The following is a 54,260-nucleotide window of genomic DNA, read 5'->3' as shown; positions in this document are numbered from 1 at the left end:
CCCGCGTGAGATCGCCTACCGCCCGGCCCGCGTGCTGATGCAGGACTTCACCGGCGTGCCGGCGGTGGTCGACCTTGCCGCGATGCGCGACGGTCTGGTGGCGCTTGGTGGCGACGCCGACAAGATCAACCCGCTGAACCCCGTCGACCTCGTCATCGACCACTCCGTCATGATCGACGAGTTCGGCAACCCGCGCGCCTTCCAGATGAACGTGGACCGCGAGTATGAGCGCAACATCGAGCGCTATACCTTCCTCAAGTGGGGTCAGAAGGCGTTTAACAACTTCCGCGTTGTGCCCCCCGGCACCGGCATCTGCCACCAGGTGAACCTTGAGTACCTCAGCCAGACCGTCTGGACCGACAAGGACCAAAACGGCGAAGAAGTGGCCTACCCCGATACGCTGGTGGGCACCGACAGCCACACCACCATGGTCAACGGCGCCGCCGTTCTGGGCTGGGGCGTCGGCGGGATCGAGGCCGAGGCCGCGATGCTGGGCCAGCCGATCTCCATGCTGATCCCCGAGGTCGTGGGCTTCGAGCTGACGGGCCGCATGATGGAGGGCACCACCGGCACCGACCTCGTGCTGAAAGTGGTTGAGATGCTGCGCGAAAAAGGCGTGGTCGGCAAATTCGTGGAATTCTACGGTGACGGCCTTGACCACCTGCCGCTGGCGGACCGTGCGACCATCGCCAACATGGCGCCTGAGTACGGCGCGACCTGTGGCTTCTTCCCGATCGACGATGAGACGCTGCGCTATTTGACCAACACCGGCCGCGACAAGGATCGCGTGGCGCTGGTCAAAGCCTATGCGCAGGAAAACGGCATGTGGCGCGATGCGGATTACGCGCCGGTCTACACCGACACGCTGAGCCTCGACATGGGCACCATCGTGCCTGCGATCTCGGGCCCCAAGCGTCCGCAGGACTACATCGCACTCGACAAGGCGCACACCGCTTTCGCCGAATACGTCAAAGGCATCCGCGAAGGCAAAGACACCTCCGCGAACTCCGAAATCCGTTGGGAAGGCGAAGGCGGCCAGCCCGAGCCGCAGGAAATCCCCGGTGACGAGGGCCACCACAACCGCGGCTATGTGATGACCGACGACGGCCATTACCAGCTGCATGACGGCTCCATCGTGATCGCTTCGATCACGTCCTGCACCAACACGTCGAACCCCTATGTGATGATCGGCGCGGGCCTCGTGGCACGCAAAGCGCGTGAACTGGGTCTGACCCGCAAGCCTTGGGTCAAGACATCGCTGGCACCGGGCTCTCAGGTCGTGTCGCATTACCTTGAGGCCGCGGGCCTGCAAGACGATTTGGACGCCATCGGCTTCAACCTCGTGGGCTACGGCTGCACCACCTGCATCGGCAACTCCGGCCCGCTGGAAGCGCCGATCAGCAAGGCGATCAACGACTATGACCTGATCGGCACCTCCGTGCTCTCGGGCAACCGCAACTTCGAGGGCCGGATCAGCCCCGACGTGCGCGCCAACTACCTCGCCTCCCCGCCCCTCGTGGTGGCCTATGCGCTGGTGGGTGACATGAACCACGACCTGACGAACAGCCCGCTGGGTCAGGACAAGAACGGCAATGACGTCTACCTGAAAGACATCTGGCCCTCGACGCAGGAAGTCGCCGAACTGGTCGAACAGACCGTGACGCGCGAAGCCTTCCAAGAGAAATACGCCGATGTCTTCAAGGGCGACGAGAAGTGGCAGGCGGTCGAGACCACCGACAGCAAGACCTACGATTGGCCGCCGCAGTCGACCTATGTTCAGAACCCGCCCTACTTCCAAGGCATGTCGCCTGAGCCGGGCACGATCTCGAACATCGAGGGCGCGAAAGTGCTGGCGGTGCTGGGTGACATGATCACCACCGACCACATCTCGCCCGCTGGCTCCTTCAAGGAAACCACGCCTGCGGGTCAGTATCTGACCGAGCGTCAGGTGCCGGTGCGGGAGTTCAACTCCTACGGTTCGCGTCGTGGTAACCACGAGGTCATGATGCGCGGCACCTTCGCCAACATCCGCATCAAGAACGAGATGCTGGACGGCGTTGAAGGCGGCTACACCAAGGGCCCCGATGGCGAGCAGACCTCGATCTTTGATGCCGCCATGGCGCATCAGGAGAACGGCACCCCGCTCGTGATCTTCGGCGGTGAACAGTACGGCGCGGGCTCCTCGCGCGACTGGGCCGCGAAGGGCACCGCCCTTTTGGGTGTGAAGGCCGTGATCGCCGAGAGCTTCGAGCGTATCCACCGCTCCAACCTCGTCGGCATGGGCGTCATTCCCTTCGAGTTCACCGGCGGCGACACCCGCAAGACGCTGGGCCTGACCGGCGAGGAGACCGTCTCGATCAAAGGGCTCGACACCATCAAGCCGCTGCAGGAAGTGCCCTGCGAGATCACGATGGCCGACGGCGGCACCAAGGAGATCACCCTCAAGTGCCGCATCGATACCGCAATTGAGATCGAATACATCGAGCACGGCGGCGTGCTGCACTACGTGCTGCGCAATCTGGCGAAATCGGCCTAAGCGCCAAACGCCACTGCGAAACAAATCAAGGAGCGGCCCCCGTGGGCCGCTCCTTTTTCGTTGCCTCAGGGCCTTGAGCGGGAACCTGCCCGCGCATCAAGGGTTGCCTTCCTAAGACGATAGCGTTCGAGGAAGGCACAGCAATGATAGCAGGTTACGCGCTAGGCGCGTTGGGCGCGGTGATCCTTGTTATCGTCCTGCTGGATTTTCTCTATACCGCCATCGGCGCGGCCCCTGTGGCGCCCCTGTCGGAACGGGTGGCGCGGGCGGCGTTCTTTCTCTTCACCAAACTCATGCCTCAGGGAAACGCCCGGCACCGCCTGTCCGGCCCAGTGGTGATGACGGCCATCGCGGCGACGTGGATCCTGCTCGTCTCTCTCGGATGGACGTTGGTATTTCAACTCAGCCGCGACGCGGTGGTGATGTCTGAAAACACGCAGCCTGCGGGTTTCATCCGCGATTCCGCCTTTGTCGGCCATCTGCTTTCCACCCTCGGGGGCGGGCCATTGCAAACGCAAGGCGCCTTCTGGCAGGAGATGTCGGTGCTCGTCGGGGTCAACGGTATGGTGATCCTCACCCTCTCAGTCAGTTTCGTGCTATCGACCACCACCACCGTTGCGCAAGCGCGGGGGCTTTTGAGCAAGGCCTCGATGTTCGCGGCGGACAGCGATGAGATTAACACGATCATTATGCCCGCCCTCGCCGATCTGGTGTCGAACCTCAATGCGATGCAATTCGCGCTTTACTACAGCGCCGAACACCCCGCCCGCCGGGTGCCCGCAGGGATCGTGGAGCTGGCCGAGCGGGTGGCCCCCTACCCCGAACAAATGCGCCGCCTGCGCATCGCGCTCGAGCCGCTGCCCGGTTTCACCGCGCCCGAGGGCCGCTTGGATCAACTGACCAACGCCCAATTCATTGACCGTCTGCGCGAATGGGCGCGGCCCTATTCCCTCTGACCCCGAGGAACAGAAGACCGGGAACTCCCGTTGATCCCGAAGCACCTCGTGAAAGGAGAAACCATGAGCCCGAAAATAACCGTTCTGTTCTACTCCACCTATGGGACCAGCCATGCCATCGCCAAAGAAGCCGCCCGCGCCGCCGAAGAGGCAGGCGCCGAGGTCCGCCTGCGCCGCTGCGCCGAGACCGCCCCGCAGGCCGTTGTCGATGGCCAAGACGCGTGGCGCGCCCAGTTGGACAAGATGCAAGACATCCCCGAGGCCAAACCCGAGGACATGGAATGGGCCGATGGCTATTTCATCTCGGCCCCCACCCGCTTTGGCGTCGCCGCCAGCCAGTTCCGCGCCTTCATCGACACGCTGGGGCCGCTCTGGCAGTCAGGGGCGCTCGCCAATAAGGCGATCACGGCGACTACCTCGGCGCAGAACCCGCATGGCGGGCAGGAGACGACGCTTCAGTCAATCTATGTCACCGCGATGCACTGGGGTGCGATCATCGTGCCGCCGGGCTATGCCGATGGCATCAAATTCGAAGATGGCGGCAACCCCTACGGATACTCCTGCGAACCCGGCCCGCTGAGCGACACCGGCAAGAAATCCGTCGCCTATCAGGCGAAACGTTTGGTTGAATACGCTGCCAAAATCAGCGGGTGATCGCATCCCGCAGCGCCGGGAGGAACCGCTGTTCGTAATCGCTGCCGACCAGCGGCCCGGCAAAGCGGAACAACACCGTGCCGTCCCCGTCGACGATGAAAGTCTCCGGCGGGGCGGTCACGCCCCAGTCGATTGCCACACGCCCCTGCGGGTCGAAACCGACCCCGGCAAAGGGGCTTTCTTCGTCTTCGAGATAGGCGGTCGCGTTCTTCTCGGTATCCTTGAAATTGACGCCGATGATATTCATCCCCTCGGCCTGCATCTCAAGCAGTTTGGGGTGTTCGGCCCGGCAAGGCGGGCACCAGCTTGCCCAGAAGTTGACCAAGCTCACCTGCCCCCCACGCAGCATGTCGTCCGTCGCCTGCGGATAGCCGGGCAGCGTGGCCTCCGGCATGGCGGGGGCCTGTTGGCCCACCAGCGTCGAAGGCAGCCCCTCGGGGTCATCGCGGTACATGCCAACGGCGGCCAGTGCCACGAAGGCGGCAAAGATCACCGGCGGCGCGATCATCATGGGCGAGAGTTTAGCCACGGCGTCCGGCCTCCTGCTCTGTCTCTTCCAAAGCCCGGTGGGCCGCCCGGCCGCGCCAAAGGGTCAAGCCGATCAGCGCCGCCAGCAGCAGCAGAGATACGGCATAGGCCGAGAGCACCTCGGCCGCGTATTTTCCAAGATCCGGCATCACGCCCCCCTGTTCATCCGCGCCCTGAGCGCCGCCGTGCGGCGCAGGCGAATCTCGGTGCCCGTGCGGTAGACCACCAATGCCAGAAACAGCAGACCAAAGCCCAGCATCGCCAGCACAAGCGGGTAAAAGAAAACATCCGCCACGCTTCGGTTGCCCGTGGCCACGGGGATCGAGGTGCCTTGATGCAACCCTTGGTTCCAGAATTGCACCGCATAGCGCGACAGCACCGCAAAGACGGAGCCGACAAGGCAGAGAACCGACGTCAGATCGGCAGCGGTGTCCGGATCCTCCACCGCCTGCCACAGCGCGATGTAGCCGAGATAGAATAGGAACAGGATCAGGAAGGACGTAAGCCGCGGATCCCACGCCCACCATGTGCCCCACATCGGCTGGCCCCAAATCGCCCCCGTCACAAGCGCAATCAGCGTCATCACCAGCCCCACGGGTGCCGCGGCCTTGGCCGCCAATGCGCTGACGTGATGCCGGCGGATCAGCCAGATGAGCGAGGCCACCAGCATCATGAACCACGCATTGATCGCCATCAGGGCGGCGGGCACATGCAGGTAGATGATCTTGACCGTGCTGCCTTGCCGCGCGTCATCAGGCGTGCCGAAAAAGCCCCAAAGCAAGCCCACGCTCACGAAGGCCGCCGCCAGCACCCAAAGCGCAGGCTGCACGCGCTGCGAAAGCGCAAGGAATTTAACCGGGTTTGCGTATTGCCAAAGGGACATGCAGACTACCTATCGCGCGGTTGGGTGGTGCTCAATGCACGATTTACCCGGGTCATCGCAACCCCATCCGTAGCACGGCGGCTGCGGCAAATGGCATCAAGGCCACCACGGCCAGCGTCAGCCCCGCCAGCATCAAAAGCGGCGTCGTGGCCTCCAAGCCCGCCGCCCCGCGCCGGGCGACCTCGGCCCCGAAAATCAGCGTCGGGATATAGAGCGGCAGCACGAGTAGCGACAACAGCAGCCCGCCGCGTTTGATCCCCACCGTCAGCGCCGCGCCGAACATGCCGATCACCGACAGCGCAGGCGTGCCGAGCGCCAGCGAGAGCAGCAGCCACAGATGCCCCGGCGCTGCGAGTTGCAGCATCACCCCCAGAAAAGGCGCCGCCAGAACCAGCGGCAGCCCGGTGGTCAACCAATGCGCCAAAGCCTTGACCGCAAGCGCGCCTTCCAGCGGCAGCGGTGCGGTCAACAGCAGCTCCAAAGAGCCGTCTTCGAGGTCGAGCGCCAGCAGACGGTCGAGCGACAGAAGACAGGCCAGAAGCGCCCCGAGCCAAAGCACACCGGGCGCAATCGCGCGCAGCAGCGTCGCTTCTGGCCCGACGCTGAAGGGCACCAGCATCGTCACGATCAGGAAGAACGCCAAGCCGAGGCCAAAGCCCCCGCCCGCCCGGAGCGCCAAACGCAAGTCTCGCAGCAGCAACGCCTTCATAGGAAGGCCGCATCGCTTGCGCCAAGATCGGCGTCGGGGGCCGCACGGTAGGCGCTGATGTCGAGCATCCGCGCCTCCACCCCCAGATCGATATGCGTGGCCATGAGGGCCGATCCGCCCAACGCCAAATGCCCGCGCAGGACAGAACCGAACAGCGCCACCGCATCCGCGTCGAGCGAGACCGTCGGCTCATCCAAGACCCAGATCGGCCGCCCCGTCACCAAGAGCCGCGCCAAGCCCAAACGGCGCTTTTGCCCGGCGGAAAGGGTCGCAGCCAAACGGTCAGCCAAAGGGCGCAACGCATAGTCATCAAGTGCTGCGGAAATGTCAGTGTTGCCAAAGACCTGCGCCCAAAAGCTCAGGTTCTCGCGTACGGTCAGCATGGATTTCAGCCCATCCGCATGGGCGGCATAGGCGACACGGTCCTCCGCCCCCTCGATCTGCCCCGTGAGCGGCGCTTGCAGCCCCGCGATACAGCGCAGCAGCGTCGTCTTCCCGGCCCCGTTCGGGCCGCGCAGCACCAAAGCCTCCCCCGCCGCCAGCGCGAAGGATAGGCCCGAGAGCACGGGCACCCCGCCGCGTGCGACGCTAAGGTTACTGACTTGCACTGGCCGCGCCGCTCCGCCCTTAGACCGGCAAGAGGGCCAGCGCGATGCGCCGCCCCTCGCTCAGCAGAATGTTGTAGGTGCGGCAGGCGGCGGGAGAGGACATGACCTCGACCCCCAGCCCGGCCTCTTCCAAGGTCTCACGCAGGTCATCGGGGATATGCGCCACCTCCGACCCGGTGCCGAGAAAGACGACATCCACCTTGCCCGCCAGCGCCAGCACCGGCGCGGGATCGGCCAGACCGCCCCAGCCGGTGATGCCCTCCGGGCCGATCACCTGCGCGCCCTCGACGACCTCTCCGTCGATGCGGAAAAAGCCCGGGCCGTAGCCGTCGATCGGTTTGGCGTCGGTATAGGTGATCTCGTTCAATCGCATGTCGCGTCCCTCACAGGCTCAGATATTCCACAGCGGCAGGCCAAGGATAGCCGATGCAGCGATGACGATATAGGCCACCGCGCGAAAAAGCCGCTCTCGCTTTGGGTCAAATAGCCGCGCCCCGATGACATTGGCGATGACGTTCGGCACCCCGGCGAGCAGGCCAAGCCATAGCACCGGCCAGACCACCTGCCCCGTCGCCGCGAGCATGGCAAAGAGCATCAGGTCGAGCCCCAGAAGATAGAGCAAGAAATTCGCGCGGATCACCGCAGCGGGCCTGCGGCTTGCCATATAGAGCAGGATCACCGGCGGCCCGGCGATGCCCGCGAAACCGGTCATAAAGCCACCCAGAGCGCCGGTGGCCGTCACCAGCTTCGCGCCAAGCGGCCCGTGATAGCGCCAGCCCGCAAGCAGCAGCGCCAGAAGCCCCAGTACCACGCCCGAGACGATCCAGCCGAACCCTTCGGGTGAGATCAGCGACAGCCCCCAGAGCCCCAGTGGCATCCCGATCAGCACGCCGAGGAGCAGCCGCCCCACTTCGCGGGGCGCGCCTTCGCGCAGGGCATCGGGGAGGTTTGGCAGGGGGCCGATCAATTCGGCAGCGGTGAGAAACAGAATCGCTTCAACCGGAGAGAGGACAGAGGCCGCGACGGGCATGATGATCATGGCAGAGCCGAAACCGGCAAAGCCGCGCACCAGCCCCGCCACGATCACGGCCAGCGCAAGCCATGCCACCCCGGGGGTGGCGATGGCCTGCGCCAGCAGGTCAGGCATCAATATTGGCGAATTGCGTGCCCGCGCCCGCGTCGGGCTTGGACCAGTCACGTTTCACGCCAAGGTAAAGCACCACGTTCTTGGCCACATAGACCGAAGAATAGGTGCCCACGATCACGCCCCATGTGATGGCAAAGACGAAGGCCCGGATCACGTCGCCGCCCAAGATCAGCAACGCGATCAGCGCCAGCAAGGTGGTGCCCGAGGTCATCAACGTACGGCTCAGCGTCTCGTTCACACTGAGGTTCATCACGTCGCGCAGGGGCCGCTTCTTGTATTTGCGCAGGTTTTCCCGCAGGCGGTCAAAGATCACCACGGTGTCGTTGATCGAATAGCCGATGATCGTCAGGATCGCCGCCACGACCGGCAGGTCGAAACGGATCTGGAGGAGCGAGAACAAACCGATGGTCAGCACCACGTCGTGGAACAGGGCCACCACCGCGCCGACCGAGAACTGCCATTCGAACCGCAACCAGATGTAGATCAGGATCGCCGCCAGCGCCCCGCCCACGGCAAGGAAAGCGGTCTGGATCAGCTCGCCCGAGACCTTGGGCCCCACGGATTCGACGGAGGTGAACTTGATATCGGGGGCAACGCTTTGCAGCGCGGCTTCGATGGTTTCGATTGTGTCTGTGGTCGCCGCCTGCTGCCCCTCTTGAGCCTGCACGCGGATCATCGCCACATGGCGGTCGGCACCGAAACCGGGATCGAAGACCTCGGAAATCGTGACGTCGCCCAATTCAAGCGGCGCGAGCGCATCGCGGTATTCGCCCACATCGACGGCTTGGGTGCTTTCGGTCCGCAGCGTGGTGCCGCCGCGGAAGTCGATGCCAAAGTTCAGCCCCATCACGCCCCAAGCGATCAGGGACAGGACCATCAACACCACCGAGGCGCCGAAGGTGATCTTGGCATAGCCGAAGAAATCGAAGTTCGTGTTGTCGGGTACCAGCTTCAGTCGCATGTCAAACCTCGATTGTCTTGGGACGGCGGCGTTCAAACCAGATCACCACCAGCAAACGGGTGACGAAATAGGCGGTGAAAACCGATGTGACGATGCCTAGCCCCAGCGTCACGGCAAAGCCGCGCACCGGGCCAGAGCCGAGAGCGAAGAGGATGACCGCCACGATAAATGTGGTGATATTGGCATCCAGAATGGCGCTGAGCGCACGTTCATACCCCAGTGAGATCGCCCGGGCAGCACCTTTGGCATTACGTTGCTCCTCGCGGATACGCTCGAAGATCAGCACGTTGGCGTCGACGGCCATGCCGACGGTCAGCACGATCCCGGCGATGCCCGGCAGCGTCAGCGTGGCTCCGATCAGGCTCAATAGGCCAAAGATCAGCCCAACGTTGATGATCAGCGCGATATTGGCGAAGAAGCCGAAAAGCCCGTAGGACGCCCACATGAAGAACAGCACGGCGACGAAGGCGACCACGGTCGCGATCTTGCCCGCGTCGATGCTGTCTTGGCCCAGTTCCGGCCCGATGGTGCGCTCTTCGACAAAGCTCAGACCCGCAGGCAGCGCACCTGCGCGCAGCAGCACGGCAAGGTTGGTGCTTTCCTCGACCGAGAAGCGTCCGGTGATGATGCCCGACCCGCCGGGAATATGGCTCTGGATCGTCGGCGCGCTGATGACTTCATCGTCGAGCACGATGGCGAAGGGCGAGCCGATGTTTTCTGCCGTGTAATCGCCGAACTTGCGCGCACCGGAGGTGTCAAAGCGGAAAGACACGGCAGGCGCGCCGTTCTGGTCAAAGCTGGGCTGCGCGTCGACCAATTGCTCGCCGGTGACGACGGGGGCGGTCTCGATTGTGTAGAAGACGCCCTCTTCGTCGGCGGCAGGCAGGATCGCGTTGCCGATGCCGGGGTTGTCGTTTTCATTCGAGCCGCGATTGACCACCGGATTGAAGGTCAGCTGCGCCGTGGTGCCGATGATGGCTTTCAACTCGGCCGCCGAACCGATGCCCGGCACTTGGATCAGAATGCGGTCCGCGCCCTGACGCTGGATCGTCGGCTCACGGGTGCCGACCTCGTCAATGCGGCGGCGCACGATTTCGAGGCTCTGCTGCATGGTGCGTTCGTCGGTCGCCTGTTTTTCGGCATCCGACAAGGTGATGGTGATGACGCCATCGGCTCCGCTTACGTTAATATCGCTGCCGCCTGCGCCGGTCACAGTGGTGACGGGGCGGGCCAGATCACGGGTGATCTGCAGCGCTTCGGCCATTTTCGACGGATCGTTCAGACGGACCCGCAATTCCCCCGCTGGCGCCTCTTGCCGGCGAACCGGGGTCAGGCTGCGCAGGGCGTCTCGGACCTCCGGCCATTGTGCTTCCATACGCGAGGCATAGACATCGGCCAGTTGCACCTCGGCCAGCAGATGCGCACCGCCGCGCAAATCGAGGCCAAGGTTCACCAGCCCCGAGGGCATCCACTCGGGCCAAAGCGCGCGCTGCGCTTCCAGTTCGGGCGTGCTGCCCTGAACCTCGATGGCCGCAACGGCGTCATTGTGCTTTTCGACAGGAGCGTAAAAGGCATTGGGAAGCGCCAGCCAAAGCCCTGCCAAACAGGTCAGGACAATGACAATCCGCTTCCACAGATCAATCTGTAGCATAGTTCCGCCTTTGGGTTGCGGCCTCGGGGTAGGGTTTATTTCGCCGGTTCGGTCTTGGAGACCACGGTGGCGATGGTGGCCTGCACCACGCGAATTTTCACGCCTTCGGCGATTTCCACCTCAAGCTCACCGTCGTCTTTGACCTTGGAGACCTTGCCGATGATGCCGCCCTGGGTCACGACCTGATCGCCCCGGCGCAGACCGGCCACCATGGCCTGATGTTCCTTCGCCTTCTTCTGCTGCGGGCGGATGAGCAGAAAATACATGATCGCGAAGATCAGGATCAGCGGCACGAATTGCTGGATGCCTTCCATGGGGGTCGTCCTTTTCGATGGGTATTGGGCCACAAAATGGGCCTTGAGAATTTGGCCAGAACCTATGCGCGGTGACAGCGGGGTGCAAGGTGGAAAGCCGATGCCGCCTGCCCGCCCGCGCGGGGCCAATCGCCGCATGGTTGCGGCCCCTACCCCCGCACCCCACATTAAGGCATAAGGCAGCAAAACCGACTCACCCGATCTTGAGGACAAACCCATGCACGACATCCGCGCCATCCGCGACAATCCCGAGGCTTTTGACGCCGCTCTCGCCCGCCGGGGCGAGGCGGCGATGTCGCAGGCGGTGCTGTCCCTCGATGCCGCGCGCCGCGCCAAGATCGCCGCCGCCGAGACTGCTAAGGCCGAGCAGAACAAGGCCAGCAAGGAAGTCGGTGCCGCCAAGGGCCGTGGGGATGAGGCCGAGTTCGAGCGTCTGCGCGCGCTGGTCAGCGACAAGAAGGCCGAAGTCGCCGCGATGAACGCCGAGGCGCAGGAGTTGGACGCGAAGCTGACCGACATGCTCGCCCGCATCCCCAACAACCCCGCCGATGACGTGCCCCAAGGCGATGATGAGAACGACAATGTCGAGGTGAAGAACTGGGGCGAGAAGCCCGCCTTCAACTTCAAACCGGTCGAGCATTACGAGATTAAAGGCGTCAAACCCGGCATGGATTTCGAGACCGCGGCGAAGACTTCGGGCGCGCGTTTCGTCATGCTGAAAGGTGCCGTGGCGCGGGTGCACCGCGCGCTGGCGCAATTCATGATCGACACTCATGTGGATGAAAACGGGCTGACGGAGGTAAACTCCCCCGTGCTGGTGCGCGACGAGGCGATGTATGGCACCGACAAGCTGCCGAAATTCGGCGAGGACAGCTATCAAACCACCAACGGCTGGTGGCTGGTGCCCACTTCCGAAGTGCCGCTGACCTATTCGGTGGGCGGCGACACGCTGGAGGAAAGCGCTTTGCCGATCCGTCTCACCGCCCATACGCTCTGCTTCCGTTCCGAGGCCGGGAGTGCCGGGCGCGACACCGCCGGGATGCTGCGCCAACACCAGTTCGAGAAGGTCGAGATGGTCTCGATCACCCACCCGGATGAGAGCGACGCCGAACAGCAGCGCATGGTCGGCTGCGCCGAGGGCATTCTCGAAAAACTCGGCGTGCCCTACCGGACGGTGATCCTCTGCACCGGCGACATGGGGTTCGGCGCGCGGCGGACCTATGACATTGAGGCTTGGGTGCCGGGGCAGGATTGCTACCGCGAAATCTCCTCGGTCTCGACCACCGGCGATTTTCAGGCGCGGCGCATGAACGCGCGGTTCAAACCCGAGGGCGGCGGCAAGCCGCAGTTCGTGCATACGCTGAATGGCTCGGGGCTGGCGGTTGGGCGTTGCCTGATCGCGGTGCTGGAAAATGGCCAGCAGGCGGATGGCTCGGTGAAACTGCCCGAGGCGCTTGCGCCCTATCTGGGGGGCAAGACGACCCTCACGGCGGAAGGTGTGCTCGCCTAACGGTTAGCCACCGCTCGGCCCGATCCGCCCCGCAGGGGTCGGGCCATCGCCTGCCCGCCCCGCCCCGCCGGGGAGCGTGCCAGATTATGGGGGGCGCCCCTCTGGTGCGACAGGGTAGCGCCGGCTCTTGGTTGCCGTGGCGCGCGGGCGCTCTAGGATTAGCTGTACCGTAACAGCTAATCCCGCGAGGCCGACCTTGCCCAAATCCTCCCGCACTCTGATCGCCGTGCTTGCCTTGCTGCTCAGCATCGCCTTCGCGATCTCACCCTTTTTCGTTCCCAGCTTCTCGGGTTTTGATCCGAACCAATTCCCCATTCCGCAGGACAACCCGCCCGCGCAGCCTGCGGGCTATGCCTTTTCCATCTGGGGGGTGATTTACCTGTGGCTGATCGCGGGCCTTGGCTATGGCCTGCTGCGCGCGCCGCGGGATGGGCAGTGGCATGACATGCGCGTGCCGCTCTGCCTGTCGCTCGCCGTGGGGACCACATGGCTCGCCGTGGCCACCATGAGCCCGGTCTGGGCCGCGATACTGATCTGGATCATGCTGATCACCGCCCTCATCGCCCTATTCCTTGCTCCGGTCGAAGACCCGCTCTGGGCCGCCGCGCCGGTGGGGCTCTACGCAGGCTGGCTCTCTGCCGCTTCCTGCGTGTCGCTGGCGCTGCTGGCCGCAGGATACGGCTATTTGGAAGAGCAGACAGCAGCGGTGGTCTTTGTCGGGCTGGCGATTGCAATCGGCGCCATCGTCCAGACCGCTCTGGGGCGGACACCGACCTATGGCATCGCGGTGATCTGGGGGCTGGTGGGCGTGGTCGTGACCAATTGGGGCGAGGCGCCCTTGGTCGCCTATCTGGCGCTCGGGGGCAGCGTCATCGTGGCGCTGCCCACCGTCAGGGCATTCCGGCGCGGCTGAGCGCGCTTAGTCCTTGCGGCGACCGTCGGTGTGCTTGCGCAGCTTCGATGGCGCCGCTTTCTTGCGGTTCTTATAGGGGTTGGCGTCGGACTGGCCGCGCATCCACAGACGGATCGGCGTGCCGGGCATGTCGAAATCCAACCGCAACCCATTGACCAGATAGCGCGTGTAGCTGTCCGGCACCTTGTCGGGATGGCTGCACATCACCACGAAGCCCGGCGGACGGGTCTTGGCTTGGGTCATATAGCGCAGCTTGATGCGCTTGCCCTGCGGCGCGGGAGGCGGATGCGCCTCCATCATGCCCGAGAGCCAGCGGTTGAGCTGCGCGGTGGTCACCCGGCGGTTCCAGACCTCATAGGCGCGCATGATCGCGGCCTGAAGCCGGTCGAGGCCCCTGCCCGTCTTGGCCGACACGGTGATCAGCGGCGCACCGCGCAACTGCGGCAAGAGCCGCTCGAAGCTTTCTTTGAGATCGCGCAGTTTCTCCTGCCGGTTCTCTTCGATGTCCCATTTGTTCACGGCGACGACCACGGCACGGCCCTCACGCTCGGCCAGATCGGCGATGCGCAGGTCTTGCTGCTCGAACGGGATTTCGGCGTCGAGCAGAAGCACCACAACCTCGGCGAATTTCACCGCGCGCAGACCGTCGCTAACGCTGAGTTTTTCCAGCTTCTCCTGAACCTTGGCCTTCTTGCGCATCCCGGCAGTGTCGAAAATACGCATCGGCACCGGCTCACCATTCGGCCCGGCCCATTCGGTGGTCAGCGAGATCGCATCGCGGGTGATCCCAGCCTCTGGCCCGGTCAGTAGACGGTCCTCACCCAGAATCTGGTTGATCAGCGTCGACTTGCCCGCATTGGGGCGGCCCACCACGGCGACCTGCAGCGGCTTGGCGCGGGTCGGCATCGGCAAGGATTCGGCTTCGAGATCGGCGTCATCCTCAGGCAGGTCCACATCCGTCTCGGGCGCGTCTTGGGTGGCACGTTCAGCATATTCATCCGCCAGCGGCATCAGGGCGGTGTAAAGATCGGTCAGCCCCTCGCCATGCTCGGCGGACATGCGAATGGGCTCGCCCAGACCCAGCGAATAGGCCTCGATCATTCCGGCGTCGGCGGCCTTGCCCTCCCCCTTGTTGCCGGCAAGAATCACATGGGCGGATTTTTTCCGCAGGATCTCGGCAAAGACCATGTCAGAGGGGGTTACGCCCACGCGGGCGTCGATCATGAAGAGACAGACATCAGCCATGTCTACCGCACGTTCGGTCAGGCGGCGCATCCGGCCTTGCAGGCTGTCGTCGGTGACCTCTTCCAGCCCCGCCGTGTCGATCACGGTAAAGCGCAGGTCGGCCAATTTGGCCGCGCCTTCGCGCAGGTCGCGGGTCACGCCGGGCTGGTCATCGACCAGCGCAAGGCGTTTGCCGACAAGGCGGTTGAACAGCGTGGATTTACCGACATTGGGACGGCCCACGATGGCAAGGGTAAAGGACATAATTCAGGCTCCGGGCCCCGGTTGGGCCAGTTCAGACACGCGCCTTAGCCTATTTGCGGCCTAACGGAAAGCGTGCAATTGCCCCTTGGTGGAGACGACATATAGCGTGCCGCCCGCCACGACGGGGGCGGTTGTCGCCCCGCCGGGGATTTGGGTGGTGCCGGTCAGCCCGCCGCTCACGGGGTCAAAGCTGCGCAGCACCCCGTCGTTCGAGGCCACGATCACGCGCCCCCCGGCGATGATCGGGCCGTAGTGGGCCACCACTTCGGATTGCTTCTTGGGCTTGTCCTTGACGAAATTCGGCAGCGGCGTGCCCCAGATGCGGCGACCCGTGCTGGCGTCGAGTCGGACCAGTTCGTTCAGGTCCGTCACCGCAAAGACAGAATCGCCCGCAGGCCAGACCGGACCAATCGCCCCGTCGCGCGCGACCCATTTGCGGTCGCCGCTGTTGACATCCAGCGCGGCCAGACGGCCCGAATGGTTGCCCACATAGACGGTCCCGTTCGAGACCACAGGCGCACTTGTCACATCGCCCACAAAGCTCAGCGCGCGGCCCGGACGTTTGCCCAGAACAGAGGTCGACCACCGCTCAAGCCCGCCTTGGCGGAACAGCCCCTGCACCTCGCCAGAGCCGAAGGCGAAGATCGCCAGATCGCTGGTGACGGCGGGCGCAGGCGCGCCCAAAACGTTGCTAAGGCTGGTGACCGCACCGGTTTGCCACTGAATGCGGCCAGTAGCCTTGTCTAGCGCCCAGCCGGTATCGTCGCCCGCCGTGAGATAGACCAGATCGCCCGAGACGGTCGGCGTGCCCGAACCGGTGGCGTCAAGGTCTTGGGTCCAGCGCACGCCGCCCGTCGTCACGTCGAGCGCGGCCAAAATGCCAAAGCCCACGGAGACATAGAGCGTTTCCCCATCCACGGCGAGGCCGCCACCGGTGGCTTGGCCTTCGCGGTCGGATGCGGGGGTGAGGTCACGGGTCCAGAGCGTTTGGCCTGAGGTCGAGGTCGCGGTGACCTGCGCCCCGGCGTCGAGCGTAAAGACACGCCCGCCCGCCACCACCGGATCGGCGGTGATACGTTGTTTGCGGCTGTCGCCCGCGCCGATATCGGCGCTCCAGACCGGCTGCAAGGCGGTCCGCAGCGCGGGATGGCTGATGCGGGTCGCGGCGGTGCCGATGCTATGGGTCCAATTGGCGTTGTTCACCGTGCCGCCCAGAGCGATGGCGCGGCTGGTATTCTCTGGCACGGGGCCAGTGGCGGCGTCGAAGGCAGGGTCTTGCACACCGGGATTTTGCAGCACTGCGCGCACGTCTTCGCGTTTGCCCGGCAGATAGGTCTGCTCATCCGCGCAGGCCGCTAGCAGCAGCGCGGCACCGATGGCCCCCGCCACGCCCAGACCCCGCAGACCCGCTTGCCCGGGTTCGGTTTCGCGATGCTTCGTCATGGACCTGCTCACTTTCTGTCTTTCCTCAACCTTCACGCCCCCGCCATTTTTGGCGGGTGGATATGTGTCAGTCACCCGTTGCTTCGGGGATCTCCAGCGCGGCCTCTGCGGCGGCGCTCTCGTCACCCGGTTCTTCACCCAAGGCCACAATCACCTGAAGGGCGCGTTGTTGCAAGTCCGGGGTGGTTTCCGCGTCGGAGAGAATGGACTGGTAGCGCGCCACGGCCTTGTCGGTCTCACCCTCTTGGATGTCGATCAGGGCCAGTTGCTCTTCTGCCAACAGGCGGAGCGGGGCACCAGGCTGGGCCAGCGCTTCGAGCGCCTGACGCCGCTCAGCCACGGGCACGGATTGGCCCTGAAGGGTCACGATCTTGAACTGCGCCAAGGCCCGATAGATCGGCGCGAGGTCACCGTCGAGCGCGATAGCATCCAGCTGTTCCACGGCGGCATCGGTTTCACCCGCCTCGGCCAGCGCATCGGCGCGCATGAAGTTAAGCACGGCGCGGGCACCGGGGCCATCCGCCTCGATCGGAGCGAGCGCTTCGGCGCGGGCATTGCTGGCATCCGCTTCGAGCGCGGCAAGCATCGCGTCCCCCAAAGCTTCGGCCTCGGCCCGCTCCTGTGCTTTGCTGTATTCGTTCCACGCGGCACCACCAACGATGGCCACCACGGCCAGCACGGCGATCCAACCATAGCGGCGCAGGTAGCCGTATAGCCGGTCGCGGCGGACCTCTTCGTTCACTTCGTCAATAAAACTGTCGGTATCGCTCATCGCGCCCTGCCCCCGGCCTGATTTTGCCCCTCTTACCGCGCGTGGCCAGCCAAGCCAAGACCCAGCGAACCGCAGCGCCTTTTCGCCGACCGCTTGGCCCGGGGGCGCGTCACGCTAGGTCAGGGGCAGAATGCAGCGAAAGGAGACGACGATGAAAGCGATTGCACTGGCGGCAGGTGTCGTGATGGCGGCCATGCCCGCATTGGCGCAGGATTTGGTGGCCAAAGTCTCACCCCATGACGTGCCCACGACGATGGACCGGTTGGAAAGTGCGGTTGAGGCAGCAGGGGCCGAGGTCTTTGCCCGGGTCGATCACGCCGCCGGGGCCGAAAAGGCCGAGATGGAATTGCGCCCGACGCAGCTTTTGATCTTTGGCAACCCAAAGCTCGGCACCCCCGCGATGCAGGATGCCCAGACCGCCGGGCTGGATCTGCCGATGCGGGTGCTGGTCTACGCCGATGGCGAAGGTGCCGTGCATGTGACCTATGCCGCGCCTGAAACGCTGGTCACCGCCCACGGCCTGCCCGAAGAGGCGGAATATCTCACCAAGATGACCAAGGCGCTGGACAATCTCACCGCCAAGGCGATCGGCGAGGAATAACGCCCTCTCCCCGCCCGGCCTCTTAGGGTTTGGGCGGGGTGTTCTGCGCCTTGATCAGGTTTTCCAGATCGGTCAACCGCGACATGACCTCATCGCGGTAGGTGTTGGTCTGCTCGTTGCTTTCTTCATGATGCGCGTCTTGCATCGAGTTCACGATCAGACCGACCAAAAGGTTCACCACCGCGAAGGTGGTCACCATGATAAAGGGCACGAAGAACATCCAAGCATAGGGATAGACCTCCATCACCGGGCGCACGATGCCCATCGACCACGACTCGAGCGTCATGATCTGGAACAGCGAATAGCCCGACTGGCCAAGCGTGCCGAACCACTGCGGAAAATCCGCGCCAAAGAGTTTGGTGGCCATGACGGAGGCGATGTAGAAGATCACTCCCATCAGCAAGAAGACCGAGCCCATGCCGGGCAGCGCGTTGACCAGCCCCTCGACCACGCGGCGCAGCGAGGGCGCGACCGAGACGACGCGCAAAAGCCGCAGGATGCGCAGGGCCCGCAGAACGCTGAGCCCTTGGGTGGCCGGGATCAGCGAGATGGCGACGATGACGAAGTCAAAGATGCTCCACCCGCGTTTGAAGAAATCAAGCCCGCGCCCGAAAAGCTTGATCGCGATTTCGATAACGAAGATGGCCAAACAAAAATGGTCCAGCAGCAGGATCAGCGGCCCGGCCTGCGCCATCACCTCGTCCGAGGTTTCAAGCCCCAAGATCACGGCGTTAAAGAGAATCACGCCCAGAATGAAATTCTGGAACGAAGGGCGGTCGGCCAGCCGGGCTGCGCGCGCGCGCAGCGAGGTCTGCGAGGGGGTCGAAAGATCGGTCATGGCGGTAGATATCATGCGCCGCCCCGCACAGTGCAAGAGCAGATCGCCCGCAAATGCCCCCCTCGGCGACAATGCCCCGCTGCCTGCCGAAACAGAAGGCGGGGCCAGCTTCGCCGTCTACTCTTCTTCCGCCTGCTGGCGCTGCCAAAGCTGAGCATAGCGCCCACCTTGGGCGAGCAGCACCTCATGGCTACCCTGTTCGATGATCTCGCCCTTCTCCAACACGACGATGCGGTCGGCCTCGGCGATGGTCGAGAGGCGGTGGGCGATGGTCAGCACCGTGCGCCCTTGGCCCGCGCGGCGCAGCGCGTCTTGGATCTCATGCTCCGTCTCGCTGTCGAGCGCGCTTGTGGCCTCATCCAAGAGCAGGATGGGCGGGTCTTTCAGCAGGGTCCGCGCGATGCCCACGCGCTGTTTCTCGCCGCCCGATAGTTTCAGGCCCCGCTCGCCCACCGTGGTCTCATAGCCCTGCGGCAGCGCCATGATGAAATCATGGATCTGTGCGGCGCGCGCGGCGTCCTCGACCTCTTCCTGCGTCGCCCCATCGCGGCCATAGGCGATGTTGTAGCCAATGGTGTCGTTAAACAGCACCGTGTCCTGCGGCACCACGCCGATGGCCATATGCAGCGAATGCTGGGTCACGTCGCGCACGTCCTGCCCGTCGATCTTGAGCGCCCCGCCCGCGACATCGTAGAAGCGAAACAGCAGCCGCCCGATGGTGGATTTGCCCGAGCCGGTCGAGCCGACGATCGCCACCGTCTCTCCCGGTTTGGCCTCAAGCGAGATGCCTTTGAGGATTTCACGGTCGGTGTCATAGGCGAAACGCACGTTCTCCAGTGTCACATGGCCGCCAGTAACCTTGAGGTCTGGCGCGTTAGGCTTGTCGTCAATCTCAGCCGGTTGTTCGAGCAGGCCAAACATCTGCCCCATGTCCACCAGCGCCTGACGGATCTCGCGGTAAACGGTGCCGAGGAAGTTCAGTGGCACGGTCAGTTGGATCATGTAAGAGTTCACCATGACGAAGTCGCCGACGCTCAGCTCGCCGCTTTGCACGCCCATCGCCGCCATGACCATGACGCCCACCAGCCCGGCGGTGATGATCAAGGCTTGGCCAAAGTTCAGGAAAGCGAGCGAATAGTTAGTCTTGATCGCCGCGTTCTCATAGTCGGCCATCGCCAAATCATAGCGCGCGGCCTCACGCCCCTCGGCGCCGAAATATTTCACCGTCTCGTAGTTCAGCAGGCTATCGATTGCCTTTTGGTTGGCGTCGGTGTCGCTGTCGTTCATCTGCCGCCGCAGGCGCACGCGCCATTCGGTGACGGCAAAGGTGAACCAGACGTAGAGCGCAATGGTCACCGCCACGACCGCCAGATACCAGACGTCAAAGAGCACGGCGAGGATCATGCCCACGAGGATCAGCTCAAGGATCAGCGGCCCGATGGAGAAGAGCAGGAAGCGCAGCAAAAAGTCGACACCTTTGACCCCCCGCTCGATGATCCGGCTGAGCCCCCCGGTCTTGCGGGTGATGTGATAGCGCATCGAGAGTTTGTGGATGTGCTGGAAGGTCTCAAGCGCCAGCATCCGTAGGGCGCGCTGCCCGACGCGAGCAAACACCGCATCGCGGACCTGTTGAAAGCCCACCCCCATCAGTCGCGCCATGCCGTAAGCCACGGTCAGACCAATCGCGCCAAGCGCCAGCATCGGCGTCCCCTCGCCCGCCAGCGCATCCACCGCGTCGCGGTAGAAGAACGGCGTGGCGACGATGATCAGCTTCGACACCAGCAGCGCCAGCATGGCCAGAACCACCCGGCGTTTCACCCATGGCATATCCTTGGGCCAAAGGTAGGGCGCGACCTTGCGCAGCACCAGAAAGCCCGACTGCCGCTCGGCGGCGTCGATCATCTCGGCCTCTGTGGGGATGCGTTCGGGCTTGGGCGTCTTGCGGTCGCGCCGCCGCGCGGCGTTAGATTGGTCTGTATCGGCTGGCATGGGAATTCCTGAAGTGATTACAGGCTACATAGGCCCCATGGCCTTGGGTTGCCAGTACCGGGCGGCGCACAGCCGCTCTGCGCGCTGCGAATGCCGCCCCGGTTTTGGCCGCTTAAATCACTCCGATGCCGGGTCTTCGGGCAAGTCGAAAACCTGTCCGGGATAGATCAGATCGGGGTCGCGGATATTTGCGCTATTGGCCTCGAAAACCTTCACATAGAGCAGAGGATCGCCATAGCGCGCACGCGAGATTGCCCAGAGCGTATCGCCTTTTTGCACCGTCACCGCGCTGAGCGGGCCGGTCAGCCCTTCGGTAGCCGCGGCCAGCACCTCGGGGGATTCGCGTTTGAAGGGGGTCTCTACCCGGCTGGTCACATTGCCGCCGCGGGAAAGCTCATCTACGCGCAGGGTATAGACGCCCTCATCGACATTGGGCAGATCACCCCGCCAGCGGCCCTCTTGATCGACCGGCAGGCTGATCACGGCGTTATTGTTCAGATAGACGCGCACTTCGCGGGTGTCCGGCTGGGCACGGCCCGCCAGTTGCACATCGCCCTGATCGGAGTAGCCGATGGTGTCGAGCGCCACATTGGTCATCACCTGCGGCGGCGCGGTGTCGAGCCGTTCGACCCCTTCGGCGGTGGATTTCAACACCGGAGCGGGCGCGGGCGGCTTCGCCGGTGCGGCGATGGTGTCGGGCTCCTCCGCAGGGGCGGGGGTCGTGGTCTCGGGCGCCGATGGGCTGCGGTCCGCGAGGTTCGGGGCCTCGGTCACGGCGGCGGGCGGTGTTTGCGTGAGGGTGGCGTCTCTCTCAGTAGTTCCCGTCTCTGCCAGTGGTGTGGCTTGAGATGGCGCGTCACCGTCAGCGTTTGGCGCGGCAGTCTCGCCCTCTTCGGTGCCGGTTTCCGCCAACGGCGTCGCTTGGGAAGGCGTGGCGCTGGTGTCTGCCCCCTGATCGGCGGGACCGTCTTGCTCCGACGGCGCGGCGTTCACGTCTTCAGCTGTACCCGTTTCCGCCATTGGTGTGGCTTGGGACGGCGCGGTGTTGCTATCCGCGCTCTGCCCGGCATCACCGTCTCGATCCAAGGCCGCCGCGCTCTCGTCCTCCGCGGTGCCTGTTCCCGCCATCGGCATCGCTTGAGAAGGTTGCTCCGACGTTCTGCTCTCTACGTCGGCGGTCCCGGTATCCGAAAGCGGCGTGGCCTGAGGGGGGGCGGAGGCGACCTCATCTTCGGCGATAGCCGGGTCTTGCTCTGTCGATGCGGTGTCTTCGTCCGTGTCAGCCTCGTCTTGCGTCGACTGTCCTCGGTCCGCCTCGACGTCTTGCGCGTCCGCATTGTCGGTCGCATCGCGCTCCGCCTCGGCTGTGGCCCTTCCGGCCAGCGGGGTCGCTTGCTCCGGCTCCACAGCGGCTGGGTTTTGACCCGTCGCTGCCGCCTTCTCCTCATTAGCTTCGTTTGCAGTTGCCGAAATCGACCCTTCCACCGTGGTCTCAGAGGTTTCAGGCTCTGCCGCCTCGTCCGACTGTGTGGCCCCCTCCTCAACCGACGCAACCGGGCTTTCCTCCGGCGCGATATCGGCCTCCGCCAACTGCACGGGCGCTGCCCGAGGGGTGAGAATAATCTCCTCCTCCGAAGCAAGCTTTGCCGCGCCGTCCTGCCCCAAAAGCGTCAGCACATGGCCCTTGCCATCGGGCGGGATCATGGCAAGGGTCGCGAATTTCCCGGCCCCATCGGCGGTGGCGCGGGCCACCTCTTCGCCATCCTTCAACACGGCCACGGTGCTGCCGGGCGCCGCGCGGCCCGCGATCACCGTCATGCCGTCGCTTTCGCGGCGCACTTCGTCAAAGGCCGGGGCCTGCGGCGCTGCCTCGGGCTCGGTTGCCGCCTCACCCTCAGGGCCGACCGAGACACCTTTCACAGCATCCGGCACCAGCGTGGCATTCTCAGGGGTGGCATCGCGTTCGGGGAGCACGGCAACCGTTTCGGGGGCTGCCTCCTCCGGCGCGCCGCGCTTGCTGCCGATCCAAGCGCCAAGCGCCAGCACCGCCGCCGCAAAGGCGCCCGCCGCCATCGCCCCCATGCCGCCAGACCGGCCAAATCCCTTGAACATTCTCAACTTCCCCTGTGGTTGAGCCTTTTTAGCAAGCAGGCTAACAGGGGTCAAAAGCGCAGACGATCCGCGCCGAATTTTCCTAATCATCAGGACGCTTTACCATGCAACATTCTGTCTGTGTCTATTGCGGCTCCCGCCCCGGAGACGACGAAGCCTTCACCCAAGACGCCGAAACACTGGGCCGCGGTCTGGCCGAGGCCGGGCTGCGGCTGGTCTATGGCGCGGGCGATGTTGGGCTGATGGGCAGCGTCGCGCGTGCGGCCCAAGCCGCAGGCGGCGATACCTTCGGCGTGATCCCCGCGCATCTCGTGGCATGGGAAGTCGGCAAGACCGATCTCACCCGCTATATCGTGACCGAAACGATGCACGAACGCAAAAAGGTGATGTTCATGAACTGCGATGCCGTGGCGGTTCTGCCCGGCGGCGCGGGGTCATTGGACGAGCTGTTCGAGGTGCTGACATGGCGCCAGTTGGGCCTGCATGAAAAGCCTATTTTCCTTGTGAACACAAACGGATACTGGGATCCTTTCATGTCGCTCATGAACCATGTCGTGGCCCATGGTTTTGCCGATGCGACGCTACTGGATTACGTCACCGTGGTGCCGGATGCCGATGTCGCTCTCAGCGCTTTGCGCCGCGCTTTGTCCTGACGGAAGGTGCTGACGGAATAGACCGCCAGCGCGCACCAGATCAGCACGAAGGCCTGCACATGCCAGCCCGTGAAGGGTTCGCGAAACAGGACCACGGCGCAGAAAAATTGCAAGGTCGGGTTGATGTAGCTTAGCAATCCGGCCGTCGCCATCGACAGCCGCCGCGCCGCATAGCTGAACAGGATCAGCGGCGTTGCGGTGATCGGCCCGGCGAGTATCAGCAGCGCCGTATCGCGGAAGGAGGCCCCGAAGGCCCCCGCCCCATTGTCACCCGTTTGCCACAGCACGAGCACCGCAAGGGGCGACAACAGCAGCACCTCAGCGGTGACGGAGACGACCGGCCCCACCGCCAACCTCTTTTTTGCCAGCCCATAAAGCCCAAAAGACGCCGCCAGCGCCATGGCGAGCCAAGGCGCAGTGCCCAAACCATAGGTGAGCAGCGAAACCGCGACTGTCACCAGCCCCACCGCACAAAGCTGTACGGGGCTCAACCGCTCGGCAAAGACCAGACGGCCCAGCAGGACCGAGACCAGCGGGAAGATGTAATAGCCTAAGGCCGCCTCTGTCGCCTGCCCGCTCTGAACCGCCCAGATGAAGAGGTACCAGTTCGTCGCGATCACCAGCGCCGCGAAAGCGAGCAAGCCAAAAGCCCGCGGCCCGGCCATTGCGTCAAAAATCGCCCGCAACCGCCGCTGCGCGGTCAGCACGATCACGAAAAACACCAGCGACCATAGGGTGCGATGGGCCAGCACCTCGGCGGGGGGCACATGCGACAGCAATTTGTAGAAGATAGACGACAGCCCCCAGATACAGCAGGCCGCGATCATGGCGGCGAAACCCTTGGTGGTGTCGGTCATGGGAAATCCTTGGCGCGGTAGACTGCTTCCTTGTGAAGGCAATCAATTCCCGCGCCAAGGGAAAACTCAGGCTTGGGCCAATTCCCCGGCCACGATCTTTTCGATCTCGTCGATGGGGTGGTTGGTCAGGGTCTTGGGGATTTCCCCTACCACCTTGCTCTGCACCTCTTTGTGGAGGTCATCGCGCAGGTCGCCCAGTACTGCCGGAGGGGCCACCAAGACGATCCGATCAAAGCGGCCCTTATGGGCCAGCTTGTAAAGGATGTCGGACAAGTCCTTGGCAAATCGCTCTTTTTCCAGCTCATGCCAATCCGTGTCGTCAAAGGCAGAGCGGTGCCCGCTCGGACCATCGCTCATCCGACCGGGGCGATTGGCGGCTTGCTCCCGCGCCGGTGGGTTCTCCTGCTCTTCCTTGCGCACGACTTGAAGATAGGGGTCTTCGCCATCGGTGTGGTTTTGCAGGAAAAGGGCCTTTTCGCCATCCGCGATCAGCACCCATGTGTCTTGGCTGAGTTTGGTCATGAAGGCTCTCCATGGTTGCGTTTGTCTTCGCCGGTGACGCGGGTCACGCCGTCTTCGCCCTTTTCGGCGCGGCGCATGGCGTCTTGGGTGCCAACGTCCTTTTGCAGATCACCCCCGGCGCGGCCACCTTGGTCTGGCGTCTCGGTATCGGAGAGGAATTTTTCGGTCTCCTTGCTACCGTCGTTGGATCGCTTCCGCTCGGCCATGTTGTCCTCCTTTTTTTACGTGAAGTCTCAGGAGAAAAACATCCGCGAAGGGTCTTGGGTTCCAACGAAAAAACCCCGCAGCAGGCTGCGGGGTTTCTGTCTTGTTCGGGCTGGCCGTAAGGCCGCGCCGCCATATCACAGACGCTAGGCGACGTTGTCCCAGTTCACCCAGCCTGCGGCGTAGCCGTGGGCGTCGGTGACTGGGAGAGCGCCACACGCATCAGGCGCGAGCGGCTCTCGCACGCGCCGCCGCTAGATCACATGCGCGACGCGACGTTGTCCCAGTTCACAAGGTTGTCGAGGAAGTTCGACAGGTAGTCGGGGCGCGCGTTGCGGAAGTCGATGTAGTAGGAATGCTCCCACACGTCACAGCCGAGCAGCGCAGTCTGGTCGAAGCAGAGCGGGTTCACGCCGTTCTCGGTCTTGGTGACCTTCAGGCTGCCGTCTTTGTCTTTCACCAGCCATGCCCAGCCGGAGCCGAACTGGCCTGCGCCCGCGGCCTTGAACTCGTCCTTGAACTTGTCGACGGAGCCAAAGCTTTCGGTGATCGCCTTTTCCAGCTCACCGGGCATCTTGTTGTCTTCGGGGCTCATCATTTCCCAGAACTGGTTGTGGTTCCACAGCTGAGAGATGTTGTTGAAGATGCCGGACTGGGCCACGGCGTTCGGGTCATAGGTGCCCTTGATGATCTCTTCGAGGGTCTTGCCCTCCCACTCGGTGCCCTCAATCGCCTTGTTGCCGTTCGTGACATAGGCGTTGTGGTGCTTGTCGTGGTGGTATTCCAGCGTTTCCTTGGACATGCCCTTGGATGCAAGCGCGTCGTGGGCATAGGGGAGATCGGGAAGTTCAAAAGCCATTTCTGGGCCTCCTCGTTTGGAAATTTCGCTGTGGCCACTTGATGGGGATCGAGCAGCAACGTCAAGGTCAACGTCTGCAAATCACATCCGTTCCGAGAGAAATAGTCAGTTTTTCTCTCGGCTTAGGCCGTTTGGAAATGGCCGACCGCGCTGCCGGGCTGGGCCGCGACGCAAAGCTGGTCGAACATATACCGCGCGACCGATCGAAAGCAGATCACCTCAAAGGCGCCATCGTCGCGCAGCCAAAAGGCGGCGGGCACCTGCCCCATCCGCGTGCGGCGGAACATGCCGGGGGTGAATTGATCTGGGGCGAGGTCGACCGGAGCGAGCTTGGCCATCACCTCGCGCGCATGGGGGCCTTCGACACGAAACAGCGCCCGCGCGCCCGAGACATCCACCGCCGTGGTATGGGTATCCTCAAAAGCCGCGTGCAGCCGCGCCAGCACCTCGGGCACCTGCGCGTGGGGGAAAAAGAGCAGCAATTCATCGGGCGACATCCAAGCCACCCCGGCATCCCCGGCGAAGCGGCATTGCCCGCGCTTGGGGCGCTCCACCCCGGTGAGTTTCTTGGTCACCTTGCGCAGATAGGGCGCATCAAGATCGCCGCGGATGGTGATCATGCCCAAGGGCCCCACTTCGGAAATCACAGCGATACCAGAGACATAGCGGGCGTTCTTCAATGCGCTTACGGGTTCAGACATTCTGTTTCTCCCCCTTGGGATCATAAAACACCGGATCGACGATCCGCGCCTCATAGGTCTTGCCATCGGTGCCGGGGAAGGTCAGCACCTCGCCCATCCGGTCCGGTCCATGCAGCACCAGCCCCATGGCGATGCCCCGGTCCAGCGTCGGCGAATGATAGGAGGAGGTCACCCGCCCCTGCATCACCTTCTGGCCGTTCTCATTCTCACCTTCGCCAAGCGCATAGGCCCCATCCGGCAGGGTGCTGCCATCGGTCGTCTCAAGCCCCACCAGTTTCCAGCGGGTCGGATCCTGCATATGGCTGCGCTGTTGCGCGCGTTTACCAAGGTAGTCGTCCTTCTTTTTCGAGATCGCCCAGTTCAGGCCAAGGTCTTGGGGGATCACCGTGCCGTCAGTCTCATCCCCGATCATGATGAAGCCCTTTTCAGCGCGCAGGATGTGCAAACATTCCGTGCCATAGGGCATCACGCCCAAGTCATGCCCGGCGATCAACAGCGCGTCCCAGAAGGCCTGCCCCTGCCCCGCCTCAACCGCGATCTCATAGCTCAGCTCGCCAGAGAAAGAGATGCGGAAGACACTGACCTTGAAGCCGCCCAATTCGCCCTCGGTCCACTCCATCAAGCCAAGCGCCTCGCGGCTGAGGTCCATCCCGCCGAGTTTCTCCAGACATTTGCGCGCGTTGGGGCCGACCACGGCCACTTGCGCGTAATGTTCGGTGGCGTTGACCACATGCACCTTCCAATCCCACCACTCGGTCTGGAGCCATTCCTCCATATGGGCATGGATGCTGTCGGCCCCGCCGGTGGTCGTGTGGCAAAGGAAGGTCTGCTCATCCAGCCGCGCCACGACGCCATCGTCGATCAGGAAACCATTCTCGTTGCACATCAGCCCATAGCGGCATTTGCCGGGTTTCAACGTCGACATCATATTGGTGTACATCATGTCGAGGAACCGCGCCGCATCCGGGCCACGCACGATCAGCTTGCCAAGGGTCGAGGCATCCAGCAGGCCGAGGTTCTGGCGTGTGTTCGTCACCTCCCGCATCACCGCGTCATGGGTGCTTTCACCGTCTCGCGCATAGGCATAGGGCCGCCGCCACTGGCCGACCGGTTCCCAAACCGCGCCGTTGGCCGCGTGCCAGTCATGTAGCGGGGTGCGGCGGATCGCCTGGAAGGTATCGCCCCGCGCCGCCCCCGCAATCGCGCCCATCGAAATCGGGTGGTAAGGCGGGCGGAAGGTGGTGGTGCCGACGTTGGGGATCTCTGCATCCAACGCCCCGGCGAGCGTGGCCAGCCCGTTGATATTGCTAAGCTTCCCCTGATCCGTCGCCATGCCGAGCGTGGTATAGCGTTTGGCATGTTCGACCGAGACGAAGCCCTCTTGCGCGGCCAGCCGCACGTCCGAGACTTTCACGTCGTTCTGATAGTCCAGAAAGGTCTTCTCGCGCAGTTTGACGCTGGCGCCCTGCGGCATTTGCCAGACCGGCATCATCGGCGCTTCCTCGCGCCGCGCCGCCGTGGGTGCCGCCAGATCGCGCGGCAGTTTGAAGCCGAGCGACGTCGCCACCCCATCTGCGGCAGCATGGGCGTCATGCAGCACGTCGTCGAGGGCAAAGACCCCCGCCGCCGCCCCCGCTGGCGTCACGAAACCATGGCCGTCTGCCCCGGTGGGCGGGTGGTCCTGATCGGGGCGGAAACAGGCTTTCGCCCCGTCCCATGTCAGCTTGCCGCCGCAATGAGACCACAGATGCACCACCGGGGACCAACCGCCCGACATGGCCACCGCATCGCAGGCGATCTCTTCCAACACGGCCCCTTCGCCCGCCTGCGAACAGACGGCCACACCGGTCACCCGCTTGCCCCCCTGAACCGAGGATACCGCATGGCCCATGACCACCCGAATGCCAAGCGCGCGGGCTTGGGCCACCAATTCGCTGTCTTGCGGCAAGACGCGGGCATCCAGCACGGCGGGCACATCAAGCCCCGCCTGTTTCAGCGCAATCGCCGTGAGATAGGCGTTGTCGTTATTCGTCACCACCACGGTGCGGTCACCCGGTGAGACCCCGTAGTTCGCCACATAGTCGCGCATGGCCGAGGCCAGCATCACGCCCGGCACGTCATTGCCCGCAAAGCTCAGCGGCCGTTCGATCGCGCCCGTGGCGGTGATCACATGGGCCGCCCGTACGCGCCAAAGCCGATGACGTGGGCCTGCGCTCTCGGGGGCATGATCCCGCAGCCGTTCATAGCCCAGCACATAGCCGTGATCGTAAACCCCTGCCCCCATGGTCCGGTCGCGCAGGTCCACATTCTCCATGCTGCGCAAACGGTCGAGCGTTTGCGCGATCCAGTCCTCCACCGGCGCGTCGTCGACCGTGCCGCCGTCAACCGGCGCCCGACCGCCCCAATGGGCCGACTGCTCCATCACGATGACACGCGCACCGCTCAGGCCCGCGGCCAAGGCGGCCTGAAGCCCCGCGACACCGCCGCCGATGACCAGCACATCGCAGAAGGCGTGGAAATGCTCATAGGTGTCGGCATCTGCCGCCTTGGGCGCTTTGCCCAGACCAGCGGAATGGCGGATGATCGGCTCATAGAGATGCTTCCACAGCGGGCGCGGATGCATGAACATCTTGTAGTAGAAGCCCGCGGGCAGAAAACGGCTGAGGTGTTTGTTGATCCCGCCCACGTCGAACTCAAGGCTCGGCCAGTGGTTCTGGCTTTCCGCGGCCAACCCCTCGTAAAGCTCGGTCGTGGTGACGCGGGCATTGGGCTCGAAATGCCCCTCTTGGCCAAGACCGACCAGACCGTTGGGCTCTTCGGGGCCGGAGGTCACGATGCCGCGCGGGCGGTGGTATTTGAACGAACGCCCGACCAGCACCTGATCATTGGCCAACAGCGCCGAGGCCAGCGTGTCGCCCTCATAGCCGCGCATTTGCTTGCTGTTGAAGGTAAAGCTCAGCGGTTTGCTTTTGTTCAGCAGGCGGCCGCCTGTGGCCAGTCTTGTGCTCATCGTGGAAAACCTTGGGGGCTGAGGATGGGGTGAATGCCGGGGCGAGAAACGAGGTCGGGGGCTAGCTGGCGCGCTGCCACTGCCAATCGGGATGGCGTTTGCGGATCGCCTCAAGGATGTGATCCGGCGGGGCGAGGGTCTGCGCGGGATAGCTGCCAAAGACTTCGAGCGTGGCGGTATCGCGGGCCATGTGGAACCACTTGCCGCAGCCATAGACATGTCGCCAACGCTCAAGATGCACGCCCTTGGGGTTCTCACGCATGAAGAGGTAACGCTCGAAATCCTCTTCGGAGCCGCCGGGGCCGATACGTTTCAAATGCGCCTCCCCGCCGCCGTGAAACTCCGTCTCTTCGGCGGTGACATGGCAGCAAGGACAGGTGAGGATCAGCATGGGCAGGCTCCTGCGCGGGTAGAGAACGGCAAAACGCCGCCCCGGCGCGACGGCGCGGAGCGGCGTGAATCGTGAAAAGGCGACGCTGCGCGCGTGGCCGAGGGGGTTTTACTCGGTCGGGGTTGCGGCCTCATCGACGGCATCCGCCGTGCCTTCGGCCGCGCCCTCAATGGTCTCGCCAGTGCTTTCGGCAGCACCTTCGATATTAACGTTGACGTCATTCGCGCCATCGAGGTCACCGCCCGCGAAGAGGAAATAGGCCAGCAAAGCCACCACGACGACGACCGCGCCCACGATGAAAGCAAGGCCGCTGTTGCCGCCACGGTCCGTCGTGGTCGTGGTTGTGGTGGTGTTGGTATGATCGACGTGATCCGTGCGGTTGTGATCCGGGGTTGCCATTGTTCAGCTCCGTTATATTCAATGTCTGAACGGGTAACCCCGGGCCGGGCACAGGCGTTCCCCCCCGTGCGGAGCAGCGGCGAATTGTGGCCGATCCACAACATCAATGCGCCACCCCGGCAGCCACGGATTCGTCGATAAAACGCCCTTCGGCGAAACGCTCAAGCCCGAAGGCGTCGGTCAGCGGCGAATGCCCCTTGGCCATCAACTCGGCAAAACCCCAACCCGAGCCGGGGATCGCCTTGAAGCCGCCCGTGCCCCAGCCGCCATTGATAAACACCCCCTCCACCGGGGTCTTGCTGAGGATGGGAGAGCGGTCGCCGGTGACATCCACGATGCCGCCCCATTGCCGCAGCATCTTGAGCCGTGAGATCATCGGGAAGGTCTCGACCAGCGCGCGCACCGTCTCTTCGATATGGTGAAAGCTGCCGCGTTGGGTGTAGTTGTTATGCCCGTCCGTGCCGCCGCCGATGACCATCTCGCCCTTGTCGGACTGGCTCATATAGCCGTGCACCGTGTTGGCCATGACGACGACATCCATACAGGGTTTGACCGGCTCCGAGACCAGCGCCTGCAAGGCCACGCTTTCGATCGGCAGACGAAAGCCCGCCATATTCGCCAGCTGTCCCGAATGCCCGGCCACGACGATCCCCAGCTTGTCGCAGTCGATATCGCCGCGTGTGGTGCTGACGCCGGTCACCTTGCCGCCCGTCTGGCGCACGCCAGTGACCTCGCATTTCTGGATAATGTCCATGCCCATATCCGAGCAGGCCCGCGCATAGCCCCAAGCCACCGCATCATGCCGCGCGGTGCCGCCGCGCGCCTGCCAAAGCCCGCCCAGCACCGGGTAGCGCGGCCCGTCGATGTTGATGATCGGCACCAGTTGTTTGACCCGGTCCGGCCCGATAAATTCGGTCTGTACGCCTTGCAGGGCGTTGGCATGGGCCGTGCGTTTGTAGCCGCGCACCTCATGCTCGGTCTGCGCCAGCATGATGACACCACGGGGGCTGAACATGATGTTGTAGTTCAGGTCTTGGCTCATCGTCTCATAAAGACTGCGCGCCTTTTCGTAGATCGCAGCCGAGGGGTCTTGCAGGTAGTTCGAGCGGATGATCGTCGTATTCCGCCCGGTGTTCCCCCCGCCAAGCCATCCCTTTTCCAGCACCGCGACATTGGTGATGCCGAAGTTCTTGCCCAGATAGTACGCCGTCGCCAGCCCATGCCCGCCCGCGCCCACGATGATAACGTCATAGCGCTTTTTCGGCTGCGCATCGCGCCATGCCCGGGTCCAACCCGTATGATGGCGCATCGCCTCTCGGGCCACTGCGAAAACGGAGTATTTCTTCATCACGTCACTTCCCGGCAAGGATTCGGGCCGCGCGGGCGGCTGTGCTCAGTTCTGAGCCTAGGAGCAGATATGCGAAATGACCACCACGGCATTTGGACGCGGTTTTGCGACATGCGGCGCGATTGGTGAAAAATGCCGCAGGGCACGCGGCATTTGCGGGCTTTTGTCGGGGCCGGTCAAAGGTTAGGTAGAGGCCATGATATTCTGGTTTCTCTCTGGCGCGATGGCGCTTGTCGTGGGCGGTCTTCTGGCGCGGGCCGCTTGGCGCGGCGCGGATACGCCCCTGCCCGCTCAGGCGGACTATGATCTGAAGGTTTACCGCGACCAGTTGGAGGAGGTTGAGCGCGATGTGGCGCGCGGGATTGTCCCCGAGGCCGACGCCGCCCGCATCCGGACCGAGATTTCGCGCCGCATCCTCGCTGCCGATGCCGCCCGCGACGGTGGCCCGCACACCGCCGCGCGCCCCGCGCCCTTGGTGCTGATCGCCGGGGTCGTGGCTTTGGGCGCCGGGTCTTTGGCGCTTTATTGGCATCTGGGGCAGCCCGGCTATGGCGACTTGGCCCTCGCTGACCGCATCGCCTTTGCCGAGGATATGCGCCGCAACCGTCCCAGCCAGCAAAGCGCGGTGGAGAGCCTGCCCCCCAGCCCTGCCACCGAAGGGCTGAGCGCCGATTACCTCGCCTTGATGCAACAGCTGCGCGCCACGGTCAAAGACCGGCCCGAAGATCTGCAAGGGCAAACCCTTCTGGCGCAGAACGAAGCCCGCATCGGCAATTTCCCCGCCGCCGCCGAGGCGCAGGCCAATGTGCTGCGTCTCAAAGGGGCCGACCGCACCGCCAAGGATATCGCGGATTATGCCGAACTCTTGGTGCTGGCAGCGGGCGGCTATGTCTCGCCCGAGGCGGAAACCGCCCTGCGCGAGGTGTTGAACCGCGATGAGCAGGATGGCCGGGCGCGCTATTACCTCGGCCTGATGATGGTGCAGACCGGGCGGCCCGACGTGGGCTTTCGCATCTGGGACGCGCTGCTGCGGCGCGGGCCTGTCGATGCCCCCTGGATCGAGCCGATCCGCGCGCAGATCGCTCAGGTCGCCGCCCTTGCCGGGGTGAATTACGAGATGCCGCAGATTGGCACTGGCACCCTCGCGCGCGGCCCTTCGGCCGAAGACATCGAAGCCGCCTCGGAGATGAGCGCGGATGACCGGATGGAGATGATCGGCGGCATGGTCGCAGGGCTGTCGGACCGTCTGGCCAGCGAAGGTGGCCCGCCGCAGGACTGGGCGCGGCTGATCACGTCGCTGGGGGTCTTGGGCGATACCAATCAGGCCCGGGCGGTCTATGACAATGCGCTTGAGGTTTTCTCGGGCGATAATGCGGCGCTGGACATGATCCGCAGCGCCGGGGAACGCGCAGGGGTAGCAGGATGATTTACGACGAAACCGCAGATTTCATCGCCGCCCTGCCCCCGATGCAGGCGCTGATCGGTCTGGACTTGGGTGAGAAAACCATCGGCGTGGCGGTGAGCGATAGTTTCCAATCCGTCGCCACCCCGCTGGAAACCGTGCGACGCAAAAAGTTCGGCGTCGATGCCGCCCGGCTGACCGAGATCATCGCCGAACGCCGCATCGGCGGGCTTGTTCTGGGGCTGCCGCGCAATATGGATGGCACCGAGGGGCCGCGCTGCCAGTCGACCCGCGCCTTCGCGCGCAACTTCGACCGGCTCAGCCCGCTGCCGATCACCTATTGGGACGAGCGCCTGTCGACCGTGGCCGCCGAACGCGCACTTCTTGAGGCCGACACCACCCGCAAACGCCGCGCCGAGGTCATCGACCATGTGGCGGCGGGCTATATCCTGCAGGGGCTTCTGGACCGTTTGCAGGTGATGCGCCGTGACTAAGAAGGTCTGGCAACGCGATGAGGTCGAAAGCCCCTGCATCAACATCTGCGTGGTGCATCCCGAAAGCCGTCTCTGCACCGGCTGTCTGCGTTCGATCGACGAGATTGGCCGCTGGTCCGCGATGAGCGCCGAGGAACGCCGCGCTATCATGGCGGAACTGCCCTCACGCGAAAGCGCCCATGCGAAACGGCGCGGGGGACGCGCCGCGAAACTGGCCCGGCGGCGCGACTAAGGCGGGCTCAGGCGCCGCGGCGCTGGACGATCTGGTTCAGGAAAATAAGGGCCGCTTCGCCGTGGGTGACATCCTGATGCCCCATCGGGGCCCCGTTGTAGTTGGCGGCAGACACAGAGGCGCGGGCGAATGTCAGGCTGGTCTCACGGGTGAACATCCCATCGAAACGAAACGCCCGACGGCCCCGGCGCGCAGGTTTCCAATAAGCAAGGTCGGTGCCCTGCCCTTTGAGAATGATCGCTTTGGTCCCGCTTCGGCGCATCTCGTCACGTCCCTTGGTTCGGATGATTCTGCGTTTGTTATGCCATTTAGCCCGCAGTTTGTGTCGAGATTGCGGCAATTCAGTGAACATTGTCCGAAATTGGGCAGAAAGAGCCGCATTCCGGCAGGAGTAAGGTCAAAAACAGGACGGCTCAGCCCCAAAGCGCCTTTCTCAACATATTCAGGGCCACCAGCACGAGGAAGACGGCAAAGACCCGCCGCAGCGGTTTGGGGTCCATCGCATGGGCCAGCCGCACGCCCCAAGGCGCGGTGATCAGCGTCATCGCCACGACGATCCCAAAGGCTGCGAGGTTGACCGCCCCGAGGGTCAGCGGCGGGCGGCTCTGCCCGATATCGACAAACAGAAAGGCAATCACCGAAGGCACGGCGATCAAGAGGCCAAAGCCCGCCGCCGTGGCCACGGCCTTGTGAATGGGCCGCCCGTGCAATGTCATCAGCGGCACGCCAAAACTGCCGCCACCGATCCCCATGAGCACCGACAGAAAGCCCACCATCGGCGACAGGAGCGCGCGTTTGAGGCCGCGGGGCATGGTCTCCCCCAAGCGCCACTCGCTGCGCCCAAAGCCGAGGTACAGGCCCACGCAAAGCGCCAGCCCGCCAAAGATCACCTGTAGCGTCTGGGTCCGCAGTTGCGACACCAGCAGCACGCCCAGAATGGCCCCCAGCATAATCCCCGGTGCCCAAGTGCGCAAAATCTCCCAATCCACCGCGCCCTTTTGGTTGTGCGCATGAACCGAACGCGCCGAGGTTACGATGATCGTCGCCAGAGAGGTCGCAAGGCAAATCTGCATCAACTGCGGCCCGCCGTAGCCCAGCGATTGCAGCACGTAAAAGAACGCCGGGACCAAGACGATGCCCCCGCCGACGCCCAAAAGCCCTGCCAAAATCCCGGCAAAACCGCCGATCAGGGCGAGCAGCACCAGCATCGGCAATAGATCGTTCAATTCTGGCATGAGCCCCTCCCCGGCTGTCGTTGGCTCTATCAAGCCGTTTCGCGCGAAGGGTTCAAGGCGATAACGCCGGGGTTGCACTTTGCCCAAGGCCGGTTAGGTTGCCCGCGACTGTGGGCCCCAAGCGCACCGACCGTTTGCCGCCTGTCCCATATGGCCCCGGCCATGCCATCCGAAAGGACATCTCGTGCTACGTTCAGCGCTCATTCTCGGGTTGCTGGGGCTGGTCGGCCCCTTCGCCATTGATATGTATCTGCCCGCCATGCCTGCCATCGCCGCCAGCTATGGCGCCTCTGAGACGGCGGTTCAGGCGACGATCACCGCCTATTTCATCGCCTTCGGACTGGGGCAGCTTTTCTACGGCCCTTGGGCCGATCAGGCGGGGCGCAAACTGCCGATCATGGTCGGGCTCACGCTGTTTCTGGTCGCCTCTTTCGGGGCGGCCTTCGCCCCGTCGATGGCGGCGCTGACCGGTTGGCGCGCCCTGCAAGGGCTGGGCGGCGCGGTGCTGATGGTGGTGCCCCGCGCGATCATCCGCGATCAATATACCGGGACACAGGCGACGCGCTTGATGGCGATGTTGATGCTGGTGATCTCGATCTCGCCCATGCTGGCCCCGCTGGCGGGCAGCGCGGTTCTGGCCTTGGCCGATTGGCGCGCAATATTCATCGCCCTTGGCGTTCTGGCGGTTGCCGCGCTGGCCCTCACCGCCACCGCCCAGCCCGAGACCTTGCCCGCAGAGCGCCGCGTTCGGATCAACCCGCGCAGCCTTTGGCTCGGGGCGAAAGTGCTGCTGAGCGATCCGATTTTCATGGGGCTGACCTTTATCGGCGGCTTTGCCATGGGGTCATTTTTTGTTTTCATCGCCTTTGCGCCCTTTGTCTATACCGGACAATACGGGCTGGGGCCGACGGGCTTCTCGCTGGCCTTCGCGGTCAATGCCATCGGCTTCTTCTCGGCCTCGCAGCTGGCGGGCTGGCTCGGTGAACGCTGGGGCATGCGCAGCCTCGTGCGGCGCGGGGTCGCGGGCTTCGTGCTCTTCTCCGCCGCGATCTTTGTCACCGCGTTGGTCACCGAGCCGGGGCTCTATCTGGTGATGGCGGGTCTGTTCTGCGCCAATGCTTGCCTTGGCGTGGTGGTGCCGACGGTGATGGTCGTGGCGCTGGACGACCACGGCGATATCGCGGGACTGGCCTCGTCCTTGGGCGGCACCTTACAGATGGTGGCCGGGGGCCTCTCCATCGCGCTGGCCGGGCCGTTTTTCGACGGCAGCGTCACGCCGATGTTGGGGGCCATCGCGGCTTGCGGTCTGGTGGCGGCCCTGCTCACGCTGGCGCTGCTGCGGCCCCGCCCTGTGGCTGAACCCAGCGTCTGACCCTACCCCGCCGCGGCCACGTCCTGTGCCGCGGCGATTTCGGCCAAGGCAGCCTCGACCAGCTCCGGACCCGCGCCGGGCTTATGCGCCCCTTCGGAAAGGATACGCCGCCACTGCCGCGCACCGGGCCGCCCGGCGAAAAGCCCCAGCATATGACGGGTGATCTGCCCCAGCCTCCCGCCGTCTGCCAAATGGGCCTCGATATAGGGCAACATCCCCTGCACCGCCGCCTCAGCACTGCTGTCGCTTCCCTGGCCGTAGATGCGCCGATCTGCCGTGGCGAGGATATCCGCGGGCGCGTGATAGGCGCTGCGCCCCACCATGACGCCATCTAGCCCCGCATCGAGAAAGGCCTTGGCCTGATCGAGCGAGGTGATCCCGCCATTGACCGAGATATGCAGGTTCGGGAACAGCCTTTTCATTCGGTGGACGAGGTCATAATCCAACGGCGGAATATCGCGGTTTTCCTTGGGGCTTAGCCCCTGCAACCACGCCTTGCGGGCATGGATCGTCACACGGGTACAGCCCGCCGCCACGATCCGCGACATGAACTCGGGGAGGATCTCTTCGGGGTTCTGATCGTCCACCCCGATGCGGCATTTCACCGTCACCTCGACATCGCAGGCCGCGCGCATCGCATCGACGCAATCGGCCACCAGCCCCGGCTGCTGCATTAAAACGGCCCCGAATGCGCCCGATTGCACCCTGTCAGAGGGGCAGCCGCAATTAAGGTTGATCTCATCATAGCCCGCCGCAGCCCCCAACCGCGCCGCCTGCGCCAGCTCTTGCGGGTCCGACCCGCCCAATTGCAATGCAACGGGATGTTCCGCGGGGTCGTGGTCCAGCAGATGCAACGCGCCACCACGCACCAAGGCGGGGGCGGTCACCATCTCGGTGTAAAGCAGGGTCTCGCGGCTGAGCAGACGGTGGAGGTAGCGGCAGTGGCGGTCGGTCCAATCCATCATGGGTGCAACGCTCAGCCTTGCTGCTCTTTCAACATTATTTTTCAATAGCTTAACCTCATCTCCGAATGAGCTTGATGTAGCACGCTTGGCGTGGATTTCCGGGGGTTTCCCCCGGTTTTCCGGGGTTTTCGATTCAGGATTGCTACCGTCTAGCACATCTGAACTGCCAGAACACCGCCACTTACTCCGCCCGTGTTTGCCCCGCGCGCCGCCTCCCCTGCTTCTCTGTCTGAACCAGGGAAGTCGGGAATCAAACCAAGGAGAATTTTTTCGCGGACGCGCCGACTTGCATTGTAGCGTTGTTGCAACTATCAATTTTGCGCAAAGCGAAAACAGATTTTTAATTACTACTTTCAGACCATTAGGCTCCGCCTATGTGTGGATCGCGCCTTGCCGCGGCAGCGGTTCAAAACGTATAATTCGGAGCGTATTCTCCATGAGCAAGCTTACTCAAACCACGCATGTCGAGCTTCGGTCGCGCGTAAAAAAGGCCCTCAAGGATGTCGGGCTCGGGGTGGCATTTATCGGCTTCGCACTCATGGGGCTTTTCAGGTCCGCCGCAAGGTTCAAAAGACACATTCCCAATTACTCTAACTTCTTAAAAGGATATTCCCATGAAACGGGCACTTCTGACGACTTTGGCCATGATGACCTCCTCTGCCGCATTGGCCGGCTCTTACTGCGAACTGGACGGGTCGGAGATGTTCAGCTGCACCTTTAACGGTGGCGCAAAGGCCGTTGAGGTTTGCGATGCCTTCTGGATGGACGGCGATATGGCCTCCTATGGCTTTTTCCAAACCAGCGGTGAACTCGAGAAGGAAATCATCGTCGACAAAGCCTCCCTGCTTTACAACGAGGGCATGGGCACGATGATGAGCGAGTCGGTCACCTTTCAAACCGAAGACGGCTATGGCTACGAGGTATACTGGTGGGCCGAACGGGGCGACGCCGAGGTCGGCGGTGGCCTTACCGTTTATCAGGACGGCAGCGAGATTGCCGACCTGTCCTGCGATGCGGGGTCTGTTCAGCAAAGCCTTGGTGAGTTCATCATGATGATCGACAATGCGCAGGTCTCCCCATGAGACCTTGGGCTGCGGCCGTGATCGCGGCGGGCCTCGGCTCTGCTGCACAGGCGCAGGGGGTGTGTTCGGGCGAGGTGGTGTTTCAATGCGCCACCAACGCGCCCGAGGCGGAGCGGGAGCAGATTACTGTTTGTCAGTCTGATGCGCGGTTTGAAATGGTGCGGCACCACTTGGCCTCCGGTGAGCTGCGCTATGACGTTCCTCTGACCGCCGATGGGGCGCTGACCCACTACACTTTTGGCTGGCTCGACGAGGAAACGCTCAAGGTCGAACTGGGATTTTGGGACGAACCCTACGCTATGGCGCGCATTCTTCACATGGCTCTGCCGTGGAACGAAGAGGAGGACGAACAGCGGCTGGACTTGCCCTCCGAAGCCTGGTTGCAAACCGCTGATTGGCAGATGCCGATTGAACAGGAACTGTGCCTGCCGCAAACCGTCTACGCCGACCTCGCCACGATGGAGCTCGGGTTTGTGGATCGCGGGCCTGTGGGCTTGTTTTTCTCGGGTGATGAAATCGTGCCGACCCCAGAGACAGTCGGTCGCGCACGCGTGCAGACCGATACAACGGTGTCTGTCTACCAGTGGAGCAGCCCCAATGCCGCAACACCCGTGTGGTGGCAGCTATATAACGGTGACGAAGTTGAGGTGCTGGCCGTGCATGGCGCTTTTCGCGCGGTGGCGATCCCGATCGGCGTTAGCGAATGCGTAATCCGTCCTGAAGACATGGGGCATGCCTACAACGGCCCCTGTGCCACGGGCTGGGTGGATCAGCAGTATCTACAGATGATCCAGTAACGGATCGCCGAAGCTTAGATCTACGACACAGACAAAACACATGACACTTTCAATTATGAGCGCAGTGGGGGGAAGATGCGGAAAACTATAACAATTGCAGCTGTGCTGGCTGCGAGCCAAGCCGCTGCGTTTTGCGACGAAGGCATTCTGGAAACCGATGTGCTTTGTGTGACCGAAGAGGCAGAAGAAATTAAACTCTGCCGCACGGTCCACCCGATGACCGAGATGGAGATTTTGACTCTTAACGTCGATCCGGCGATCTCTAAGGGACCACACAGCGAGGTGGCACGGGATATTCCCTTTGCGATGACACTCGGGACAGGTGGCTACCCTTGGGACAGTTATAGTCTGACTTTCTTGGACGAGGGCGGACACGTCGTGCTCAACCTGCGCCGTGCCATTGATGCCGTGGATAACAGTCACGTTGAAATCTCGCTCGACCTATTCGGACGGGGGGCCGAACCGCAGCGCACTTTAACCTGTATGGTGCCCGCCCTGCGCGCTGAAATTGACGCTCTGCTAACGACACGCGGCATTGCGCCAAATGGCGCGCGCACGGGCCCTTCCGCAGACAGCCGCCCCTTCTACATCCCGCGCCAACGACTGCCTGGAGATACGCCTTATGGCGGCTATGCTTGCCGCGAAGTCGGTCTGGTCGAAAGTAAGGAAGGCTCTGACGCGGGTCAAATTGCGCTTTACACCGCCGCCTTTGAGGACGCCGCGATCATGGGTTATCTCAGCCCCTACGACGCCACGGGTGCCTTCGAATGCTGGAATGAAAACGGTTTCAGCGGCATCGTCTGGCCCGATAGGGACAAGCGCGGCGATGACCTTCCGTGGTCCATGCTCGATTTCGACGCACGTCTTGTCGCCTGCGGCCTGAACGAGGCTAACTGGCCGCCGAATGTTGCCTATGACGGCAAGTGCTCCAGCGCATGGGTGACGTCCGGTTCGGTTGCTGGTTTTGGCGGCTGACACAGCTTCAACTTTTTGGTTCCACCTGCCGATCGTGCACTTTGGCACCGCATTGCGCGCTTGCAGCGAAGGTCGGCAAACCGCCCAATGTCACGCTGTCGAAAACGGCCCTACACCGACCTCAAAAAAACAGCCCGGATGCCGCCTTAGCACCTGCAAGCGCACATTGATCCGTGCCAATACTCTTCCAGAGGATGTGACGGGCTGACGTGCAGGTTAGCCAGCGAACGAGGGTGTCAAACTTGCATAATCTGACATCCATGTCGCGAACAGCTATCAAGTACCGATGCTGAAAAACGTGCCCCTGTCACGATCACATCAAAGTCCCAAGCGTGACCCATCTGGAAAGGCAGGTCCAAGCCGTTCTTCGTGCTGTCCACCGCCAGAATGCTCTTCTTCCCACAGCCGGCAATGGCCTTGCGGGCGGACATTTCGTCGGCGTTGTAATCCAGTACCTCGCCCTCTTCGGAAAGGCCGCCGCAGCTGAACACCGCATAATCAACCCGATACCTTGAGAAGAAATTGAGCGCTGACGTGCCGATCATATCCAGATCGCGCATTCTTACGGTTCCGCCTGCCAGTTCGACAGCAACGCCAGGGGCTTGTTGCAGGGCGCAGACAGCGTGAATGCTGTTTGACGCGACGAAAAGGTCTTTATGCGAAGCCAAGAACCGCGCGCAGGCTTCTACCGTTGTGCCGGTGCCCAAGGCCACCCGTGCGCCATCGGGAATGAGACCCTTTACTGCTAATGCGATGCGCTGCTTTTCCTGTCGCGCGATGCCTTCGCGGGGCAGATAGCCGATGTTCTCACTCTGCTGGCGCAGCCGGGCATAGCCGTTGCGGCGCTGGACAAGTCCCGCTTCGTCAAGATCGCGCAGGTCGGCTCGTATGGTTTGTACCGAAACCGAAAGCTCGGACGAAAGCTCGGCTGCCGACAGCGTTTCGCGCTTGGAGAGTAGGGCAATAATCTCGTCTCTTCTCTGGGTAATATCCCGTCGCACGGTCATTTCCTTCGAAAAATAATTATTTTTCTAATAGGTTAGGAAATGAACTCAGGCCCCGCAATATAAATAAAAGTTTCAAAGAACCGTTACAAAACTGTCAGAAAACTCAGGGATAAGGCTCTCGTGAACTGCTTTCGTTCGAAAGTAAAAAACCCAGGAGAGTTCCATGAAATCCTTCGTTACATCCACCGCTTTCGCGCTTTTGGCCAGCACGGCCATGGCCGATACGATCACCCTCTACACATCGCAGCCGAATGCGGATGCGCAGAGGACCGTGGACGCATTTATGGCTGCCAACCCTGGCACCGAAGTTGATTGGGTCCGCGACGGCACAACCAAACTGATGGCCCGCCTGCGCGCCGAGATCGAAGCGGGCAACCCGCAGCCCGATGTCTTGCTGATCGCCGATACTGTGACGCTGGAGGGCATGGCGCAGGAGGGTCTGTTGACCGCCTATCAATCGCCCGAAGCCGGTGACTATGACGCGGCGCTGCATTCTGCCGAAGGCTATTACCACTCGACCAAATTGATCACCACCGGGATCGTTTACAACACAGGTGTCGAGACCGCGCCGACCTCTTGGAAAGACCTCTCGGACGAAGCCATCAAAGGGCAAATCGCGATGCCTTCTCCGCTTTATTCCGGTGCCGCGCTGATCCACCTTGCCACGCTGACCGGCGATGAGACTTTGGGCTGGGAGTATTACGAAAACCTCGCCGCAAATGAGGCCCGCGCGCAGGGTGGCAACGGCGGCACCTTCAAAGCCGTGGCTTCGGGTGAGAAGCCTTATGGCATGGTCGTCGACTTTCTGGCGATCCGCAACAAGGCTGAAGGCTCCCCGGTTGATTTCGTCTTTCCCGAAGAGGGCGTCTCCTATGTGACCGAGCCGGTGGCGATCATGTCTTCTGCCAAGAACGTCGAAGGTGCCGAGAAATTCGTCGACTTCCTGCTCAGCACTGAAGGCCAAGAATTGGTTCTGGACATGGGTTATATCCCTGCCCGTAACGGCATGGGCGTACCCGAAGGGTTCCCCGCCCGCGAAGACATCAAACTGATGGCCTTTGACCCTGCCGAGGCCCTCGCAAATGCCGACACCAACAAGGCCAAATTCGCAGAGCTTTTCGGCGCTGAATGATGAGTGCCGCACAACAAACTGGAGGCAGCCGGACCGAGGCCCGGCTGCTCTCTGCCATTCTGATCGTCGCCATCTGTCTGACGCTTGCGCCGGTCCTGCGCCTTTTTGTCGAGGGTGTCACGGATCAAGGCAGCCCCAGTCTGACCCTTATGCGCGATGTACTGGCGCAACCCTCGACCCTAAGTGCGCTTAAGCATTCGCTGGTCACGGCGGGTTTTGGCACTTTGGTGTCGCTGGTGCTTGGCGCGGCCTTTGCCTTTTTGGTGGCGCTGACAGACCTGCGGGCCAAGGCGGCTTTGGTCTTTTGCCTGATGATCCCGATGATGATCCCGCCGCAGATCACTGCACTGTCATGGACCCAGATCATGGGGCCATCTTCGGTCTTGCTAAAGACATTGGGCATTGCCCCCCCGCTTGGCGCGCCCCAGCCACTTTACTCGCCCGAGGGCATCATCCTGTTGCTGGGCATCCAGCATATGTCGATCATCTTCCTGACCCTTCGCGCGGGCCTGCGATCCATCCCGCAAGATGTGGTAGAGGCCGCCCGGATCAGCGGTGCCAGAGGGCTGCGCACATGGTGGCAGGTCGTCATGCCCCTGACCTTGCCCAGTCTCGCGGCGGGCACGGCAATTACCTTTGTCACCGCGCTTGGCAATTTTGGCATTCCCGCGATGTTGGGTATTCCTGCAGGCTATGCGACGCTGCCGACGCTGGTCTATCAAAAGCTGGCCGGCATGGGCACGACCGTTCTGGTCGAGGTTTCAGTTCTGGCCATGCTGATCGGGGCGGTCGCCGTGGCGGGCATCTTGTTACAGCGCCTATGCCAGTCTCGTCAGAGATTGCATCTTGTGGGCAGCACCTCGCGGCCGCTGGCCCTGCCCTTGGGGGCGGCCCGTTTGCCGGTTGAGATCGTGCTCTGGGCCGTGGTTTTTGTCATCCTCGTCCTGCCGATGTTCGGCCTTTTGGCGACGTCACTCGTGCCTGCCTATGGCGTGACCCTGCGCTTTGACACGGTGACGCTTGCATCTTGGTATGAGGTTCTCTTTCGCCAACCCGTCACTTCGCGTGCCTTCGCCAACTCCTTTGGACTGGCCGCAGGCGCCTCTGCGGTTTTGGCGGCAATCTGCCTTCCTCTTGCGTGGCTGATGGAGCGACGCAAAACGCGGCTCGCGCGGCTGTTCGACAGCCTGCTCGATCTGCCCTACGCCCTGCCGGGTGTTGTCCTGTCGATCGCGATGATCCTGCTGCTGATCAAGCTGCCTTTCACCGAAGCCACGCTTTATGGCACCATTTGGATCATCTTTCTGGCCTATCTCGCGCGGTTCTTCGCGGTAATGTTCCGCCCGGTTCAGGCAAGCCTGAAACAGTTCGATCCTGCTATGGATGAGGCCGCGCAATCGGTTGGTGCCTCGCTCTACAGGCGGCTACGCGATGTGATCTTTCCGCTTTCGGCCCCAGCGGCAGCGGCGGGGGCGATCCTTGTGTTTCTCACCGCGTTCAATGAACTCACGGTTTCCGCGCTCTTGTGGTCCTCGGGCACCGAGACATTAGGCGTCGTGATTTTCAACCTCGATGACAGTGGCGAAACCGGCATGGCCAGCGCCTTGGCAATGACCATCATCTTTGTGGTCATCGTCCTTATGGCGCTAATCCAGCTTTTTTCCCGCCGCTTTCCAAAAGGAGTTGTCCCATGGCAGACATAAACCTGTCTTCGGTCAGCAAGACATTCGCAGGCACCCCTGCCCTACAAGACATCACAACCCGGTTCGACGACGGCGAATTTATCGCACTTTTGGGGCCGTCGGGCTGTGGCAAGACCACCCTTCTGCGCATCTTGGCGGGGTTCGAGACGCCCAGCAGCGGTCAACTCCGCATTGGCAGCCGCGAAATGGCCAATGCTCAAACAGGGGTGAACCTGCCGCCCGAAGAGCGCAACATCGGGTTTGTGTTTCAATCCTACGCGCTTTGGCCGCATATGTCGGTGCGGCGCAATGTGTCCTACCCGCTTGAAATCCGCAGGTTCTCCAAGTCCGAGGTAGCAAAACACACCGATGCGGCCCTCGCCTCGACGGGGCTTGAGAATTACGCTGATCGCATGCCCTCTGACCTTTCGGGCGGACAACGGCAACGGGTGGCTTTGGCACGCTGCCTTGTCTCTGATCCCTGTGCCGTGCTGCTGGATGAGCCCTTGGCCAACCTTGATGTGGCGTTGCGGGCCACGATGCAGGGCGTCTTTACCGATTTTCACAAGCGCACCGGGGCCACAATGGTCTATGTCACTCATGACCAGGCCGAAGCCATGGCGATGGCCGATCGGATCGCCGTGATGGATCAGGGCCGCATTCAGCAGTTCGACACGCCGCAAACCCTCTATGAGCGACCCAAAAATCGCTTTGTTGCTGAATTCGTCGGGCGCGGCACCGTGGTGCCGGTGCAAGAGGTCACGCAGGCCGGAGAGGCCCGTCAGGCGCGAATACTGGGCGCCGAAGTTGCGGTTCAGTCCGCAAGGGCTGAGACGCGGGTCAGCCATGTCTGCTTGCGCCCCGAAAACCTGACCATCTCGGAGAGTGGCGATCTGCGGAGCAAGGTCGCGCGGGTCACCTATATGGGCGGAAAATACTTGCTGGAAACGGTGACCGACTGCGGTGCGCGCCTGTTTGCAGAAACCCGCGCCCGCTTTGACGTCGGCGCACAACTGGGCCTGACAATCACCACCCCTTGGGCCTTTTCAGAGGAATAAATGCAGAGCATACGACTACTTTCCGGCATCGGGGACAAAGGCCCCGCGTGTATGCAATTGACCGTGGATAATCGGATATGGCTGCTTGATTGCGGTTTTGGCCCCGAAGCCAACGCGCATTTCGATCCCGCGTGGCTTGAAGGGGCCGAGGCGGTATTCATCACCCACGATCACATTGATCACATCGGTGGCGCGTCGCATGCGGTTGAAGCGGGTCTGCCCATCTATGCCACGGCGCAAACAGCCAAAGCCCTGCCGCCCGCGGCCAATGTCCAACTGCTGCCCGAACAGGGTCAGACGGCGATCAACGGCGTGACCCTCACCACCGGGCGCAATGGCCATGCGATGGGCGGCGTCTGGTTCCACTTCGATCTGGGCGAAGGGCTGTTCTATTCTGGCGACTGGTCGGAGGAATCCGATTGGTTCACCTTTGATGTGCCACCCCCTGCGGCGACCGCGATTTTGGACTGCTCATATCACCTTGATGATGTGCCACAGTCGGAGCGGTTCGACGCGCTGAATGCCTTGCTCGAAAGGGTCGACGGTCAGGTGCTTTTGCCCGTCCCCCCCTCTGGCCGCGCGGGCGAGATGGCGCTGCATCTGGCGCGGCGCTACGGCTGCGAAAGCGTGATGTTGGACCCTGAATGCCAAGATACGCTGCGCGCTGCACTTAGCAGCGGTGGTGTCAGCGCCGAGGCCCGCCTCATCGCCCCGCTGTTGGACCGCGGCCCGATGGAGCAGGCGCGGTTCTTGATCTGCGACACGCCCAACGCCGACGGCGGTGCTGCTTGGGGCTATGTGCGGGCTTGGCATGAAAGCGGGCGTCTGGGGCGCGACGCGCATGTCGTGTTCACAGGCCATATGACGGCACATGCACGGGGCATCTGCAGCGTCCCGGGCGGATATTTTCAGCGCTGGAACGTCCACCCACCGCTGCGCGATCAGCGCAAGATGCTGGAACGTCTCGGTGCAAAACGCTTTGCGCCCGCGTTTTGCACCCAGCCCGAAGATTACCTCGTCGAAGGGCTCGACGCCGAGGTATTCTTTCACGATCGGGTGCGCCTGTGACCGCCGCAGCTTTGCCATCGCGCAGCTTTTGCCTGATCCGCCACGGCGAGACGACCGCCAATGCAAACGAAATTATCGCCGGGGTAACCGATGTGCCGCTGACCGAGGCGGGCCGCCATCAAGCCTGCTTGCTATCACAAAGAATATGGCCAGAACCGATTGCGATCTACGCCAGTCCGATGTCACGGGCGCAGGATACGGCGCGGCTCGCCTTTCCGGGTCAGCGAATTGAGTTGCACGACGGGTTGCGGGAGCGAGACTGGGGCGTTTTCGAAGGGCGACCGCTGAGCGATCAGCCCCTCAGGGAAGCCACTCCGGACCGAGGCGAAAGCTGGCTCAATATGCTCAAGCGGGTACAGATCGCGATAAGGGGGATTTGCGCAGCATCTCCGACGGCCTTGCCGGTCCTTGTATGTCACTCCGGTGTCATTCGCGCCGCACGCGTGCTCTGGACGACGGGTGATGTTGGCCAACGTCCGCCCAATGCGACCCCCCTCTTATTCGAAATCACCGAGAATAAACTACTGGAGCAAACCCTATGACCCAAACCGCAGCGACCCCATGTGTGGTTTTTGATGTCGACGGCACCCTTGCTGAGTTCGACGCAGAGCGTCTGGGCCATCTTGTGCATGGCGTGGAAAAGCACTGGGGTGACTTCCACCTCGCAATGGCAGATGCCGCACTGATTGGCCCGGTCGCAAAGTTGATGCGACGGTTAAAAGAAAGCGGTGAAACCATTCTAATTTGCTCCGGACGGCCAAAGGGTTGGGCTGCACATACGATTGCATGGCTGCGCAAACACGATCTGCCTTTCGACGGGATATACCTGCGCGCCGAAGATCAGGATGAAGCCACCGACCCCGAAGTGAAACGACGCGCATTGAAAGAAATGCAGGCGGATGGCTTCAAGCCTTGGTTGGTGATCGATGATCGTAGCTCTGTGGTCGAGGCATGGCGCGCTGAAGGGTTGATATGTCTGCAATGCGCTCCGGGGAACTTTTAGAGTTAGGTCAAAAGATGCTACTCAATTGGCCTTTAACGGACTTCGAGTCGGTTCTTGCAATTTGGTCGACGCAGGAGCGAGACCGGCTGAATGACCTGTCGCTATGCTAATGCTCTTGCTTGACGCAACGAACGATTGCTGTCTGACCATCAGGTGCATTGGCGCTTTAAGGCCCAAACCGGCCCTTGCCGATGTAGTCAAGCGATGTGTTGCAGCTTCACCAGACCGGCCATTCGTCTATGGTGCAGCACTTTCTGATGGTCGGGGGCGGGCGTGATCGAACGAGCCCATCGGACATCCGCATAGCGTCGCGCTTGGCCGATCCCGACCCGCGCCGTAGACTGCCGCGCATGGGATATGTGACGTCGCTCTTTGCTCGCAAGATTGTCGCCGCGGCAGGCGATGGCATCAATGCCAGCGAGATGCTGTCCTCGGTCGGGATCGACCCGGAGAGCGCCTGGGACAGCGGGCAGATGATCCCGGCCGAACGCAACTACGACATGCTTGAGCGCATGACGAATACGGCGCGCTGGGGCTCGCCTTCAAGGCGGCGACAACGCTCGGCGCATCCTACGCGCGGATCGAGCGCTATGCCCGGCTCTGGACCAGCGTAGTCGAGTATGAACTGCGCGAGGCGAAGGGCGGTACGCTCTTCATCCTGAACCGGGCGGGCGACAGACGCCTCGGGATGCGGCTGTCGAACAAAGCAACGCTTGCGAGCGCCGTGTCGATCGCCCGGCAGGTCAGCCCGGAGCCGGTCTTGCCCGAGATAGTGCTGGTGCGACATGCCGCACCGCACTCCGTCGCCGCGCACGAAAATTGGTTCGGCTGCCCGGTCCGGTTCGGCGCGGATCTCGACGCGATCCTCTACGCAAACGAAGCGCTGGATCGGTCGAACGTCCTCGGTGACGAGGGGATCTCTCGCTATCTCATTTCGCATCTCGATGTGAAGCTATCCCGGATTTCGAACGCGCCCGATCTGGTGAGCCGCTCGAAAGATGCCATCGCCCAGGCGCTGAGCGAGGGCACACCGAAGATGGCCGAGATCGCGCGCGGACTTGGCTTTTCCGCGCGCTCCTTCCAGCGCCGCCTCTCCGAGCACGGGATGAGCTACCACGCCCTGACCGACGAGACGCGCCGCGATCTGGCCGAAGGGCTCTTACGGGACGAGCGCCATTCGCTGGCAGAAATCGCCTTTCTGACGGGCTTTTCCGAGCAGAGCGCCTTCACCCGCGCCTTCAAGCGCTGGATGGGGACAACGCCGGCGAGCTACCGCAAGGATCGCCTTTTACCCTGAGCTGCTCTTGGCGCTGCTGCTCTTCGGGCCGACGGCGCTGCCCCAGGCCCAGCCCGTATGACGAGAAGTGGAAGACAATATGGCCGATCAACCGACCCTGCGCCTGCTCTGCGGCCGGATCGCCTCAGGCAAGTCCACGCTGGCGACTGAGCTTGGTCACGGTCCCAGGACGGTGGTGATCCGCGAGGACGACTGGCTCCAAGCGCTCTACGGTGCGGACTTGACGTCGATGCGCAACTACATGCGCAGGGCCGGCCGGTTTCGTGGGGACGTTGGGCCGCATGTCGCGGACCTGCTGACAGCGGGTGTCTCAGTGGTCCTCGACTTCTAGGCGAACACCGTCGAGGCGCGAGGCTGGCTGCGCGGCCTCCTCATGGGGACGAATGCCGCGCATGTGCTTCACGTGCTCGATGTGCCGGAAGAGGTCTGCCTCGAGCGGCTCAGGGCGCGAAACAAGGAGGGCCTGCATCCCTTCGCTGTGACCGAGGATCAGTTCCGGCAGGTCTCGCGCCATTTCGTGCCACCAGCGCCGGAAGAGGGTTTCGTGATCAAGATCCATCCGGCCCCGGCCCGGTAAGCGTCCGGGGCCAGTGCCCCAAGGGTCAGGCGGCGACCCGCTTGCCGAGCGTTTCCTGGCGGACCCGCAGGAGCGCTACACTGACGGCCACGAACCAGGCGATGGCGCCAAGACCGAAGACGGCACCAATAATATCGCCAAGCGGCGGCAGAATGGTCAAGAGCCCTGCAGCACCGCTGAGGACGCCGATCCCGGCGGTGACGCGGCCGAGGGTGCCACCCTTCAGCGCCGCGAGACTGACCGCCAGAATCCAAGCGCCGCCGGCGATCTCGTTGCCGCCGCCAAGGCCCAATTCGACGGCGTGCAGGGTCTGCCACAGGGAGGCTGCAGCTCCGAGGTCGTCGGTCAGAGCACAGGTCTGTACGACGGCGACATTGGCGATCATCCCGGCGCCGAGGACGAGCGTGGCCCAGATCACGCCGAGTGTTCCGGTCAGGACAGCGGCGTCGGACCGCGCGACGGCGATCTGCTGGCGGAGTGCGACGACGAGCACCGCGAGCGCAAGCGCGTTCACGATGTAGATCACGGTATTCCAGGCGATCATCACGCCCGGGCGTTCCGCGATGAAGGCGACGACGGCGGCGGTGTCGACGTCGCCCGAGCCGAAGCCCAGAGGGGCGAGCACGGTGACAATCATGACGAAGCCGACAAGGTAGGTCGCGGCGCAGATTAGGGCGGCAAGACCGCCGGCTTTTCGGAGGGTCATGGACGGTGTCCTTTCGGGTGGTCTGCCGCATCGGCGAGGCGGGCGAAATGGTCGGAGAGGCGCCGCGTCCCGAAGCGGGGCGCGACCATGTCCATGCCGAGCGCGGTCAGGAAGAAGCGCGCGGGGCCGCTCATGCGGCGCGGCAGGATCGGCAGAACGGCACGCGCGGCGCGGCGCAGGATGTCCGGAAGATGGGTGATGCGCGGCTCGGTCCCCAGCGCGGCAAAGGCCGCAAGCGCAAGTCCGTTCTGCGTCATCACGTCGGGGCCGCCGATCTCGGCCCACCCCCGGCCGGCATCGGTTGCGTCTGCGATGGCTTCGGCCAAATCGGCGCCGTCGATGGGGTTGAGGCGCTGCGATCCATCGCCGAACAACCAGACACGGCCCTGCCCCGCCATCGCGAAGATCCCGCCCATGTCCGAGAAATACCCAACGCGGTCAGGCCGGCGTAGGCGAAGGCGAGGGTCTGGGTCATCGGCCCGCCCTCACTGCCACCGAAAGATGCGCGCCAGGCGGGAGCACCGCTCTTCAGGCGTCTGATCCACCGGCAGGCCGATATCGCCCCAGAGGTGCCGCGGCGGATAGGTGGACCGCCATGACGGCTGGCGCGGCCCGCCCGTCAGAAAGTGGTGCAGGCCGGTCATGCGCGTGTGAATGTCGTGCATCGCCCCCTCCCTCAATTGACAACCGCGTGGCCGCGGCCGCGCAGACAGTTCAAGACGATTGTTTCGCGCGCCTCACTCGCCTCGGACGCACCCATCGCGGCACCGGTCAGTGCGCCGGCAACAGCCCCGCCGAGCGCATCGCCATCGTCGTCCACTTCGCCTAGGGCACCGCCGATCCTGGCGCCAATGGCGGCTGAGGCCATCGTCTCGTGATCGAGCTGCTTCTGGTTGCATGCGAGACTCCGGCAGTCGGACAGGTCGCTCTGGAACTGCGCGTTCGGCGCGCCGTCGAGGAGCGGATCCACATTCGTGCCCATGTCGGCACAGGCGCCCAGAAGTCCGGCCAAGCAAAGCGGGGCAATCATCATCGGTTTCATATCTTGTTTCCTTCGACCGTGTGTTGTGTCGAGGGAGGGTCTACGCGTTCGTGGCGGTCGGCGGCATGACCGCAGGGATCAACTGATTGACCGTTGGTATCAACCGGCAAGCCAGGCGGTCGGGCTTGTCCCGGTCCAGCGCCGAAAGGCCCGCACGAAGGCCGATGCTTCCGAGAAGCCCAGCAGGTAGGCCGTCTCGCCCACCGAGACCTTGCGCGCGCTGAGGTAATCCATCGCCATCCGGCGGCGCAGGTCGTCATGGACCTGCGCGAAGGTGGTCCCCTCGTCCTTCAGGCGGCGGTAGAGGGTCTGCCGGCTCATGCCGAGATCGCGCGCGATGTGGTCCATCGACAGCGTGCCTTCGTGCAAGTCGGCCAGCATCCGCGTCTCGACGGCCGCGCGCACGGTGTCCTGCGCCGCAAGCTCCTCCAGCAGCCCGTCGGCATGACGCGTGAAGACGCCAAAGACATACTCCTTGCCGCCGTCGAAGGCCTCGTCGAGCCAGACCGGATTGATACGCAGCGCATTGCGCGCGGCGCGGAAGGTCACCGGCACTCGGAACAGATCGGGGTAGCGGTTGGCATGGGGCCGCGGCGCGTATGTCACCTCCAGCGCCTGCTCGAAGGGGTGTTCGGGGGCAGAGCGGCGGAATTCGGAGATGAACCGTGCAAAGTTCGCCTCCGTCGCCATCCAGTTTCCATCGCAGGGGCGGTGATCGATCAGCCAGACCGCGCCGCCTTCGCGCGCGATTCCGAAGCGGTCCTGCCTGCCGGGGATCGGAACATCCGCCATGAGCCGCGCGTAGCGATTGAGCTGACCGAGGCTGTGCGGAAAGGAAGAAGAGGCATGCACGATCTGCCCGACGATGGACATGGTCTCCAGCCGTTTTTCCAGCACGTGGCGCAGAAGCAGCGACGTGTCACCCACGGCCTCGATCCCCGCGGCAATGAGGGCCTGATAGGCGGAAACGGGAATGCGCGTATCCTGATCGCCGAGCGCGTCTTCGGAGAGTTCTGCTGTCGCAAGCAGGCCCGCGCGCGGCGCACCCTCGGCCACGGCATAGTCGAGAAAGGCCGAGGCGAACCCGGCGGCCATGGTCTGATCCGACATGCGTCTGTCCTCTGGGGTCAAGATCCTGATGCGCCAGGTCATGCCGTTGCCGAACCGGCGGCTACAGAATGTCCGAAGACATTATCTAAGGACAACCCTTATTCTGCGCCCCATGATTTCTCTGATCGTCATCGTCATTGGTCTCTTTGCCATCGGCTTCGCATCGCTGATGTGGATCACGCGGGTGCCGCCACAAGTTCCCGCCACGGCTGTAGACGACCCTGCGCTGCCCCGGCTTCATGGTGAGGGCGTCCTGCTGCATGGCCGCTTCGCCGAAGCGGAAAGCGCACCGCTCGCCGTTGTGCTACATGGCGGTCCGGGCGGCGATCATCGGTCTCTGCTGGCGCTGGAGGCGCTAAACGACACCTACCGCGTCCTTTTCTACGACCAGCGCGGCGCGGGCCTGTCGGACCGGGTGACAGAAACGCGGCTGGGCATGGCGGATCACCTTGCCGATCTTGATGCGCTGATCACCGCGCAGGGCGGCGGCCCCGTTCTACTGATCGGCCATTCTTGGGGCGCGGTGCTGGCCACGGCTTACCTCGTCCATCGCCCCGAGGTGGTCTCCCGCGCCGTCTTGATCGAGCCCGGTTTTCTTGACGCGGAGGGCCTGTCTCTGACGGCAGCCGGGCGGCGGCTACTGCCGCAGGCGCTCGAAGCCGAGGCGGCATTGCTCAAGGGGTTCAACTCGGTGCAGGGGCTCGACCGCGAGGCTGCGGGGCGCATCCGGCTGTCGGCCGATCCGATGACAGCGCATTACCTGCTGGCGCCGGTGCTGGCCGAATTTGCCGCGCTCTATCCTGAGATCGAAATCGAGCTGCGGCTTGCCTATACGCTCGACTCGATCGCTCGGAATGAGACTGACGTCTCGATCCGCCACGCCGCGGTGATCGAGGACGACGCGGTGGGGCGCAAGCTCTTTCCACTGTCGATCGGCGTGGTGGCGTCGCGGGACTACATCGACCGGGTGCTACCTGCGGCAGGCAGCAAAGGGCGCGGTCTAAGCTGGATCGGTTACGGGGACGTGCCCGAGCTTTCCACCATGATCGCAGAATCCGCCTTCCCGGAGGCGCGCGTCCGCCACTCTGTGCCCGACCCGGAAATGCATCTGCACTTGGTCCGCGCCAGCGCGGGGATGACCTTCCTTGCAACCTGGGTCACGGCGGTCTTCCCCGAACTACAACGCGTTCCCGGCACCGAACTCGACCAGCGGCGTTCGACCTGGGTTCTCCTGCACAGCGATCTGCGCCGGGTGCGCCGGGTCCGGCTCTTCGTCGACTACCTTTGCAGCGCGCTCCAGGAACGACGCGCGGCATTTCTGGGATCATAATTTGATCGACTTCCCGTTAAGGCCGGGACACATGGTCAGACCGCTATCGAGACGAAACAGACCTTGATCCAGATTGTTCAACGCGGCTCACCTACAGTTGGAATAAACCTAAGGCATTCACCACCTCGCGTTTTGTCGCCTCGGTTCGCTCACGCGCCCGTTCCGTGCCCTCTTTGATTACCTCAAGAACGTATCCCCGGTCCTCGGAGAGTTGTGCCCTGCGCTCACGAATTGGGGCAATGAGGTTTTGCAGAATAACTTCCAGACGCGCCTTGATCGTGCCATCGCCAAGTCCTCCACGCTGATACTGTGTCTTGAGTTCGGCAAGCTCGTCCTGGTCCGGATCGAAAGCGTCGAGATAGGCAAAGACGACATTGCCTTCGATGCAGCCCGGGTCTTCGACACGCAGGTGGTTCGGATCGGTGAACATTGCCCGAACAGCGCTTCGGATCTGCTCTGGCGATGCGGACAGCGCAATGGCGTTTCCACTGGATTTCGACATTTTGGCCTTGCCTTCGATACCGGGCAACCGACCGCTTTGGGGATGATCGCTCGAGCTTAGGGCAGCACAAGGCAACCTGCGACTGCATTGATTCGCCGCACGATTTCGTTCGTTTGCTCGATGAGCGGGGCCTGGTCTTCGCCGACCGGAACGACAGTTGCCTTGAAAGCCGTGATATCCGCAGCCTGTGCCGCTGGATAACAGAGAAACCCTGCGGGAATATCGCGCCCGAACCCACGCGCGCGGATTTCATCCTTGATCGTCGGGTTGCGTTCGAGCCGCGCGACCGTGACAAAGTTCAGGTAGAGCATCGACAGTTCGGCCAGCGCTGGAATTTGCGATTGCAGGCAGATGGCCGTGCGCCCGGGGTCAATGCCAACGGCCAGATAGTCAAGCGCGACCTCGATCACGTTTCGACGCACTTTCTCTGGATCATGCGCGTTGTCTGTCAGGGCCTGGGAATCCGCCAGCAGAAGGAATTGTTCATGGCTGTCCTGATAGCGCAGCCGGTTTGAAAGTGAGCCTGCATAGTGCCCGATGTGAAGCGGTCCCGTCGTCCGATCGCCTGTCAGGATGGTTGGTCTGTTCATTTTGCGTGTTCTCATGAATTGAGAGGCAGCGCGTCGGGAAGCTTG

The 54,260-nt window shown here is 63.1% G+C and carries 58 protein-coding genes and 2 pseudogenes (1 of these 60 running past the window's edge); 24 read left to right on the top strand and 36 right to left on the bottom strand.

All coding sequences use genetic code 11. From position 1 onward, the window contains the following. The 3 genes from acnA to ACGYLA_RS12860 all read left to right on the top strand — a co-directional run. Positions 1-2,536 carry the 3' portion of an aconitate hydratase AcnA gene (gene acnA, locus ACGYLA_RS12870; RefSeq protein ID WP_394432939.1) on the top strand. Its footprint begins 239 nt before the window's first position, so only the last 2,536 of its 2,775 coding nucleotides appear in the window; the start codon falls outside the window, past its left edge; the stop codon is at positions 2,534-2,536. 143 nt (positions 2,537-2,679) lie between these two features. After that, positions 2,680-3,492 (top strand): hypothetical protein, encoded by an 813-nt coding sequence (locus tag ACGYLA_RS12865; protein ID WP_394432937.1) that lies wholly within the window; start codon positions 2,680-2,682, stop codon positions 3,490-3,492. Between the two features lie 63 nt (positions 3,493-3,555). Continuing rightward, positions 3,556-4,146, top strand: a complete 591-nt coding sequence (locus tag ACGYLA_RS12860) for an NAD(P)H-dependent oxidoreductase (protein WP_394432935.1) — start codon at positions 3,556-3,558, stop codon at positions 4,144-4,146. Here the strand turns inward: ACGYLA_RS12860 and ACGYLA_RS12855 are convergent. The 10 genes from ACGYLA_RS12855 to yajC are packed head-to-tail and all read right to left on the bottom strand — an operon-like array spanning position 4,136 to position 10,947. Beyond that, positions 4,136-4,654 carry a DsbE family thiol:disulfide interchange protein gene (locus tag ACGYLA_RS12855; RefSeq protein WP_322329688.1) on the bottom strand — a complete coding sequence of 173 codons (519 nt, stop codon included), beginning with the start codon at positions 4,652-4,654 and terminating at the stop codon, positions 4,136-4,138. The two genes, ACGYLA_RS12860 and ACGYLA_RS12855, sit on opposite strands and share 11 nt — an antisense overlap. A 13-nt stretch (positions 4,655-4,667) precedes the next feature. Further along, the gene (ccmD, locus tag ACGYLA_RS12850; RefSeq protein ID WP_394432933.1) at positions 4,668-4,823 is read right to left on the bottom strand and encodes a heme exporter protein CcmD; all 156 of its coding nucleotides are present in this window, start codon (positions 4,821-4,823) and stop codon (positions 4,668-4,670) included. Next, positions 4,823-5,557 carry a heme ABC transporter permease CcmC gene (gene ccmC / locus ACGYLA_RS12845; protein ID WP_067266389.1) on the bottom strand — a complete coding sequence of 245 codons (735 nt, stop codon included), beginning with the start codon at positions 5,555-5,557 and terminating at the stop codon, positions 4,823-4,825. Before ccmC ends, ccmD begins: the two co-directional genes overlap by 1 nt. Positions 5,558-5,609: 52 nt before the next feature. After that, the gene (gene ccmB / locus ACGYLA_RS12840) at positions 5,610-6,266 is read right to left on the bottom strand and encodes a heme exporter protein CcmB (protein ID WP_209218659.1); all 657 of its coding nucleotides are present in this window, start codon (positions 6,264-6,266) and stop codon (positions 5,610-5,612) included. Beyond that, positions 6,263-6,874 carry a heme ABC exporter ATP-binding protein CcmA gene (gene ccmA, locus ACGYLA_RS12835; RefSeq protein WP_394432930.1) on the bottom strand — a complete coding sequence of 204 codons (612 nt, stop codon included), beginning with the start codon at positions 6,872-6,874 and terminating at the stop codon, positions 6,263-6,265. Before ccmA ends, ccmB begins: the two co-directional genes overlap by 4 nt. A 19-nt stretch (positions 6,875-6,893) precedes the next feature. Continuing rightward, on the bottom strand, positions 6,894-7,247 hold the full coding sequence (locus ACGYLA_RS12830) for an Mth938-like domain-containing protein (RefSeq protein WP_067266397.1): 354 nt from the start codon (positions 7,245-7,247) through the stop codon (positions 6,894-6,896). An 18-nt stretch (positions 7,248-7,265) separates the two neighbouring features. Then, entirely contained in the window at positions 7,266-8,021 is a 756-nt protein-coding gene (locus tag ACGYLA_RS12825; RefSeq protein ID WP_394432928.1) for a sulfite exporter TauE/SafE family protein, read from the bottom strand. Continuing rightward, positions 8,014-8,982 (bottom strand): protein translocase subunit SecF, encoded by a 969-nt coding sequence (gene secF, locus ACGYLA_RS12820; RefSeq protein WP_394408882.1) that lies wholly within the window; start codon positions 8,980-8,982, stop codon positions 8,014-8,016. The genes ACGYLA_RS12825 and secF overlap by 8 nt, the downstream gene beginning before the upstream one ends. A gap of 1 nt (position 8,983) precedes the next feature. Then, the gene (gene secD, locus ACGYLA_RS12815; RefSeq protein ID WP_394432925.1) at positions 8,984-10,633 is read right to left on the bottom strand and encodes a protein translocase subunit SecD; all 1,650 of its coding nucleotides are present in this window, start codon (positions 10,631-10,633) and stop codon (positions 8,984-8,986) included. Between the two features lie 35 nt (positions 10,634-10,668). After that, complete coding sequence (yajC, locus tag ACGYLA_RS12810) at positions 10,669-10,947, bottom strand: preprotein translocase subunit YajC (RefSeq protein WP_067627241.1); 279 nt, start codon at positions 10,945-10,947, stop codon at positions 10,669-10,671. A 217-nt stretch (positions 10,948-11,164) separates the two neighbouring features. On the opposite strand from yajC, the gene serS reads away from it, so the two are divergent. Beyond that, positions 11,165-12,457 (top strand): serine--tRNA ligase, encoded by a 1,293-nt coding sequence (gene serS / locus ACGYLA_RS12805; RefSeq protein WP_394432923.1) that lies wholly within the window; start codon positions 11,165-11,167, stop codon positions 12,455-12,457. Positions 12,458-12,653: 196 nt separating this feature from the next. Further along, positions 12,654-13,370, top strand: coding sequence for a hypothetical protein (locus ACGYLA_RS12800; protein WP_394432921.1), 717 nt, complete (start codon positions 12,654-12,656; stop codon positions 13,368-13,370). Between the two features lie 6 nt (positions 13,371-13,376). Here the strand turns inward: ACGYLA_RS12800 and der are convergent, their stop codons facing one another. The 3 genes from der to ACGYLA_RS12785 form a co-directional block, all read right to left on the bottom strand. Next, complete coding sequence (der, locus tag ACGYLA_RS12795) at positions 13,377-14,858, bottom strand: ribosome biogenesis GTPase Der (RefSeq protein WP_394400526.1); 1,482 nt, start codon at positions 14,856-14,858, stop codon at positions 13,377-13,379. Positions 14,859-14,918: 60 nt separating this feature from the next. Next, positions 14,919-16,301: a PQQ-binding-like beta-propeller repeat protein gene (locus tag ACGYLA_RS12790; RefSeq protein ID WP_394432919.1), complete on the bottom strand. Its 1,383-nt coding sequence runs from the start codon at positions 16,299-16,301 to the stop codon at positions 14,919-14,921. Positions 16,302-16,368: 67 nt separating this feature from the next. Further along, complete coding sequence (locus tag ACGYLA_RS12785) at positions 16,369-17,073, bottom strand: tetratricopeptide repeat protein (RefSeq protein WP_271689662.1); 705 nt, start codon at positions 17,071-17,073, stop codon at positions 16,369-16,371. Between the two features lie 151 nt (positions 17,074-17,224). Here ACGYLA_RS12785 and ACGYLA_RS12780 point away from each other — a divergent pair, with 151 nt between their 5' ends. Next, on the top strand, positions 17,225-17,674 hold the full coding sequence (locus tag ACGYLA_RS12780) for a DUF302 domain-containing protein (protein ID WP_271689661.1): 450 nt from the start codon (positions 17,225-17,227) through the stop codon (positions 17,672-17,674). Positions 17,675-17,696: 22 nt separating this feature from the next. Here ACGYLA_RS12780 and ACGYLA_RS12775 read toward each other — a convergent pair whose 3' ends face one another. The 3 genes from ACGYLA_RS12775 to ACGYLA_RS12765 form a co-directional block, all read right to left on the bottom strand. Further along, on the bottom strand, positions 17,697-18,527 hold the full coding sequence (locus ACGYLA_RS12775; protein WP_394432917.1) for an ion transporter: 831 nt from the start codon (positions 18,525-18,527) through the stop codon (positions 17,697-17,699). A gap of 102 nt (positions 18,528-18,629) precedes the next feature. Next, complete coding sequence (locus ACGYLA_RS12770) at positions 18,630-20,414, bottom strand: ABCB family ABC transporter ATP-binding protein/permease (RefSeq protein WP_394433027.1); 1,785 nt, start codon at positions 20,412-20,414, stop codon at positions 18,630-18,632. A gap of 204 nt (positions 20,415-20,618) precedes the next feature. Then, a complete protein-coding gene (locus tag ACGYLA_RS12765) occupies positions 20,619-22,613 on the bottom strand; it encodes a LysM peptidoglycan-binding domain-containing protein (protein ID WP_394432915.1) in 1,995 nt (664 codons plus the stop codon). A gap of 104 nt (positions 22,614-22,717) precedes the next feature. On the opposite strand from ACGYLA_RS12765, the gene ACGYLA_RS12760 reads away from it, so the two are divergent. Then, positions 22,718-23,266: a TIGR00730 family Rossman fold protein gene (locus ACGYLA_RS12760; RefSeq protein ID WP_394432913.1), complete on the top strand. Its 549-nt coding sequence runs from the start codon at positions 22,718-22,720 to the stop codon at positions 23,264-23,266. Here the strand turns inward: ACGYLA_RS12760 and rarD are convergent. The 9 genes from rarD to ACGYLA_RS12715 all read right to left on the bottom strand — a co-directional run bounded on the left by rarD (position 23,203) and on the right by ACGYLA_RS12715 (position 31,557). Then, complete coding sequence (gene rarD / locus ACGYLA_RS12755) at positions 23,203-24,123, bottom strand: EamA family transporter RarD (protein WP_394432911.1); 921 nt, start codon at positions 24,121-24,123, stop codon at positions 23,203-23,205. The two genes, ACGYLA_RS12760 and rarD, sit on opposite strands and share 64 nt — an antisense overlap. Before the next feature lie 66 nt (positions 24,124-24,189). After that, positions 24,190-24,645, bottom strand: a complete 456-nt coding sequence (locus ACGYLA_RS12750; protein ID WP_209218648.1) for a host attachment family protein — start codon at positions 24,643-24,645, stop codon at positions 24,190-24,192. Further along, positions 24,642-24,851 (bottom strand): hypothetical protein, encoded by a 210-nt coding sequence (locus ACGYLA_RS12745; protein ID WP_067266439.1) that lies wholly within the window; start codon positions 24,849-24,851, stop codon positions 24,642-24,644. The genes ACGYLA_RS12750 and ACGYLA_RS12745 overlap by 4 nt, the downstream gene beginning before the upstream one ends. A gap of 257 nt (positions 24,852-25,108) precedes the next feature. Further along, positions 25,109-25,708: a superoxide dismutase gene (locus ACGYLA_RS12740; protein WP_271689654.1), complete on the bottom strand. Its 600-nt coding sequence runs from the start codon at positions 25,706-25,708 to the stop codon at positions 25,109-25,111. Between the two features lie 122 nt (positions 25,709-25,830). Beyond that, a complete protein-coding gene (locus ACGYLA_RS12735) occupies positions 25,831-26,409 on the bottom strand; it encodes a sarcosine oxidase subunit gamma (protein WP_394432909.1) in 579 nt (192 codons plus the stop codon). Beyond that, positions 26,402-29,419, bottom strand: a complete 3,018-nt coding sequence (locus ACGYLA_RS12730) for a sarcosine oxidase subunit alpha family protein (RefSeq protein WP_394432907.1) — start codon at positions 29,417-29,419, stop codon at positions 26,402-26,404. Before ACGYLA_RS12730 ends, ACGYLA_RS12735 begins: the two co-directional genes overlap by 8 nt. A 61-nt stretch (positions 29,420-29,480) precedes the next feature. Continuing rightward, on the bottom strand, positions 29,481-29,810 hold the full coding sequence (locus tag ACGYLA_RS12725; protein WP_209218644.1) for a sarcosine oxidase subunit delta: 330 nt from the start codon (positions 29,808-29,810) through the stop codon (positions 29,481-29,483). A gap of 108 nt (positions 29,811-29,918) precedes the next feature. Next, positions 29,919-30,209, bottom strand: coding sequence for a hypothetical protein (locus tag ACGYLA_RS12720; RefSeq protein ID WP_209218643.1), 291 nt, complete (start codon positions 30,207-30,209; stop codon positions 29,919-29,921). Between the two features lie 103 nt (positions 30,210-30,312). Continuing rightward, positions 30,313-31,557, bottom strand: coding sequence for a sarcosine oxidase subunit beta family protein (locus ACGYLA_RS12715; protein WP_394432905.1), 1,245 nt, complete (start codon positions 31,555-31,557; stop codon positions 30,313-30,315). 196 nt (positions 31,558-31,753) lie between these two features. On the opposite strand from ACGYLA_RS12715, the gene ccmI reads away from it, so the two are divergent. From ccmI to ACGYLA_RS12700, 3 genes are read left to right on the top strand one after another with little or no spacing between them, the layout of a single operon-like run. Further along, on the top strand, positions 31,754-32,983 hold the full coding sequence (gene ccmI / locus ACGYLA_RS12710) for a c-type cytochrome biogenesis protein CcmI (RefSeq protein WP_394432903.1): 1,230 nt from the start codon (positions 31,754-31,756) through the stop codon (positions 32,981-32,983). After that, on the top strand, positions 32,980-33,453 hold the full coding sequence (gene ruvX / locus ACGYLA_RS12705) for a Holliday junction resolvase RuvX (protein ID WP_067264722.1): 474 nt from the start codon (positions 32,980-32,982) through the stop codon (positions 33,451-33,453). Before ccmI ends, ruvX begins: the two co-directional genes overlap by 4 nt. Next, positions 33,446-33,685 carry a DUF1289 domain-containing protein gene (locus ACGYLA_RS12700; protein ID WP_394432901.1) on the top strand — a complete coding sequence of 80 codons (240 nt, stop codon included), beginning with the start codon at positions 33,446-33,448 and terminating at the stop codon, positions 33,683-33,685. The genes ruvX and ACGYLA_RS12700 overlap by 8 nt, the downstream gene beginning before the upstream one ends. Before the next feature lie 7 nt (positions 33,686-33,692). On the opposite strand, the gene ACGYLA_RS12695 is transcribed toward ACGYLA_RS12700, so the two are convergent. Then, the gene (locus ACGYLA_RS12695; protein WP_394432899.1) at positions 33,693-33,947 is read right to left on the bottom strand and encodes a hypothetical protein; all 255 of its coding nucleotides are present in this window, start codon (positions 33,945-33,947) and stop codon (positions 33,693-33,695) included. A 151-nt stretch (positions 33,948-34,098) separates the two neighbouring features. Further along, the gene (locus ACGYLA_RS12690) at positions 34,099-34,920 is read right to left on the bottom strand and encodes a sulfite exporter TauE/SafE family protein (RefSeq protein ID WP_394432897.1); all 822 of its coding nucleotides are present in this window, start codon (positions 34,918-34,920) and stop codon (positions 34,099-34,101) included. Between the two features lie 184 nt (positions 34,921-35,104). On the opposite strand from ACGYLA_RS12690, the gene ACGYLA_RS12685 reads away from it, so the two are divergent. Next, a complete protein-coding gene (locus ACGYLA_RS12685) occupies positions 35,105-36,292 on the top strand; it encodes a multidrug effflux MFS transporter (protein WP_394432895.1) in 1,188 nt (395 codons plus the stop codon). A 2-nt stretch (positions 36,293-36,294) separates the two neighbouring features. Here ACGYLA_RS12685 and dusA read toward each other — a convergent pair whose 3' ends face one another. Then, entirely contained in the window at positions 36,295-37,302 is a 1,008-nt protein-coding gene (gene dusA / locus ACGYLA_RS12680; protein ID WP_394432893.1) for a tRNA dihydrouridine(20/20a) synthase DusA, read from the bottom strand. Between the two features lie 569 nt (positions 37,303-37,871). Here dusA and ACGYLA_RS12675 point away from each other — a divergent pair. The 3 genes from ACGYLA_RS12675 to ACGYLA_RS12665 all read left to right on the top strand — a co-directional run bounded on the left by ACGYLA_RS12675 (position 37,872) and on the right by ACGYLA_RS12665 (position 40,111). Next, a complete protein-coding gene (locus ACGYLA_RS12675) occupies positions 37,872-38,339 on the top strand; it encodes a hypothetical protein (protein ID WP_394432891.1) in 468 nt (155 codons plus the stop codon). Next, the gene (locus ACGYLA_RS12670) at positions 38,336-39,136 is read left to right on the top strand and encodes a hypothetical protein (protein WP_394432889.1); all 801 of its coding nucleotides are present in this window, start codon (positions 38,336-38,338) and stop codon (positions 39,134-39,136) included. The genes ACGYLA_RS12675 and ACGYLA_RS12670 overlap by 4 nt, the downstream gene beginning before the upstream one ends. Before the next feature lie 75 nt (positions 39,137-39,211). After that, the gene (locus ACGYLA_RS12665; protein WP_394432887.1) at positions 39,212-40,111 is read left to right on the top strand and encodes a hypothetical protein; all 900 of its coding nucleotides are present in this window, start codon (positions 39,212-39,214) and stop codon (positions 40,109-40,111) included. Positions 40,112-40,347: 236 nt separating this feature from the next. Here ACGYLA_RS12665 and ACGYLA_RS12660 read toward each other — a convergent pair whose 3' ends face one another. Beyond that, positions 40,348-41,112, bottom strand: a complete 765-nt coding sequence (locus tag ACGYLA_RS12660; RefSeq protein WP_394432885.1) for a DeoR/GlpR family DNA-binding transcription regulator — start codon at positions 41,110-41,112, stop codon at positions 40,348-40,350. 169 nt (positions 41,113-41,281) lie between these two features. Between ACGYLA_RS12660 and ACGYLA_RS12655 the strand changes: the two genes are divergently transcribed. The 9 genes and pseudogenes from ACGYLA_RS12655 (at position 41,282) to ACGYLA_RS12615 (ending at position 48,935) form a co-directional block, all read left to right on the top strand. Then, positions 41,282-42,250, top strand: a complete 969-nt coding sequence (locus tag ACGYLA_RS12655; protein WP_394432883.1) for an ABC transporter substrate-binding protein — start codon at positions 41,282-41,284, stop codon at positions 42,248-42,250. Beyond that, positions 42,250-43,953: an ABC transporter permease gene (locus tag ACGYLA_RS12650; protein ID WP_394432881.1), complete on the top strand. Its 1,704-nt coding sequence runs from the start codon at positions 42,250-42,252 to the stop codon at positions 43,951-43,953. The genes ACGYLA_RS12655 and ACGYLA_RS12650 overlap by 1 nt, the downstream gene beginning before the upstream one ends. Further along, the gene (locus ACGYLA_RS12645; RefSeq protein WP_394419277.1) at positions 43,941-44,990 is read left to right on the top strand and encodes an ABC transporter ATP-binding protein; all 1,050 of its coding nucleotides are present in this window, start codon (positions 43,941-43,943) and stop codon (positions 44,988-44,990) included. Before ACGYLA_RS12650 ends, ACGYLA_RS12645 begins: the two co-directional genes overlap by 13 nt. A gap of 51 nt (positions 44,991-45,041) precedes the next feature. Next, on the top strand, positions 45,042-46,058 hold the full coding sequence (locus tag ACGYLA_RS12640) for an MBL fold metallo-hydrolase (protein WP_394432879.1): 1,017 nt from the start codon (positions 45,042-45,044) through the stop codon (positions 46,056-46,058). Then, positions 46,055-46,600 (top strand): histidine phosphatase family protein, encoded by a 546-nt coding sequence (locus ACGYLA_RS12635; protein ID WP_394432877.1) that lies wholly within the window; start codon positions 46,055-46,057, stop codon positions 46,598-46,600. Before ACGYLA_RS12640 ends, ACGYLA_RS12635 begins: the two co-directional genes overlap by 4 nt. Further along, positions 46,597-47,061 (top strand): HAD family acid phosphatase, encoded by a 465-nt coding sequence (locus tag ACGYLA_RS12630; protein ID WP_394432875.1) that lies wholly within the window; start codon positions 46,597-46,599, stop codon positions 47,059-47,061. Before ACGYLA_RS12635 ends, ACGYLA_RS12630 begins: the two co-directional genes overlap by 4 nt. A 350-nt stretch (positions 47,062-47,411) precedes the next feature. Next, positions 47,412-47,675, top strand: a complete 264-nt coding sequence (locus ACGYLA_RS12625) for a hypothetical protein (protein ID WP_394432873.1) — start codon at positions 47,412-47,414, stop codon at positions 47,673-47,675. Further along, on the top strand, positions 47,591-48,358 hold the full coding sequence (locus tag ACGYLA_RS12620) for an AraC family transcriptional regulator ligand-binding domain-containing protein (RefSeq protein WP_394433025.1): 768 nt from the start codon (positions 47,591-47,593) through the stop codon (positions 48,356-48,358). Before ACGYLA_RS12625 ends, ACGYLA_RS12620 begins: the two co-directional genes overlap by 85 nt. A gap of 79 nt (positions 48,359-48,437) precedes the next feature. Next, a pseudogene (locus tag ACGYLA_RS12615) lies at positions 48,438-48,935 on the top strand (AAA family ATPase). A 25-nt stretch (positions 48,936-48,960) separates the two neighbouring features. Here ACGYLA_RS12615 and ACGYLA_RS12610 read toward each other — a convergent pair. The 5 genes from ACGYLA_RS12610 to ACGYLA_RS12590 all read right to left on the bottom strand — a co-directional run bounded on the left by ACGYLA_RS12610 (position 48,961) and on the right by ACGYLA_RS12590 (position 51,793). Further along, positions 48,961-49,641 (bottom strand): hypothetical protein, encoded by a 681-nt coding sequence (locus ACGYLA_RS12610; protein ID WP_394432871.1) that lies wholly within the window; start codon positions 49,639-49,641, stop codon positions 48,961-48,963. Beyond that, a complete protein-coding gene (locus ACGYLA_RS12605) occupies positions 49,638-50,057 on the bottom strand; it encodes a hypothetical protein (RefSeq protein WP_394432869.1) in 420 nt (139 codons plus the stop codon). The genes ACGYLA_RS12610 and ACGYLA_RS12605 overlap by 4 nt, the downstream gene beginning before the upstream one ends. 69 nt (positions 50,058-50,126) lie before the next feature. Next, a complete protein-coding gene (locus ACGYLA_RS12600; RefSeq protein WP_394432867.1) occupies positions 50,127-50,306 on the bottom strand; it encodes a hypothetical protein in 180 nt (59 codons plus the stop codon). An 11-nt stretch (positions 50,307-50,317) separates the two neighbouring features. After that, positions 50,318-50,683: a glycine zipper family protein gene (locus ACGYLA_RS12595; RefSeq protein WP_394432865.1), complete on the bottom strand. Its 366-nt coding sequence runs from the start codon at positions 50,681-50,683 to the stop codon at positions 50,318-50,320. Positions 50,684-50,782: 99 nt separating this feature from the next. Next, the gene (locus tag ACGYLA_RS12590) at positions 50,783-51,793 is read right to left on the bottom strand and encodes a helix-turn-helix domain-containing protein (RefSeq protein WP_394432863.1); all 1,011 of its coding nucleotides are present in this window, start codon (positions 51,791-51,793) and stop codon (positions 50,783-50,785) included. Between the two features lie 112 nt (positions 51,794-51,905). Between ACGYLA_RS12590 and ACGYLA_RS12585 the strand changes: the two genes are divergently transcribed. Beyond that, the gene (locus ACGYLA_RS12585; protein ID WP_394432861.1) at positions 51,906-53,123 is read left to right on the top strand and encodes an alpha/beta fold hydrolase; all 1,218 of its coding nucleotides are present in this window, start codon (positions 51,906-51,908) and stop codon (positions 53,121-53,123) included. Positions 53,124-53,214: 91 nt separating this feature from the next. Here ACGYLA_RS12585 and ACGYLA_RS12580 read toward each other — a convergent pair whose 3' ends face one another. Both ACGYLA_RS12580 and ACGYLA_RS12575 read right to left on the bottom strand, forming a co-directional pair. Then, entirely contained in the window at positions 53,215-53,652 is a 438-nt protein-coding gene (locus ACGYLA_RS12580; protein ID WP_394432859.1) for a hypothetical protein, read from the bottom strand. A gap of 29 nt (positions 53,653-53,681) precedes the next feature. After that, a pseudogene (locus ACGYLA_RS12575) lies at positions 53,682-54,260 on the bottom strand (tryptophan--tRNA ligase); the annotation flags it as partial.

Origin of the sequence: Sulfitobacter sp. 1A13679 (assembly GCF_043557115.1) — a bacterium.
Lineage (GTDB): Bacteria > Pseudomonadota > Alphaproteobacteria > Rhodobacterales > Rhodobacteraceae > Sulfitobacter > Sulfitobacter faviae.
The sequence above is the reverse complement of the archived record's forward strand: the minus strand, read 5'-3'. Positions and strand labels throughout refer to the sequence as shown.

Bases quoted from the DNA above. Each gene is read 5' to 3' on its own strand.
- ACGYLA_RS12590 (WP_394432863.1), bottom strand. From the start codon at position 51,793: ATGTCGGATCAGACCATGGCCGCCGGGTTCGCCTCGGCCTTTCTCGAC.
- der (WP_394400526.1), bottom strand. From the start codon at position 14,858: ATGTCCTTTACCCTTGCCATCGTGGGCCGTCCCAATGTCGGTAAATCC.
- ACGYLA_RS12610 (WP_394432871.1), bottom strand. From the start codon at position 49,641: ATGACCCTCCGAAAAGCCGGCGGTCTTGCCGCCCTAATCTGCGCCGCG.
- ACGYLA_RS12695 (WP_394432899.1), bottom strand. From the start codon at position 33,947: ATGCGCCGAAGCGGGACCAAAGCGATCATTCTCAAAGGGCAGGGCACC.
- ccmD (WP_394432933.1), bottom strand. From the start codon at position 4,823: ATGCCGGATCTTGGAAAATACGCGGCCGAGGTGCTCTCGGCCTATGCC.
- ACGYLA_RS12640 (WP_394432879.1), top strand. From the start codon at position 45,042: ATGCAATTGACCGTGGATAATCGGATATGGCTGCTTGATTGCGGTTTT.
- ACGYLA_RS12655 (WP_394432883.1), top strand. From the start codon at position 41,282: ATGAAATCCTTCGTTACATCCACCGCTTTCGCGCTTTTGGCCAGCACG.
- serS (WP_394432923.1), top strand. From the start codon at position 11,165: ATGCACGACATCCGCGCCATCCGCGACAATCCCGAGGCTTTTGACGCC.
- ACGYLA_RS12720 (WP_209218643.1), bottom strand. From the start codon at position 30,209: ATGGCAACCCCGGATCACAACCGCACGGATCACGTCGATCATACCAAC.
- ACGYLA_RS12645 (WP_394419277.1), top strand. From the start codon at position 43,941: ATGGCAGACATAAACCTGTCTTCGGTCAGCAAGACATTCGCAGGCACC.
- ACGYLA_RS12730 (WP_394432907.1), bottom strand. From the start codon at position 29,419: ATGAGCACAAGACTGGCCACAGGCGGCCGCCTGCTGAACAAAAGCAAA.
- ACGYLA_RS12715 (WP_394432905.1), bottom strand. From the start codon at position 31,557: ATGAAGAAATACTCCGTTTTCGCAGTGGCCCGAGAGGCGATGCGCCAT.
- ccmC (WP_067266389.1), bottom strand. From the start codon at position 5,557: ATGTCCCTTTGGCAATACGCAAACCCGGTTAAATTCCTTGCGCTTTCG.
- ACGYLA_RS12865 (WP_394432937.1), top strand. From the start codon at position 2,680: ATGATAGCAGGTTACGCGCTAGGCGCGTTGGGCGCGGTGATCCTTGTT.
- ACGYLA_RS12690 (WP_394432897.1), bottom strand. From the start codon at position 34,920: ATGCCAGAATTGAACGATCTATTGCCGATGCTGGTGCTGCTCGCCCTG.
- ACGYLA_RS12585 (WP_394432861.1), top strand. From the start codon at position 51,906: ATGATTTCTCTGATCGTCATCGTCATTGGTCTCTTTGCCATCGGCTTC.
- ACGYLA_RS12825 (WP_394432928.1), bottom strand. From the start codon at position 8,021: ATGCCTGACCTGCTGGCGCAGGCCATCGCCACCCCCGGGGTGGCATGG.
- ACGYLA_RS12595 (WP_394432865.1), bottom strand. From the start codon at position 50,683: ATGAAACCGATGATGATTGCCCCGCTTTGCTTGGCCGGACTTCTGGGC.
- ACGYLA_RS12860 (WP_394432935.1), top strand. From the start codon at position 3,556: ATGAGCCCGAAAATAACCGTTCTGTTCTACTCCACCTATGGGACCAGC.
- ACGYLA_RS12740 (WP_271689654.1), bottom strand. From the start codon at position 25,708: ATGGCTTTTGAACTTCCCGATCTCCCCTATGCCCACGACGCGCTTGCA.
- secF (WP_394408882.1), bottom strand. From the start codon at position 8,982: ATGCGACTGAAGCTGGTACCCGACAACACGAACTTCGATTTCTTCGGC.
- ACGYLA_RS12745 (WP_067266439.1), bottom strand. From the start codon at position 24,851: ATGGCCGAGCGGAAGCGATCCAACGACGGTAGCAAGGAGACCGAAAAA.
- ccmB (WP_209218659.1), bottom strand. From the start codon at position 6,266: ATGAAGGCGTTGCTGCTGCGAGACTTGCGTTTGGCGCTCCGGGCGGGC.
- ACGYLA_RS12780 (WP_271689661.1), top strand. From the start codon at position 17,225: ATGAAAGCGATTGCACTGGCGGCAGGTGTCGTGATGGCGGCCATGCCC.
- ACGYLA_RS12650 (WP_394432881.1), top strand. From the start codon at position 42,250: ATGAGTGCCGCACAACAAACTGGAGGCAGCCGGACCGAGGCCCGGCTG.
- ACGYLA_RS12605 (WP_394432869.1), bottom strand. From the start codon at position 50,057: ATGGGCGGGATCTTCGCGATGGCGGGGCAGGGCCGTGTCTGGTTGTTC.
- ACGYLA_RS12665 (WP_394432887.1), top strand. From the start codon at position 39,212: ATGCGGAAAACTATAACAATTGCAGCTGTGCTGGCTGCGAGCCAAGCC.
- ACGYLA_RS12790 (WP_394432919.1), bottom strand. From the start codon at position 16,301: ATGACGAAGCATCGCGAAACCGAACCCGGGCAAGCGGGTCTGCGGGGT.
- ACGYLA_RS12785 (WP_271689662.1), bottom strand. From the start codon at position 17,073: ATGAGCGATACCGACAGTTTTATTGACGAAGTGAACGAAGAGGTCCGC.
- ACGYLA_RS12600 (WP_394432867.1), bottom strand. From the start codon at position 50,306: ATGCACGACATTCACACGCGCATGACCGGCCTGCACCACTTTCTGACG.
- ACGYLA_RS12735 (WP_394432909.1), bottom strand. From the start codon at position 26,409: ATGTCTGAACCCGTAAGCGCATTGAAGAACGCCCGCTATGTCTCTGGT.
- ACGYLA_RS12675 (WP_394432891.1), top strand. From the start codon at position 37,872: ATGAAACGGGCACTTCTGACGACTTTGGCCATGATGACCTCCTCTGCC.
- ACGYLA_RS12765 (WP_394432915.1), bottom strand. From the start codon at position 22,613: ATGTTCAAGGGATTTGGCCGGTCTGGCGGCATGGGGGCGATGGCGGCG.
- ACGYLA_RS12625 (WP_394432873.1), top strand. From the start codon at position 47,412: ATGGGATATGTGACGTCGCTCTTTGCTCGCAAGATTGTCGCCGCGGCA.
- ACGYLA_RS12725 (WP_209218644.1), bottom strand. From the start codon at position 29,810: ATGCTGATCCTCACCTGTCCTTGCTGCCATGTCACCGCCGAAGAGACG.
- rarD (WP_394432911.1), bottom strand. From the start codon at position 24,123: ATGACCGACACCACCAAGGGTTTCGCCGCCATGATCGCGGCCTGCTGT.
- ACGYLA_RS12830 (WP_067266397.1), bottom strand. From the start codon at position 7,247: ATGCGATTGAACGAGATCACCTATACCGACGCCAAACCGATCGACGGC.
- ccmI (WP_394432903.1), top strand. From the start codon at position 31,754: ATGATATTCTGGTTTCTCTCTGGCGCGATGGCGCTTGTCGTGGGCGGT.
- ACGYLA_RS12750 (WP_209218648.1), bottom strand. From the start codon at position 24,645: ATGACCAAACTCAGCCAAGACACATGGGTGCTGATCGCGGATGGCGAA.
- ACGYLA_RS12760 (WP_394432913.1), top strand. From the start codon at position 22,718: ATGCAACATTCTGTCTGTGTCTATTGCGGCTCCCGCCCCGGAGACGAC.
- ruvX (WP_067264722.1), top strand. From the start codon at position 32,980: ATGATTTACGACGAAACCGCAGATTTCATCGCCGCCCTGCCCCCGATG.
- secD (WP_394432925.1), bottom strand. From the start codon at position 10,633: ATGCTACAGATTGATCTGTGGAAGCGGATTGTCATTGTCCTGACCTGT.
- ACGYLA_RS12855 (WP_322329688.1), bottom strand. From the start codon at position 4,654: ATGATCGCGCCGCCGGTGATCTTTGCCGCCTTCGTGGCACTGGCCGCC.
- yajC (WP_067627241.1), bottom strand. From the start codon at position 10,947: ATGGAAGGCATCCAGCAATTCGTGCCGCTGATCCTGATCTTCGCGATC.
- ACGYLA_RS12630 (WP_394432875.1), top strand. From the start codon at position 46,597: ATGACCCAAACCGCAGCGACCCCATGTGTGGTTTTTGATGTCGACGGC.
- ACGYLA_RS12670 (WP_394432889.1), top strand. From the start codon at position 38,336: ATGAGACCTTGGGCTGCGGCCGTGATCGCGGCGGGCCTCGGCTCTGCT.
- ACGYLA_RS12775 (WP_394432917.1), bottom strand. From the start codon at position 18,527: ATGATATCTACCGCCATGACCGATCTTTCGACCCCCTCGCAGACCTCG.
- ACGYLA_RS12770 (WP_394433027.1), bottom strand. From the start codon at position 20,414: ATGATCGACGCCGCCGAGCGGCAGTCGGGCTTTCTGGTGCTGCGCAAG.